This window comes from Flavobacterium tructae, from assembly GCF_001853485.1.
GTDB lineage: Bacteria > Bacteroidota > Bacteroidia > Flavobacteriales > Flavobacteriaceae > Flavobacterium > Flavobacterium tructae.
In genome coordinates, this window is record NZ_MIKE01000007.1 from 1 (window position 1) to 40,647 (window position 40,647).

Below are 40,647 nucleotides of genomic sequence, written 5' to 3' on the forward strand. Positions count from 1 at the left end.
CATTGGATGTGACTTTGCAATGTAGCGATACTGCAGGTTTGACAACTGCGCAGGCCAATGCTCCAATAGCTACTGATAATTGTGGAGGAACGGTGACTTATACCAAAGTTTCAGGGGCTTTCGTGGCCGGAAACTGCATAAACTCCGGAACTTATACCAATACCTGGACTGCTACAGATGTTTGTACCAATGTATCGACTGTATTTACTCAAACCATTACAATTCAAGATACTACCGCACCAACATGGACAACTGCTCCAGCCGCATTGGATGTGACTTTGCAATGTAGCGATACTGCAGGTTTGACAACTGCTCAAGCCAATGCACCGGTAGCTACTGACAATTGTGGAGGAACAGTTACCTATACCAAAGTAAGCGGTCAATTTCAAGGAGGAAATTGTGGAAGTACAGGAACTTACACCAATACCTGGACTGCAAATGATGTTTGTAACAACACCTCAACAGTCTTTACTCAGGTAATTACAGTTCAGGATACTGCTATTCCAACCTGGATTACACAAGCAGGAACATTAGATACTACATTACAATGTAGTGATGCTGCTGGATTAACAGCTGCGCAAAATCAGGCACCTACTGCTACCGCAAATTGTTCAACCGTCACTTACACCAAAACGAGCGGTCAGTTTGTAGCTTCAGGGTCTTGCAGCAATGCCGGTACTTATACTAATACTTGGGTTGCCGTAGATAATTGTGGTAATACTTCCGGTACTTTTACACAAATAATCACTATCGAAGATACTACCGCGCCAACATGGACAACTGCGCCAGCCGCATTAGATGTGACTTTGGAATGTAGCGATACTGCAGGTTTGACAACTGCACAGGCCAATGCTCCAATAGCTACTGATAATTGCGGAGGAACGGTGACTTATACCAAAGTTTCAGGAGCTTTTGTTGCAGGAAACTGCATAAACTCCGGAACTTATACCAATACCTGGACGGCTACGGATGTTTGTACCAATGTATCGACTGTGTTTACTCAAACCATTACAATTCAAGACACTACCGCGCCAACATGGACAACTGCTCCAGCCGCATTGGATGTGACTTTGCAATGCAGTGATACTGCAGGTTTGACAACTGCACAGGCCAATGCTCCAATTGCTACTGATAATTGTGGAGGAACGGTGAGTTACACCAAAGTTTCTGGGGCTTTCGTTGCAGGAAACTGCATAAACTCCGGAACTTATACCAATACCTGGACAGCTACAGATGTTTGTACCAATGTATCGACTGTATTTACTCAAACCATTACAATTCAAGACACTACAGCGCCAACATGGACTACGGCTCCAGCCGCATTGGATGTGACTTTGCAATGTAGTGATACTGCAGGTTTGACAACTGCTCAGGCCAATGCACCGGTAGCAACTGACAATTGTGGAGGAACGGTGACTTATACCAAAGTTTCAGGGGCTTTCGTGGCCGGAAACTGCGTGAACTCCGGAACGTATACCAATACCTGGACGGCTACAGATGTTTGTACCAATGTATCGACTGTGTTTACTCAAACTATTACAATTCAAGATACTACCGCGCCAACATGGACAACTGCTTCAGCCGCATTGGATGTAACTTTGCAATGTAGTGATACTGCAGGTTTGACAACTGCTCAGGCCAATGCACCGGTAGCTACCGATAATTGTGGAGGAACAGTTACCTATACCAAAGTAAGCGGTCAATTTCAAGGAGGAAATTGTGGAAGTACAGGAACTTACACCAATACTTGGACTGCAAATGATGTTTGTAACAACACCTCAACAGTCTTTACTCAGGTAATTACTGTTCAGGATACTGCTATTCCAACCTGGATTACACAAGCAGGAACATTAGATACTACATTACAATGTAGTGATGCTGCTGGATTAACAGCTGCACAAAATCAGGCACCTACTGCTACCGCAAATTGTTCAACCGTTACTTACACCAAAACGAGTGGTCAGTTTGTGGCTTCGGCATCTTGTAGCAATGCCGGTACCTATACCAATACTTGGGTTGCCGTAGATAATTGTGGTAACACTTCCGGTACTTTTACACAAGTAATCACTATTGAAGATACTACCGCGCCAACATGGACAACTGCGCCAGCCGCATTGGATGTGACTTTGCAATGTAGTGATACTGCAGGTTTGACAACTGCTCAGGTCAATGCACCAATAGCTACTGACAATTGTGGAGGAACGGTGACTTATACCAAAGTTTCTGGGGCTTTCGTTGCCGGGAACTGTATAAACTCCGGAACTTATACCAATACCTGGACCGCTACAGATGTTTGCACCAATGTATCGACTGTATTTACTCAAATAATTACAATTCAAGATACTACCGCTCCAACATGGACAACTGCGCCAGCCGCATTGGATGTGACTTTGCAATGCAGTGATACTACAGGTTTGACAACTGCTCAGGCCAATGCTCCAATAGCTACTGATAATTGTGGAGGAACGGTGACTTATACTAAAGTTTCAGGAGCTTTCGTAGCCGGAAACTGCATAAACTCCGGAACTTATACCAATACTTGGACGGCTACAGATGTTTGTACCAATGTATCGACTGTATTTACTCAAACCATTACAATTCAAGACACTACTGCGCCAACATGGACAACTGCGCCAGCCGCATTGGATGTGACTTTGCAATGTAGTGATACTGCTGGTTTAACAACTGCACAGGCCAATGCACCAATAGCTAGTGATAATTGTGGAGGAACGGTGACTTATACTAAAGTTTCAGGTGCTTTCGTTGCAGGAAACTGCGTGAACTCCGGAACCTATACCAATACCTGGACCGCTACAGATGTTTGTACCAATGTATCGACTGTATTTACTCAAACCATTACAATTCAGGATACTACCGCTCCAACATGGACAACTGCGCCAGCCGCATTGGATGTGACTTTGCAATGTAGTGATACTGCAGGTTTGACAACTGCTCAGGCCAATGCACCGGTAGCTACTGACAATTGTGGAGGAACAGTTACCTATACCAAAATAAGCGGTCAATTTCAAGGAGGAAATTGTGGAAGTACAGGGACTTACACCAATACCTGGACTGCAAATGATGTTTGTAACAACACCTCAACAGTCTTTACTCAGGTAATTACTGTTCAGGATACTGCTATTCCAACCTGGATTACACAAGCAGGAACATTAGATACTACATTACAATGTAGTGATGCGGCTGGATTAACAGCTGCACAAAATCAGGCACCTACTGCTACCGCAAATTGTTCAACCGTCACTTACACCAAAACGAGTGGTCAGTTTGTGGCTTTGGCATCTTGTAGCAATGCCGGTACCTATACCAATACTTGGGTTGCCGTAGATAATTGTGGTAATACTTCCGGTACTTTTACACAAGTAATCACTATTGAAGATACTACCAAACCAACCTGGACTACTCTAACGGGAAGCTTAGATATTACAATCCAATGTAGTGATGCGGCAGGTCTAATTGCTGCGCAAGCCAGTGCACCTGTAGCTACCGATAATTGTGATAACGATGTGACCAATATCGTTAAAACCAGTGGTCAATTTGTAGCTTCTCAGTCTTGTGGAAATTCCGGAACCTACACAAATACCTGGACCGTTAAGGACAATTGTGGTAATACTTCCGATACTTTTACACAAGTAATCACTATCGAAGATACCACTAAACCAACCTGGACTACTCTGACCGGAAGTTTAGATATTACGATCCAATGTAGTGATGCAGCAGGTTTAATCGCTGCACAAGCCAGTGCGCCAGTAGCTACCGATAATTGTGATAACGATGTGACCAATATCGTTAAAACCAGTGGTCAGTTTGTAGCTTCTCAGTCTTGTGGAAATTCCGGAACCTACACCAATACCTGGACCGTTAAGGATAATTGTGGTAATACTTCCGATACTTTTACACAGGTGATCACTATCGAAGATACCACTAAACCAACCTGGACTACTCAGGCCGGAAGTTTAGATATTACGATCCAATGTAGTGATGCGGCAGGTTTAATTGCTGCTCAAGCCAATGCACCAGTAGCTACTGATAATTGTGATAGCGATGTGACCAATATCGTTAAAACTAGTGGTCAGTTTGTAGCTTCTACATCATGCGGAAACTCCGGAACCTATACCAATACCTGGACTGTTAAGGATAATTGTGGTAATACTTCCGATACTTTTACACAGGTGATCACTATCGAAGATACCACCAAACCAACCTGGACTACTCTAGCGGGAAGTTTAGATATTACGATCCAATGCAGTGATGCGGCAGGTTTAGTTGCTGCACAAGCCAATGCACCAGTAGCTACCGATAATTGTGATAGCGATGTGGCCAATATCGTTAAAACCAGTGGTCAGTTTGTAGCTTCTACATCATGCGGAAACTCTGGAACCTACACCAATACCTGGACCGTTAAGGACAATTGTGGTAATACTTCCGATACTTTTACACAAGTAATCACTATTGAAGATACCACCAAACCAACCTGGACTACTCTGGCCGGAAGTTTGAATAAAACCATTCAATGTAGTGATACCGAAGAGCTGACAACTGCACAAGCCAGTGCGCCTGTAGCAACCGATAATTGTGATAGCGATGTCACGATCGAGAAAACTACAGGACAGTTTGTACCCTCTGCTACTTGTGCAAATGCCGGAACCTATACAAACAGTTGGGTAGCAAAAGACAATTGCAACAATATTACAGATACTTTCACTCAGGTGATTACGATCGAAGATACCAGCAAACCAGTCTTTAATGGAGTCCTTCCTGCGAATATTACAGTATCATGTGATAAAGTTCCTCCACCGGCTAATATAACAGCATCAGACAATTGTAATGCTAATGTGCCGGTAGTTTATACTGAAACAAAAAACAGTATTGAAAATGAATGCAGCACAAATTATACACTGACCCGTACGTGGACCAGCAGCGATTGTAGTGGTAATACAACTTCCTACACACAGCTAATCACCGTTAGAGATACTACTCCGCCAACAGGAACAATTCCGGCAAATGTTACTTTACAAAACATAGCAGATATTCCTGTTGCCAATACGGGAGCCGTAACCAATACTGCCGATAATTGCAGCCAAACTGTAACGGTAACCGTAAGTGATTCTAATAATGGAGGCACCGGTTGTGGAAGCAGCCCTTATATCTTAACAAGAACATACACTTTATCCGATTGTGCCGGCAATAAAACAATACTCGTACAAACCATAACCGTTTTGCATGAAATTGTTGCGACAGCTCCTTTTGCAATTGAAGCCTGTAATGCCGATACTTCAACGGTTGATTTATTAGGTCCGTTGCCTAGAAATACTTCTACAACCGGTACTTGGATTGATACCAATAATACCGGTGCGCTAAATGGCAGTGTTGTAACTACTTTTGGACTTCCGATTGGTAACTATTCATTTGAATATCAAATAAAAGATGAAGCCTGTCCAAGAAGTTTAGTAGTAAACCTTTCGATCAATTATGATTGCAAAGTTTTGGCCTGCGGAACGATACTGGTTCATAATGCATTCTCTCCTAATAACGACGGTATAAACGACCGATTTGTTATCGACCATATTGAAGACACAGCTTGTTATCCTGACAATAGTGTCGAAATATATAACCGTTGGGGGGTATTAGTATTCGATACTAAAAATTACAACAATACCACCAATGCTTTTGATGGCATTTCAAGAGGAAGAACAACAGTAAGTCAATCAGATGGTCTTCCAACAGGAACTTACTTTTACATTCTTAATTACACCTCCGTAGATGGAAATGGTGCAATACAAATGAACAAAAAAGACGGATACTTATATCTTTCCAGATAAGCAGATGCCATCCTGATTGCATAATTCATCAGTGATCAGGATGGTTTTCAATTGAAAAACTCATGTAATAAATTTCTGAGTTCATTCAGCTTATTTTTTTAAGATTCAAAAGGCAATAACAATATTAAAATAATTTACCTACTATGAAAACAAAATTACTTTCTTTCGTCCTGGTATTTACTGCTATAGTAAGTTATGCACAGCAAGATGCGCAGTTTACACAATATATGTACAATACCATAAATATCAATCCGGCATATGCGGGCTCACGAGGAGCATTAAGTATTTTCGGATTATATCGTACACAATGGGTTGGACTTGACGGAGCACCGGAAACCAGTACCTTTTCTGTAAATACTCCAATAAACAATAGTAATTTGGGAGTTGGAGTTTCGCTGGTCAATGACAAGATTGGGCCTACAAATGAAAATACTTTTTCTGCAGATCTTTCTTATACCATACAAACCTCAGCAGATTTTAAACTTTCATTCGGGATTAAAGGCTCAGCCAATTTTTTTAATCTCGATGTTACTAAATTAAATCCGGAAAGCCAGGGTGATCCACAGTTTCAGGACCTGAACAATAAATTCTCTCCCAATGTAGGAGCCGGAGTCTACTGGCATTCAGATAAAGCCTACATCGGTTTATCAGTACCTAATTTTATCGAAACCAATCGGTACGATGATAATGATTATGCCATTTACAAAGACAGAATCAATTATTATTTAATTGCCGGGTATGTTTTTGATCTTGACAGACTTCAATACATCAAATTCAAACCCGCTTTACTCACCAAAATGGTTCAGGGAGCCCCGCTTCAGGTAGACGTTTCTGCCAACTTTATGTTTATGGATAAACTTGTGTTAGGTGTTGCCTACAGATGGAGTGCCTCGCTTAGTGCTATGGCCGGGTTTCAGATTAATGATGGTCTGTACATAGGATATGGTTACGACCGTGAAACCACTAAATTAAACAATTACAATTCTGGTTCGCATGAAATCTTCCTGCGCTATGAATTCTTCAGAAAAAATAGTAAAATGACAACTCCTCGTTTCTTCTAAAATTTTTTATCATGAAAAAATATATACTCCTTTGCACCACCGTAGTAAGTGTTTTTTTATCTAACAGTTTTGCGCAACAGGGTAAAATTGTTTCCGGAGACAAAAAATACGATAACTATGCCTATATCGATGCAATTAAAACGTATCAGAGAGTAGCCGAAAAAGGTTACAAATCAGAAGATCTCTTTAAGAAGTTAGGTAATTCCTTTTACTTCAATTCCGAATTCGAAAAAGCAGCAAAATGGTATGGTGAATTATTTGCTCAGAACACTGAAGTTGAACCTGAATATTACTATCGATATGCACAATCATTAAAATCAACCGGAGATACTGCCAAAGCCAATCAAATGATGGATTTATTCCGACAAAAATCAAAAAACGACAGCAGAGCCAAACTATATGAAACAGATAAAAATTATCTGGATAAAATAAAAGCCAATTCGGGCCGCTACACTATCGAAAATGCAGGAATAAACAGTAAATACTCCGATTATGGAACAGCTTTCTATCAACACAAAATTATATTTGCCTCAGCCAGAGATACCGGTAATTTCAGTCAAAGAATTCACAAATGGACTGGTGAGCATTTTACCAATTTATATCAATCCGATATCGATGAGAATTTTAATCCTAATGCTCCCAAAAAATTCAAATCTAAAATAAACACCAAATTCCATGAGTCGACTCCTGTTTTTACAAAAGATGGAAAAACTGTTTATTTTACGAGAAACAATTATATAAATGGGAAAAAAGGGAAAAATGAAAGTAAAATTACTTTAGTAAAAATATACAAAGCTACATTTGAAAACGGTGAATGGACCAATATAACAGAGCTTCCTTTTGACAGTAATAATTACAGCACGGCACATCCTGCTTTAAGTCCTGACGAAAAAACACTCTATTTTGCATCGGATATGCCAGGATCAATAGGACAATCTGATCTCTACAAAGTAAGTATTAACAGTAATGGAGAATTTGGCATTCCTGAGAATTTGGGCCCAGGTGTTAACACCGAAGGAAAAGAAAGCTTTCCCTATATAAACGATCAAAATGAAATTTACTTTGCGTCAGACGGACATCCGGGACTGGGAGGTTTGGACGTTTTTGTTGGAAAATTAAGCAATACCGGCGTAAGTAATGTTCAAAATCTTGGAGCCGATATCAATTCTCCTAAAGATGATTTTGCTTACATAATCGATACCAAATCGAAAAAAGGTTTTTTTAGTTCCAATAAAGATGGCGGAAAAGGCTCTGATGATATTTATCAATTTTTGGAAAGAATACCACTAACCTGTGTTCAGGAATTATACGGAACTATAACTGATCTGGCTACGGGAGAAGTCTTACCACAAACCAAACTAAGTTTATATTCCGACAGTAATAAAGTCATCGCAACAACCAACTCTGATTCAAACGGAAGCTACACTTTTCCTGTAGAATGTGGGGCAACTTACTTCCTGAGAGCTGAAAAAGAGAAATATTATACCAAAGAAGAAAGTATAACAATCTCAAATAAAAATGGAAGAACAAATTTATCAATAGCATTAGAAAAATCGGATTGCCTGGTAACCATAGGTGATGATCTGGGTAAATGTTTTGGCATTAAAATGATCTATTTTGATCTGGATAAATCAAACATTCGCACAGAGGCAGCTTTAGATTTAGAAAAAATACTTGATGTACTAAACCAGTATCCGAATATGAAATTAGACATTCGTTCTCATACCGATAGTCGGGCAACATTTAAATACAATGAAGCCCTATCCGACAGAAGAGCCAAATCTACCATACAATGGCTGATCAAAAATGGTATCGCACCACAGCGATTAACAGGTAAAGGATACGGAGAAACTGAACTGGTAAACAAATGTTCGGATGGAGTGCCTTGTACCGAAGAAGAGCACCAAATGAACAGACGTAGTGAATTTATTATTACGGCTTTATAATAAAAAAGTACCAATCAATTAATTTTAGGTTCGATTTTTGTTTTACTTTAGATTATTAATAATTTAATACCATTTGAAATCATGAAATCACTAAAATACTTCTTTATTGCAATGACATTCATTGCCGTAAGCTCTTTACAGGCACAGGTATCGGTTAATGTAAATATTGGAACACCTCCGGCATGGGGTCCGGCGGGTTATACAGATGTCCGTTACTATTATTTACCGGATCTCGAGATGTACTACGACATCAATGCATCCAATTACATTTACATTAGTAATGGAAAATGGATCAGAGCAAGAAATTTGCCGAGAAGTTACAGAAACTATGACCTTTATAACGAATATAAAGTGGTACTAACCGATTACAGAGGCAATTCTCCATATGACAATTATAAAACTCACAAAGTAAAATATGGTAAAGGCTACAAAGGAAAACCACAAAAAACAATTGGTCAAAAACCGGGGAAAGGGAACAACAAAGAATATAAAGAATATAAAGATAATGGGCACGGAAATGGCAATGGACATGGAAAAGGGCATGGACATGGCAAACACTAAAACGTAAAAAAGAAAGGGGGTACTTGGCAAGTACTCCCTTTCTTTATATAATAAATCATTTTTCGCGCTGCGCAAATGTCTCTGACTTTGCGCCAACTTGCAATATCTAATTTAAAGCATATAAGTAATAAAGTGTCAGACTTTAAAAGTAAATTTCTTAGATGTAATTTCCAGAAAAGAAAAGATTTAAAACAATATTAAAAAATAACGGTAAAAAGTCAGGAGACTTTTATAAACTGTAATAATTCATAAGTGCAAAAAAAAAGCGCAAAGTCAGAGACATTTGCGCAGCTTTTCATGAGAACACTTCGGGAAACGAGAGATGATCATTGAGCAAAACAAAGTTAATTTTCTACTCATCAAATCTGAAAACAACCGAAGATTTTTCAAGCTTAACTACAGTATCAATTCTATATAAAAAACTAATTAATTCTCCTAAAATCGCAGGTGTAAACATTGCCCTAACAAACTTTCTTTTTCCGTTAAAGTAAACAATTATAGTCTTAACAGCACCATCACAACATAACATTTCGTCATTTAAATTTAAAGTTACCACTTTTGATTGAATAATTAACTTCTTCAATTCTTCAAAAGTTTGAAGATCGAGTTTCCCCTTAAAACTTCCAGACCTGTCGTTATCTCTCGAGGATTCTGTCTTAAAAAAAACACTATTCATTTTAATTTCCCCCTTAGCATTAATTTCTAAGTTTATTTCCGGGCAATCACCAAAACAATAAGATGCATGAAAAATAATTCTTTCAAACTTAAAACCATCATCTCTTATATAATCTTGTTTAATAAATTTAATTGGCTTTTCAGTTTCAAAAAATGAAATAGAATTTTTACTTGAAGGTACAACAATAAGCGTACTATCATTTAATGTTAAGATTTTTAAATCATATCTATCCGTATACATTTTCTTCAAATTATCGGAATAGAAATATCTTGATTGAAAACTAATCGTATCGTCTTTTAAACTCAAATAAAAATCATCATTGCTTAGACGTTTATTTGTCAAATAATTTGCAGTTGTCATTGTATCCTTGATAGATATAAATTCATTATCCTCAGACACCCAATCCCCTTTAAGCTTTTCTATCTGACCAAAAGAAAAATTACTCACTATTAGAAAAACTAACACAATCAAAACTTTCATCTATTATTTTTTTAGTAAACACAATCAGACTCAATTATACTAACTTATGAGATACAACGTAATTTTTCACAAATCAAGATAGTACTTGACCATTATAGATTATTCTAAAGGAACTGGAACCACCTCCCATATCATATAGCTGCCATCTTTTACTTTATGAAGTATATATATCTTTTTTGACAAATAATTCATTTCATTACTTATAAATCTATCCTTATTTATATAATCAATTCCTTTAATAGATTTTATCCTTTTTGTAGGCTTTCCAATCGACCAAAAATCCAAAGAGAAATTAGGACGCTTTCCCATTTCTGGCAAATATTTTGGTTTTATGTTCTTCAAATCTTCAAAATCCTGTATTCTCTTTTTACCTCTATAAGAATAAAGCTTAGTAATACTATCTCGTGATTTTTTACTTTCAAATTTTTTCCTATAAAACCCAAACGATATAGAACTTGTATCTTTTGAAAAACTATATCTAGTAGTTTCTTTTTTTAGATCCAAAAATAAAATCACGGAATCAATTTGTTTTTCTTGAGCATGTGCGTAACTATTTATTAATAAAACAAACAGAAAAAAAAGTTTTTTTATTGTCATGGCATATCAGAATTTAAGAAGTTATCATAAATTGCTTTAATTTCTAATCTTTCTTGTAACGGTACATTTCTGCATGTAGTATTTCATGTATAAAATCCTTAGTAAATGACTACACGTTCAGATTCAGACCTTTTAAAGCGTTTCATAAGCCGTAGCAGACCATTGCAAGTAAGTTCCATCCTTTAACCTATGAATGATATAAGTAGGATTAGAGGTTATATATCCATTTTTTTGAAACTGTTTAATGTTAATAAATTCTATACCTTTTAAAGATTTTATTCTCTTTGGCTTCTCATTTAAAACATACAGACCTACTGAAAAGCTTGGAAGTCCAATACTATCAGGATCATCTATTTGATTACGATATTTCTCCGTTACTCTCTCTCTTTCTTTTTTAGATTCATACTTTTTTATATAAATACTAAAACTAGCACCGGTTGTATCTTTATTAATAGAATATTCTCGTAGAGATTTATCTTTTAAATCTAGATATAGAGTAATCAGCTTATTTCCTTTTTTTTCCTGTGCTATTAATGCATTAAAAAAAAGAATCGCGACACATAAAGTCATTTTTTTCATTACTAGCAATTAATCAACCACCTCCATAGTATATGTTTTCCATTTTAAATAAGTACCATCTTTTAGTTGATGAATAATATAACTCGGGTCTTTTACAAAATAAATACTATCTTGAAATTGTTTGATGGTTATAAATTTAATCCCTTTTAATGATTTTAATTTTTCAGGTTTTCCACCCCAAGAATAAAACCCTATAGAAAAAGTAGGAAGTCTTACCTCACTAGGGTTTATTCCACTTGTTCTGATATTTTTTACCATATCCTTATAAACCTCAGTTGCTTTGTCTCTTTCTTCTTTAGATTCATATTTTTTCACATAGATACTAAAACGGGCCTTCATTGTATCTTTATCAATAGTATATTCTTTTACTGCTTTACTTTTTAAATCTAAAAAAACTATCTTACTATTTCGTTTTTTTTCTCCTTGCGAAAATGATAAACAGAAACAATTTAGAAATAAAACAATAAAGATTTTTTTTATTGTTGACATGGTGTATTTGCGTTTTTAAAATTAATGTAAATATCTATTAGTCTCAATCTCTCAACTTTAGGCATATTTACCCAAGCAGCAGTAGGTTGTGGAGGCAAACCAGTTATCTCGTTAGGCTCATCTTTACCCATTAAGCCCCACCAAGCTATAGCAGTATAAAGATCTTCAGCTTGTGTATTATCGTATTGTTTAAGAATATCTTTAATCGTCTTTATCGAAAGTTGTGCCATATACTCATGCTGAGGATCAGAAATTGAACCTCCGATAGGGATATCATACAAATACATGGTATAATATTCTGCTATTTTGGGTTCATCGTCACGAATGCTTTCTATAAATTCTGCTGACCATGGTATTTCCTTCTTCCCTGAAAGCGCTAGAAGTTTTTCAAACATTTCTGCATGTAAAATTTCATGTGCAAAATTCTTAGCAATATTAAGAGCCGGAGTATTTAATTTTTCAGGGTTAAATTTTATCTCAATTAAACCATTTTTAGGCTGATAAGTTACAGCACTTGCATTTGGATGCTTAGGATCAATACCAACACTTAATGTTAAATTGGCCAGAGAAAAATCTCCGTCAAATTTCTTTAAATAATTTTGAAAAGTTGCTGAACCTCCTAGTTGTGTATAAACTCCCATCAAACACTTATTATCCGAAAAAGTAGGATCCAATATTACTCTGTATTTCAAATCGACAACACTTCCCTCTTTTAAGGCATCAATCATCGCCAAAGCGAAATTCTTATCTTCCTCGCTTGGATTGTTGTAAACCAGACTGTATACCAAATTAAGTGCCTCCGGAGTATTCATGAGGTAAATCATTTGCGCTTTACTAATCTTAATTTTTGTCTTAATAACTGCTATCGCTTCTGAAGCTGTACTCACCGGAACATAACCTGCAGGTGGTGTCTGATCCGGGCAATCACTTGCTTTTTTACTTGTACCGGGCGCTTTTACCAAGGGTCTAAAGTAATAAAAATAATTCGCTCCGCTCGCCCCGTTAGCACCAGGCGTAACTCCGCCGATAATAGTAGTACCTCCTCCACTGTAATAGGTAGTTGTTCCCACTGAAACAGAATAAATTCCACCACTACTGCTTGCAGACACATTATAACCGGCAACTGTGGTGTTAAACCCTGAAGATGTCGAAGGTGTACCTCCACCACCCCCAACTGCCCCTCCAACTGCTCCTGTATTACTCCCTGAACCTGCGGGAGGAATAAAGATTTTAGGGCAAGGATCGTCTCCACTATTTGATTTGCCTGTAAAACTTCCCGTATTTTGAGTTACAACGCCCATTTCTGTAGCTCCTCTAAAATAATTAAAATCGAAATTATGCGATTTGAAATTAGGAAAATCAGCCGGATTACAAGTGTACTTTAATATATACTGTGATTGCTCCCCGGTCGGCAAAACATTAATGACCAGATTGTAAAATACATTCTCCGGACTATCTTCATAAATAAAACTGATGCTGTAATTGGTCACATTCTCACTGTCGGTTGTTTTAACAATGTCCTGAGTCGCAAATATAGCATCCTGTAAATCATTACCGCTTTCGCCGGAACGTGCAGTATTATTATTAGTATCCGGAGTTATATAATCTCGTATATCTGCCGGCAGCCCTTTTAAATTTAAGGAATTGCTCTTAAAAGGAGCTGTTACCTTTACTTCTTTATCCTCATTAGACAAATCTCGTTCGCATCCTAAAAGAACAATACTAAGTATTATAAAGTTTAAAAATTTAGCAGTCTTTAATTTCATCATTTGTTTGTTTTTTTGCTCCTTACAAACATATGAAAAAATTACAGAAATTACCTACTATTACTTAAGTGAATTTCTGAAAATAACCACTTTAAATTTCGGCTGTCACTTCCTTAATCGTACAGAATTTAGAGTCTCTGCAGAATTTCTCTACCGAAAAATATTTTGTATACTCATGTTTTTATACCGTTTAATTGTTACTTCTTAATATTCCTTGCCTTTTCCCCTGTTCTCCGAAGTGCTCTTCTTTACGCTGCGCATTCTATGATAAAAAACAAATAAAATCATTAAAAATTAAGATGCAAATTTATAAGTATTTATGTAAGGAGTTTCTCACGCTCTACGAAGCATATCTCACAAGCGCTGCGCAAATGTCTCTGACTTTGCGCCAACTTGCAATATCTAATTTAAAACATATAAGTCATAAAGTCTCAGACTTTAAAACTAAATTTCTTAGATGTAATTTCCAGAAAAGAAAAGATTTAAAACAATATAAGAAATAGCGGTAAAAAGTCAGGAGACTTTTATAAACTGTAATAATTCATAAGTGCAAAAAAAAAGCGCAAAGTCAGAGACATTTGCACAGCTTTGGTGATTCAATCCTTTAAAAATTAAAATCAAAATCTAATGTCGTATTGATTTCCTGCTCTAATTTATCGTCTATTTCTCCAATCTTCCTTAAAGGATTAACGACAATTTCATTTAGCATTTTACCAAATTCTGATACAATCATTTGTATGGTATCTTCCTCAAACAAATCAGAATTGTAATCAATAGTTCCTTTTAACTGATGTTCACTTTCAAACAAGTTAAACACGATAGGTATTCTACTGAATTTGCTTTCGATTGGATAAGATGTTAATTTCAATTCATCTAATTCAATGGTGTTTTCAAAATTAAATTCAGGGTTTTGATAGACCAGCATCAGATCGAAAATATCCGGCGTTATTTTGTCAAGTGGCAGATTTTGATAATTGTTTATTTCCAATAGGTTATGATTAACATTCTCCCACACATCTGTAAAACTTTGTTCTGCTTGTATTTGAGTTCTTAGCACCAGAGTTTTCACAAACATTCCTATTTGATTGTTTAACTCATAGCTATTTCTTCCTGAATTTACTGTTCCAATGCATATATCAGAATGGTTGGATAGTTTATAAATTAAAACATTGACTGAAGCCACTAAAAGGGTGTAGAAAGTCATTTGGTTTTCGGCAGCCAGATTTTTTAAAAGGAACGTAACTTCTTCTGTAAGTTCAAATGATAAACTACTTCCATTTTGTTTATTATTCTGAATACTAAAATCTCTGTCAAATGAATTTTTAGGTGTATAGTTTTGAAGATAATTTTTCCAAAACAACTCATTTTTAGATTGATCTTCTTTTACTGTTTTATTCAACCACTCTGAATAATCTTTAAATTGAAGTTTTAGACTGTTCTCTTGTGTTCGATCTGGAGTACTTTGATTATAGTTTTGGATAAATTCTTTGATAAAAATTTCCAGTGATAAGCCATCCATCATAATGTGATGTGTCGAAAAAAGGAGTAGATGTTGATTCGTTTCTAAGGGTAGCAATTGAACTCTTATCAACATGTCTTTTTCTAAATCAAATTCGGTATTGCTTAATCGATCGATCGCTTCTTCTATAGAATCATTTTTTAACTGATGTACAACAATTTCAAATCTGTTTTTTTCCGGGGCATTGATTTTTTGATACGGAATTCCATCAATTTCAATAAAATTGGTTCTTAGAATTTCATACTTTTCAATGATTTGATTTATGGACCGGTTCACTTTAGCTGTATCTATAATTCCTTCAATAGTATAGCCGGCAGACATATTATAAGCAATTGAATTCTTTGTTTGTTGAGAAGCCAGCCAAATGGTATATTGAGCAGGAGTCAAATGATATAAATCTTTGATTTCAGCTAAAGGTATGGCATTCGATTGGGTTGGCTTTAACTCTTGTAAATAAACAGCCAGTGCTTTTATAGTAGGAAAATCAAAAATCGTTTTTAAAGTAATCTCTACATAAAGATTTCGGGAAATTAATCCAATCAATTTTACCGCATTCAAAGAATGACCACCAAGTGCAAAAAAATTATCCGTTACACTTATGGCTTCTTTTGTATTTAATACTGTTGCCCAATAGTGTGATAGTTTTATTTCTAAATCGGAAACCGGTTCTTTAAAATGCTCTTCGTTTGTATTATACTGAATCTCTCTTTGTGACAACGATTTTCTATCTACTTTTTGATTGGGCGTAAGCGGAAATTCTTCCAGTGGAATAATTGCATTCGGAATCATATAGTACGGAAGTGTCTTTTTCAATTGATTCGTAATTTCAATTGTATCGATGAACTCTTGATTTTTTAAAACATAAGCGATTAAAAAAGCTTCTTGTTGCACCCCTTTTTTAGCAATGACAACAGTGTCTTTAATTGCAGCTATTTGATTGAATTGCGACTCGATATCGCCCAATTCTATTCTATAACCTCTAATTTTTACCTGATTGTCATTTCGTCCTAAAAATTCTATTTCTCCATTGTGATTCCATTTTCCAACATCTCCTGTTTCATAGCACCAACTATTCGTATCAAAAGGGTTTTGGATGAATTTTTCTTTGGTTAATTCGTTGTTTTTATAATATCCCAGTGCCAATCCATCGCCAGCAATATAAATGGCTCCCGGAATTCCAATCGGTTTTGGATCTAAAAACGCATCTAAAATATAGAATTGTGTATTGTTGATGGGTTTACCAATATTGGAGGCTTGCGAGGGGTGCTCTATTTTTTTTACACTAGACCAAATAGTCGTTTCAGTTGGTCCGTACATATTCCATAATGCTGAGCTATGGCTGATTAGTCTTTGGGCTAATGATTCGCTTAGCAAATCGCCGCCACATAATACTTTTAATTGTTTATCGCCCTGCCAGTTGGCATTGAATAACATTTGATAAAAACTTGGTGTGGCCTGAAGGATTGTGGGTTTGAGTTCTTCTAATTTTCTAATGATTAAATTAGGATCGGATAACAAATTCTGGTTAGCAATATATAAGGTTGCTCCTGAAATTAAGGGTGCAAAAAATTCTAATATAGAAATATCAAAAGAATAAGTTGTTACTGAAAATAAAATGTCATTTTCATTAATTCCGGGTACCTGCTGCATACTGGTTAAGAAATTAAGCAATGACTGATGTCCAATTTCAACTCCTTTTGGATTCCCTGTTGATCCTGATGTGTATATAATATAGGCCGTATCTCGTGGGGATACGATTTGAAATGTTGTTGAATGTAATTCCTCAATTTCAGCAAGAATATGTTCTAATGCTATGGTCTTTACCTGTTTGATCGCCTCAGTTTCATCATTATTTTCGTTAATAATGATGTCGGTTTGACTATGGATCACAATATAGCTTAAACGGTCTTTTGGAAAAGCAGGATCTAACGGAATATAAGATCTGCCCGTTTTTAAAATACCTAACAAAACAGCGATCATATTAGCGGAACGACCTAACAAAACAGCAATTGGTGCTTTATCTTCCGGACCAAATTTTGAAATAATATAAGTTGCTATCTGGTTGGATAGCTTATCCAGTTCGCTATAAGAATATGATTTTCTCTCCTCTTTTACCGCAATTTTTTCAGGTACTCTTTTAACTTGTTCCTGAAATAAATCCAGTACCGTTTTATCTTTTGGATACTCAACTTTTGTACGATTAAAATCAAATACTACTTGTTGCTTTTCTTCTGTGGTTAAATAGGTTAACTCTTTTAGCTTTTTATCTGAATTATTTAAAACAGCATGAACCAACTTTTCAAAATGATTGACCACTTGTGTGATACTAACCTCATCAAAATAATTCAAATTATAGTCAAAATCAATTTTCACATCTTCTGATTCGTCAAATTCTCTTATGTACAAAGCCAGAGCTACTCTTTCTGATTGATGACTTAATGGAATTACTTTGGTTTGTGTGTTTTTAAAATGAGCGGAGTAATCTTGTTTTTCGTAAGAAAGTGTGATATTAAACAATCGCTCTTTTTGGCTGTACAACTGCAATTCCTGAATTAACTTTCCTAAGGGCAGCCGCTGATGGCGATAATCTTGTTTTAACTGATTTTTGATATCAATTATTAAATCCTGAAAAGTCGCTTCAAAATCCAATGACATTCTCAAAGGAGAAATTCCCATAAAAAGTCCCACCGTTTTTTTATAAGCAGACTTACTTCTGTTTAAAACAGGCAAGCCGATAGCAAAATCGTTGTTTTCGTGTTTTCTGCCAAAATAAGTGTACAGAATTCCTAAAATTAGAGCAAAAGTGGAACATCTATAGCTTGTGGCTAGTTCATTTAATTGGTTGTAAACCGCTCTTCTAATAACCAGTTCTTTACGGCTGCTTTTGTTTATTTGTACACGGTCATCTAACTTATCGAATAAATTCTCCGGTAATGGTTTGAATTTTTGAGACCAGTATTCTAAATCTTGCTTTAATGATTCTGAATTTTGATATTGGAAATCATCTTCTTCAAAGTCTTTGTAACTAAATGGATAATCGGAAATAATTGCGCCAGATTCAGAAATCTCATTGTAGTTCTGAACCAATCTTTGAAACATTAATGAAGTTCCCCAGCCATCGGTTATGATATGATGATACACTGAGAATAAATAGTAAAAATCGTCCTGAACTTTTACTAAAGTGAAAATATGCAAAAGGCTTCCTTTTAATAAATCAAAAGGTTTCATAAATTCCTTTTGCATATAGAGATTTGCTTGCTCAGTTGAGTTTTCAAAGTCTGAAAAATCAATAAATCCCAGCTCCGATTGATGGTCTGCTACTATTTGAATACCAACATTTTCTTCCTTTTTTACAATAATACTTCTATAAGCATCGTGCTGATCAATCAAGGCAACATAGGCTCTTTTGAATATTTCTATGTTTACTTGACCTTTAATTTCGATTTTAGCCCCAATATTATAAACAGGCTCATTAGGAAATAATAATTGTTCGAAGTAAATATCTTGTTGGGGCAATGTCAGTTTCATGAATATTCTTTTTATAGTAGTTCCATAACATTATCAGTTACTTTTTCATCCATAATTGTTTGGCCGGAGTCCAATTTTGTGATTCTGCCGGCCTATTTAAAAAGGGCATCAGTATGGATAACTGCGATAATCGTTTTGCTTTTTCTTTCGGTTTTGGCAATACGTTTTCCTAAAAATTACAACGTTTGCCCGATGCGCTTATCTTGCGATAATTCATAGAAATATTTGGCTATCCCGATATCAAAAATCGCCATCCCCATAGGACAGAACATTATGGTATCGTTTGCTTTGATAGTTTTTCTTAATTTTCCGGATAAGACATCCGTGATTATAAGAACGTCTTTCTCCAGCAGTCCTTTTGTCTGGTGCATCATTTCAATATCGGTGTTTTCGCGGCATACTTCGTCCCAATTATCAACAATCACGCAGTCAATAAAATCATAAACATCGGCTTCATAATCTCTTAATGAAACATTGAGTTGCAACGAACCCTTTGGAGGTGGAAGATTGATGTATCGTTTTGACGAAGCCGTACAGGTAATAAAAATTTTTGAGTTTAAATAGGCTTGTTCCCAATCGTTTGCGAGTACGATTTTGTGTTTCCATTTTTCGGGCAGCAACTCTGTGTCAATTGAATTGATATCGTAGACATAAATTTTGTCAATGATATCTTCATGCAAAGTAAAAATCATCTCAAGATGCATCCTCCCAATTGGTCCTAAACCAATAATACCAAAATTTATTTTTTCGTTAATTTCTACTGCTTCCCTGTAGCTTTTTATGATCGCACCTGTAACTGCCGATGTACGTATGGCCGAGACCATGGGCGTATTTATCACCGATATGGGAACACCGGTATCGGCATTATTGAGGATAATAACTGAATTAGCCCTCGGTAGATTATTTTTTATATTGTCAGGAAAGCTGGCGATCCATTTTATGCCCGAAATATTATAATCTCCTCCTACATAAGCCGGCATAGCGATTATTCTGTTTTTTAAATCTTTATATCTAAGGTATGGTTTTATAGGCTGTGCGTAATCCTTTTTTTCTAACAGGAGAACAGTATCTTCAATAACCTGAATAATTTCATTCCAGTTATTCCCTATTTCCAATATATTTTGTTCATTAATGTATTTCATAAGAAGTTTGTTGAAAGCATTTATAATCTATTAATTCCAGGTAATCATCGCCGGAATCGGGTATAATGACCAGGCAATTCTGTTTCTTTTCAGAATTTTCAATATTTTGCAAGGCAGCATAAAAAGCCGCTCCTCCGGAAGCACCAGCCAGAATACCGTACTCATGGAAAAGTTTTTGGCAGCCGCTTATGATTTCCTCTTCACTTAAAATAACATGATCGTGTATGTCTGCCAGGGCAATAAAATCCGATGTTTTGCTGGCACCAATGCCCGGTAGTTTGCGTTCTTTGGTTATGGTAGAAAAAATCAGTGAGCCTTCAATATCTACCGCTATAATCTTTATTTTTGGAAAATACTTCTTGATACGCTGTGATAATCCGGTGACTGTGGCTCCCGAACTCACAGAAATAAAAATATAGTCTATTTCATCAATTTGATCTTTTATCTCCTCCATCATTGCATTATAAGCCAGGTAACAATTCTTGTTTTTATATTGGTTGGGCTGGAAAGAATTTTTGTTTTCTTCAAGATAGTTTTTGATAAATTTTATTCTGTTCAGTAAATAATTACCGGTTTCGTCTTTTTGTGTGATCTGAACGATGTGACTGCACAGTAGTTCCAGCTTTTTCTTTTTGTATAAAGAAATGCACGGATCTATAACCGGTATAAACTTCAGGTCCAGTTTTCTGCAGATCAAAGCGAGCGCTATCCCAAAATTTCCCGAAGTAGATTCGATTACAACTGTGTCTTCATTGATTGAACCATCAAGAATTGCTTCTTCTATTACTTTAAATGCAGATCGCATTTTTATACTACCACCAAGTTGATAGTATTCTACTTTTATAAAAATATTCTTCTCTGCGCATATATTATACAAAGGAGTATTTCCAATAAGCTTTTTTAGTTTGTACAGTTTGTCTAATAATGTATTCATCGATTAGGATTTGTGTTTTTTTGCAATGCAGATATAGGACAACGGATAGGAAAGTTCTTTTTTTTCCAGGTCTTCTTTTAAATTTGATATATCATTCGCATATTCAAATAATTTGTAAAGTGACAGCCCATTATCGGCAATGGCATTGAACAGGTCGGAGAACGTATAATTAAAACTATAGTTTGTGCTTCCTGTATATTCTGTTTTTCCCAAATAATCCAGGCCACCTTCCTCTTTTAATGGTTCTTTTCTAAAATAATTTTCTTCTTCCGAAAGTTTCATATCCTCATCGATAAGCCAGCTAAAAGGATGTTGTTCCTGAATAACCAGAAATCCTTCAGGAGATAATGCTTTAGAGATTTTTTTGATGATCTGATTCAAATCGGGCAGCCAAACCAGGGCACCTACTGTCATTAATACGATATCAAATTTTTCGTTTTCTATAATTTCGTCCATTTCATAAACATCATAGACATGAAATGTACAGTCAAGACCCAGTTGGTCGTTTAGAAAACGTGCCGAATCGATCGCTTCGTCAGAGATATCGATACCGACACATGTGCCGGCATTCATTTTTTTTAATGAAATCAGTTCCTCACCGTCGTTACAGCACAGTTGAAGTATTGATTTGTTTTGGAATGTTATTTTATTTAATACTTCCAGAAGGTTCTCATCCAAGGTACTAAAGTCCTCTAAAGTGAATTTGCTTTTATATCTCTTTTTAAAATCCTGATGCATTGGATTCACCTCATTCCATGCGATCCTGTTTGCTTCGGTATATTTTTTATAATCCATATCGTGTATATTTTTTTGATTATTAGGAGTTCTTTTTTAAACATTCCTTTAAAAGCACTGGCGAAAAAATAATTGTTTAACGCCAGTACTTCTTCTGTGATTTTTTTTCTGAATACGGATCTCAACTATTGACCATTAATTTCGTTATCAATAGCAGCATCGCTGTACTGATTTCACTTGTCTCATCGCTTCTTTCAAAACAGTCCCGAGTTTTTATCAACACGATTAACTACTTCTGCAATAGACGGATACCTATACAAAGATACATTCAATAGTTGGTGAATCTTTTTCAAAATTTTCGTTCTCAGCATCAAAAAGATTACACTTTTTCCAGATTATCCTGTTTGTTTAAAATAAAATTCCCCATTACCAAATAATCAATATTGGATTTCAAAAAAGTTTTTATCGCATCCTCAGGAGTACAAACAATTGGTTCTCTATCATTAAAAGAAGTGTTTAAAACCATCGGGATACCGGTTAGTTTATAGAATTCTGATATTAACCCATGATATTTTGGATTGGTTTTCTGATTAACCGCCTGTATTCTCGAAGTCCCGTCAACATGCACTACTGCCGGTATAAGTTCTTTTTTATTGGTTAAAGCCGGATAAGCCATAAGCATGTACTCGGATACAGGTGTGCTTTTTTTAATGTCAAACCAGTTTTCTGTTTCTTCTGATAAAACACTTGGGCAAAATGGTCTGTGATCTTCCCGGTGTTTTACTATTGAATTGAGTTTTTTAATCATATGGAAATTTCTCGGATCTGCCAAAAGACTTCTGTTTCCAAGCGCCCGGGGTCCAAATTCCATTGCTCCCTGAAACCATCCAATAATATTACCTGCTTTAATAAGTTCTGCAGCTTTTACCTCTATGTCTTCCACATGTGAATACACCAGATTTCTCTTAGACATTTCATTGTGTATTTCTTCGGTTGTAAATGAAGGCCCTAAGAACGTATTGTCTAAAACCAATCCTTCTAAATTACCTTCTGCTTCAATATTTAGTTTTAAAGCCGCTCCCAATGCCGTTCCCGCATCATTTGCTGCCGGCTGTATAAAAATGTTTTTGAATTTACTATTTTCAAAAGCTATGGTGTTGGCAACACAGTTTAAAGCGACACCACCTGCAACACAAAGATTTTCAGATTTTGTTTCTTCAAAAAGCCTGTCGGTAACTTTTACAATAATATCGGTTGTCCATTTTTGCAGAGCAGCGGCAATATCCTTGTGTACCTCTTCTAATTCATCTAATGTTTCTCTTTTTTTAATGTTGAATAACTTTTCTAACTTAGAATAATCTTCAACCCTGAAGCACAGTACCTCATTATCCAGTTCAAAAATAGTTTGATCATTGATGGAAATTATCTTACTGAATTCCTCTTCGAATGTTAAAGGATTTCCGAACGACGCGACGCTCATTACTTTACACGCATCGTATTCTGAAAAGCCTAAAAATTTAGAAATTTTCTCCCATAAAAAACCAATTGAATTAGGATAGGCAATTTGTTGTACTACATCAATATTTTTGCCATGTCCGTAAGCAAGAGTGGTCGATTCAAATTCACCGATTCCGTCAATAGAAAGTATAGCCGCATCACTAAACGGAGATGGATAGTATGCTGATGCACAATGCGCTATCGCATGTTCGATAAAGCTAAACTGTCCCTTGAACCCCATTTCCTGAAGTTTTTGAGGAATTTGTGTTAATTTATCATAGAATAACTTTTCGCCATCCTCACAACCCCAGTTGTTTGGTACGAAACGATCTTCTGAAGGGATGTTTTCTAATCTTCTTTCAGGTTTAAATGAAAACCCTATTAGAGAAACATCCTCTAAACTTATCCCCCCCATCTCGAGACATTTGTTCATGGCAAGAATCGGCAATTCATCCGGATTGTCAATTTTTGATTCTTTTGCATGTTTGACTCTTGAGAGTCTTTCTTCTTCAATAGCCGCCACTACTTTGTTATCAATTATTAAGCATGCCGCTGATTCATGGTATACACAATTTATTCCTAAAATAATATTTCTCATAATTTTGTATCTTTTTATTTCTCTATTTGATTTGTTATAATTTGGGTGTTTTTTTGTATTTTTTCTTTTTGGAGTATTTCATAATGCCCCCCTTCAAGCCTGATCAGATTGATTTTACTTTTAATTAAGGCTTGCCAAACGCTGTGTTTGTCGATGCTGGAATTTTCACTAAGAAAAACATAGGTTGGAATATTGATCATTTTGTTTCCTGAAACAAACGAAGTGATTTCAGCATATTTCCATATTCGGTCTACAATTATTTTCCTTTCATCAGGAGTAAATTTATTCAGCTGATCTAATTCTAAGTATGCGTCAACGTCAGCGTCTTCATAAGCAGTTGCTTTTTTGTTTATTTTGACGGTCTGAGGCGGTGGCACTATATCCAATACGATAAACTTATTGACCACTTTATAATCTTCCAGTTTTTTTAGCAGTTCATAAGCAAATAAGCCTCCGGCTGAATAACCCAGCAGGTCAAGTTCGCCTTCAATTCCGCTGTTCATTATCATTGCTATAGCGCTGTCTACGATGTCATTTAAACTGTTATGCATTTCTTTATAGGAATCTAAAAAAGAAAAATCAAGCGCATAAACGTTGTAATGATCAAGGTGTTTTGACAACTCTAAGAAATCTACTGCGGTGGTACTGATAGAGGGTATGCATACCATATTCTTTGTTTTTCCACTGCTGAGTTTGTGCAGATAGATCCCAGCTTCTTTATTCTTTGCATTTTTGTCTACATAGGCCGCTATGCTGTAAATGGATTGGCGATTGAATACTTCTACTATCGGGAATTTTATACCGAACTCTTTTTCGATTTTGGAAATCAGTTGAATCATGTTTATAGAATGTCCTCCATATTCAAAAAAGCTGGAATGAATTTGGATTTCTTTTTCTAAAATTTCTGTAAAGAAGCTTTTTATGATTTGCTCCGTGGCCGTCAATTTGGTTTCGGGCGAAAGAAAATCGCTATTGAGCTTCAGTTTGTTTAATTTGTTCTTGTCCACTTTTCCATTATCATTCAGTGGTATTTTATCTAAAACAATAATTTTTCGCGGAATCATGTATTGCGGCAAATACACAGACAAATGCATTCTGATTGCATTATCATTCAAATAATTACTGGCCGATTGTTCATTCAGCAAATAGGAATAATCCGTTTGTAAAAAAGCACCTTCTTTTTCAGTAGAAACTTTGAGGCTGATCAGATTAGAATATCCAAAATGACGGCATACCTCTGCATAACACTTTAAAATCTCATCCTCTTCCAGTGTGTTGAATGTCGAAGGAGTCAAAATATTCAGAATGGCTATGGCGTTGTATTCTGTTTCCTCTGTCCTACGCAGTAAAATGCTACTATCATCGGAAGCAGCAGTCGCGTCTGACAGAAAAACAGGAACAGCTGTTACATAACAGATTGTTTTACCGGTTTCGTCATTAATTCTTATTTGCAGATCGGGATAATCGTAAAGTATCTGATCAAAATCTTTAAAAGATTCTAAAAATAATGGTTCAAAAGGTACTGTTTTGGAAAGGCCTTGGAAGTCTTCCCTAATCATTTCATTTTGATGCAGGGTAATCCACGTGTATGCTCTGCCATCCTTAGCTACAAAACTGTTGATTCCTTTTTCGGGTTCAATAAAAGCAATTAATTGTTCGTAAGCTGCTTGTTTGTTTACAAGTACTGCAACATTAAAAATAGCATTATGATTTAAAAGAACCGATTCTATTTCATCAATCTCAATCCTGTTGCCATTCAATTTTACCTGATTGTCGAGTCGTCCGTATACAATTAAATTACCGGCTTCGTCATAAATACCCTTATCACCTGTTTTGTAAAGCCTTGTGCTAAATCCATCCTGAAAGGGATTATCAACAAAAGCATTTTTGGTTTGTTCAGGATTGTTCAGGTAATCGGCAGCTGCACCTATTGATGATATATACAATTCCCCCGGAACACCAAGTGGACAAATTTTCATCTTCTTATCCAAAACATAAATTTTGGTATTGGCTACCGGCTTGCCTACGGGAACAAACTGATCTGTCCCAATAGTGCTTTCAGAACAGTCAAATCGGGTAGAATCTACAGTGGTTTCAGTTGGTCCATAGCAGTTATACAATTTACACTCCAGCACATTAAAAAATCGGTTTCTTAATGAGGTCTGCAATAAAGCCCCCCCTACCGCTATTCTTTTTAGACTTTGAAGATTTGAAATTTCATTTCTTTCAAGACCATCCACAATAGATTCTAATAACAAAGGTACCGACTGCACATGCGTAATCTTATGCTTCTCGATATAGCTTTCATAGGCTTTTATGCTTTTTTCATCATCATCTTTCATCACGACAATTTTTGCGCCTGTGGCTAATGGCCATAAAAAGTCCATAATCGACGCATCGAAGACTACCGGTGTGTGAAATAAAACAGCTTCGTTTTCATCAAAATTAAAAGCCTCTGTAGTAGATTTTATAATATTGATTATCCCTACATGTTTGATATTAATACCCTTCGGCTTTCCTGTTGATCCTGAAGTAAATATGGTGTAAGCCAGGTCCTGGTTTTCTACCTGTACATTTGGAGCAGAATCAGAAAACCCGGAAAAATCTGTGATGTTCAGGTTGATGAACAATTTCGAAAAAGAGGCTTCCATAAATGCCTGAGACAAACATTCTGTAGTGGTAACTATTGCTTCAATTTCTGCCTGATTGATAATTTCTTCGATACGCTGTACAGGATAGTCTTTACCCAGCGGCACATAAATTGCACCTGCTTTAAGTATTCCTAATACTGTGGCTATAAACTCTGTCGATCGCTGCATCAGTACTCCAACCCTGTCTTTTTTCCTAATGCCTTTTTCGATCAAATAATGCGAAATTTTATTGGCAAAAGCATTGATTTGGGCATAAGTAAGCTGTTGTTCGTTGTCAACTACTGCAACATTTTCAGGATATTTTACCGCCGTTTCTTCAATCAGGTTATGAATACCGTAATTTTCAATAGTGAAAACATCTGTATTCTCGGTAAAATCGCTAATGATCGTTTTCTCTTCGTTCAGTAATATGTCATAATCTCCAATATTCTGCTCGGGATCTGCTATACACTGGCGGATCAACTGCTCGTATCGCGAAAGGAAATTTTGCGCTGTTGATGCTTTAAACAAATCTGTATTGTATCGCAATGAATACCACATATAATGCTGTGAGTGGTCAATTTGAAGCGTGAAATCAAAAACAGAGGTATGGTTTATTTTCAAATCATACTGACCAGTAATGTCATTGATGGTGATGCCATCAAAATTTCTTTCGGTCAATTCGGTGTCATCATTTTGCACGCCAAAAAATACGGACATTACTTTTTGTCGTGAAAAATCTGTAGTCGGATTTAATTCTTCGATAATCTTGTTGAAAGGATACAAATGATTTTCATAAGCATCCAGCGAACTTTTCTTTGAATGTTCCATTAATTTTCTGAAAGACCAGTTTTCCTCTACCGTACAGCGTATCGGTATTCCCGATGCGAATAGGCCGATAATATCTTCCAGATTTTCCTTATCTCTGTTCCATATAGGAGTTCCTACCACAAAATCATCCTGGTTGGTTAATCTGTATAATAATAAGTTTAATACAGAAATTAGAAAGATTTGATAGGTGACCCCATTTTGATTACAGAAATCGGTTATTTCCTGTTTGAAATCTAAATCAACCGATTTGAAAATAAAGTCTCCATTAAAGGAATGCACCAACGGCCTCGGAAAATCTGTAGGCAGTTCGAGTGGTTCCGGTATTGTTTTGTATTTTTCTAACCAGTATTGCCTTTGAGACTCTAATTGTCCCGAATCGATCAAAGCGTTAATCCATTCGGTGTAGTCGACATAGTTTACCTTTAATTCCGGAAGACCAAAATCACCTGTGGCAATTAAATTGTTATAGCCCTGAGTCAGTTCCTTATGGAAAATAAAAGTTGATATCTGATCCCAGACAATATGGTGCGTCTCTAACGTAAAAATGTATTTTTCATCCGCCAGTCTGATCAATTTAACGGTACATATTGGTGGTTTGGATAAATCAAAAACAGTGTTGCTGTATTTTTTTATGATTTCCTGCACCTTATTTTCCTGCTCTGACTCTTGTCTGATATCAATCAGAAAGTCAGCAAAATTAAGTTCCGTATGTTCCCTGAGAAGCTGATAAGGTCTGCCATCGTCTTCAACTAATGCTATTCTGAAAATATCATGCCTGTCATACAGATGTACTATTGTTTGGTACAATGCATCAATATTCAGATCACCATTGAATTCAAGTATAAATCCGATGTTATAAAACGTACTGTTCGGATTAAATTTTTGCAGGTACCATTCGGCAAACTGAACAGGTGATATTTTATACCTGCTCTTTCTGCTTTTTTTCGCTGGATTTGGCAATACCAGATTTAGCCTTTCTTTTTTATGAAAGTCAATCCTTTTTGCAAAATCTTCGAGAATTGGATATTCAAAAAGATCCTTTAACGGGATATCAACCTGAAATTCTTTCTTGACTTTTGTAATGATCTGTATAGCGGAAATAGAATGTCCGCCATTCTCAAAGAAATTATCATTGATTCCTAAGCTATCTCTTCCCAATGTATCCATCCAAAATTCAAGAATCTTTTCTTCATAGGTGTTTGAAGGAAGGACTATTGCTTTTTCAGAATTACTTTTGGAATCGCTCTTTGCTAAAAGCTGGTTGCGATCAATTTTCCCGTTAGAAGTCACCGGAAAACTCTGCACAATAAACAGCTTTGAAGGAACCATATACTCCGGCACGCTTTGTGCAAGGCGTCTCCTGATTTTTTCAGTTTCTACCTCTATATCTTCATTTGTTACAGCATTGTTTATGATTACAAAGGCTACAAGATAGTTTTGGTCATTGTTTTTATTCAAAATGACTACCGCTTCTTTGACCTCAGCAATCTGTAGTATTTTGTTCTCTATCTCACCCAATTCGATTCTCCTGCCATTGATTTTGACCTGAAAATCTCTTCTGCCGAAAAATTCAATATTCCCATCCGGTCTATATCTTCCGATATCTCCTGTTCTGTACATCGGAACTTTTGAAGACTGAAAAGGATCTTCCAAAAATACCTCACTCGTTTTTTGAGGATTGTTCAGATACCCATATCCGACTCCTATACCTGAAACTACAATTTCTCCCCTTACTCCTATCGGAACCTGTTGAAACGAATCGTCGATGATGTAGATTCTGAAATTCTGTAAAGTTTTTCCAATCAATATGTTTGGCCCCTGAGGACACTCTTTCATGATATAATGTGTAATATCATCAGAGGTTTCTGTTGGGCCGTACGCATTCACAATCGGGATATTCGGAAAGGCATCAAACCATTTGCTGATCAGGGCATGATGTACCGTCTCCCCTGTAACTAACAGATATTTTAAATGCTCCAGTTCCTTAAAACCATTGTTTTCTGCCGAATTGTATAACAGCGACAGGTAGGAAGGCACCACTTCAAGTATGCTTACCTGATCTGAAGTTAAATGATACAACAGGTTTTCGGGATTCGTTATCGTATCATCATCATAAATGACAATTGACCCTCTCTGAACCAGAGCAGCAAAAAACTGCCATATTGAAATATCAAATCCTTGTGAAGCATTTTGCGCCACTACACTATCAGCCGTTATTTCGAGGTCGTCAATTTTGGCATAGATATGGTTCATCATCCCCAAATGATGTAAAATTGCACCTTTGGGTTCACCTGTTGAACCGGAAGTGTAAATGATATAGGCGGCCTCGTCTAAATTGGACCAATCAGAATAGGTATCGTTCTCTTTTTTTAGGGAACGCTTGTCGTACTGATACCTTTTTTGTACACCTTCGGCTTTGTTAGTTTGAGATTTATCTAAAGAAATTAGGGTATCATAGCGAAAAGAGTACAATTCATTTTCAATGCTTCCAATTTTATCGGTATGCAGTACGTCACTGATGAAATCATATTTAAACTTTAAATCATCGAAGAAATATCTTTCCACAAAAAATTCTTCGTCCCACTCCAGTTTAACTCTTTCATTGCTATTGGCTTCTTTATAATCTTGCAGGGAAGTTATCAGACTTTCTTTCTTATCGTTGTCCATGATATCTCCAATGAAAATTTTCCCATGGTTGCCCAGTAAGGCAAAACATTTTTCCAATACATCCAGGAGATAATTATAACCATGAAAATTCTGTATAACACTATTGATAACGATCAAATCAAAATCACCCGTCTGAATTTGGTCAATTTCATGGGCAAAAAGATTGTGTTGCTGAATATTATCAAGCTCTAATTCCTTAATCGTTGCTTCGTTGTTTTTTAAAACGTTTGCCGATAAATCTACTCCGTGATATTCCTTAACCAAAGGAGCAATGGCAAACATGGTAATTCCTGAACTACAGCCTATTTCCAGTACTTTAGAATTTGTATTTATTTCCTGGCTTATCTTGAATCGGGCATTTTCACGATACTCGTTCATTTCTTCCCGGCTGAAAGGTTTACCGGTATAACTGTTGAGCCAGCCACCAGCTGTGATATCATCAGTAGAACGTTCGGCTACATACTCCCAAAGATCTCTGTTCATAGAAGCATTTTTTGATTCGGCTTCCAGAAAGATATTTTCACTGTTGACACAAAAGATACTTTTAAGACCCGGACAATCCCACTGCAATAACAATGCTTCTTTTACAAAGTTTGTATCGATCACAAGCATCTCCAAACCGGCGTCGTTGATTAGCTTTTTGATACGCTGGTAAGGATACGTTGGGTCAAAAGGCAGATAGGTCATACCTGCTTTCCATACTCCTGTAATTGTTTTTACGATTTCAGGGGAGCGTTTCATTAAAACACCTATAAGTTTATTATCGGTATTTAATGACAGGAAATTTGCAATCTGACTACTTTCCTTATGAAGTTCACCATAGCTGGTTTGCACGCCATTGTACAGAATCGCACATAAATCAGGGCTGGTTTGGGAATGCTCTTTTATATAGTTTGGAATTGTTTTTTGAGGAACAAATTTATCGGTGCTATTGAATTGGCTGATACGTTTTTTGTCTTCTTCAATCAGCAAATCATAATCGCTAAGTTTTTTGTCCGAATCAATTCCAACCTGATCTAACAAATAATTAAAATGCGTGAACAAACGCTCGATATGCTCAGACTCATAAACGTCCGTATTGTATCTGGCATTGAAAATAATTTCTCCGTTCGCTTGTTCCACCAGCATGATGTTCAAATCACAGATCGCTGTTTTATTATCTGCTTTTATCACATTCACTTCGACAGATTCTGCGCTCAGATTATCATCCGAAGAAATGGTATTGGCATAATTTTGAGTCTCGATCAAAACATCAAAAACCGGAGAACGGCCTAAATCTCTCTTAATATTTATATCATTGACCAGTTCATCAAAAGGATAATCTTTATGCTCAAAGGCTTCAATTATATTATTTTTTGTCAGACTGATAAGATCCGAAAACTTACAATCCCGATCAAATTGTGTTCTTATGACTAAGGTGTTAATATAGAATCCGATTTGATCTTGTAACGATAATTTTTCTCTGTTTGCAATAACAGTACCCAGTACGATGTCGGTATTTCCTGTATACTTATAAAATATATAATTAAAAACAGACATTGCGGTCATGAAAAGCGTCGCATTGTACTCTTTACCTAGTGCCTGCAGGTTTTTTGTACTGTTTGACGGAAGTGTGTAAACCACATAGGTACCATTATAAGTCTGTGTTTTCGGGCGCTCGCTGAACGAAGGCAGGTCAATCTTCAAAAGATCTCCCTCGAGTTTCTGACTCCAGTATACTCTTTCTTTCCAATCGATATTACTATTTTCCCATTCTGCATAATCCTTGTTCTGAATTTCCAGAGGAGAAAGATTTACCGGAATCTGGGCAGAATAAGCATTATAATACGATAAGATATCTTTCATTATTATTTTGAGAGACCACGAATCGGATATAATATGGTGCATGCAGATGAGCAGTAAATAATCGTCATCTGCTTTTTTCAAGAGACTTAGCTGTATCAGCGGTCCCTTTTCTAAATCAAATTTATGCTGAATGAAATCCTCAATGTAGTTATTGATTTTTACCTCACCATTGTTTGCTTTGCTGTAATCCAGATATTCCAACGCTGAAAATTCCGGGCTGAACGGCAACACGTTCTGCACGATTTCGTCATCCAAAAGAACGAAAGCTGTTCTCAGTATTTCATGCCTTTCGATTAAAGCGGCACAAGCTTTTTTTAAGTAATCAATATCTAGTTGCCCTTTAAGTTCAGCGGCCACCGGGACATTGTAGGCTACAGAAGCCTCATCAAATTTACTTAAAGACCAAAGACGCTTTTGAGAACTGGTTGTTTTATAATATTTTTTTTCCGAAATCTTTGGAATTTCAGAATAGGCCGAATCCAGTTTATTCTCCTCAATAAACGAGGCAAGCGATCTGATGGTAGAGTATTTAAAAATATCTTTTATCTCAATTTTAATACTCAATTTTTTATGCAAAAGCGAGATTAGTGAAACCGCATTTAAAGAATGTCCGCCAATGTCAAAAAACAAGTCATTAACCCCAACCTTTTCTAAATTGAGGAGTTCCTGCCAAATCAAGGTAATGCTTCGTTCTAAGTCAGTACCGGGAGCTTCATATTCCGAAGTCAGACTGTCTTTTGCATTGATAATCTTTGGAAGTTTTGCGGTATCGATTTTTTCATTTGCGGTTAAAGGAAAGCTGTCCAAAAAGAAAAAATAGTCCGGCATGTAATACTCCGGCAGTTTTGTCTTCAGTTCTTCTTTGATCGTTACGGCCTTAATGGGTTCGCTATTGTTTTTGGGAACGATGTAACAAGCCAGATAATCATTTTCTGTTTTTGGATCCTGAATAACCGTTACAAAAGCCTGACTTACGGCATTCAATTTTAAAATTTGGTACTCAATATCGGCACTTTCTATTCGTATACCTCTAACCTTTAACTGATTGTCTTTTCTTCCTATAAAATCTAAATTTCCGTCCGGTTGCCATCTTGCGAAATCACCCGTTTTGTAAAATCGCGTAGTACCAAAATTTTCAATGGTAACAAACTTCTCCGTATTCAGTTCTTCAGCATTATAATAGCCAGTTGACACATAAATACCGGCTACATAAAGTTCACCAATCATTCCCATTGGTGTAAACTTTTTATGCTTATTGAGTAAGTAAAGCCGTGCATTTTCAATTGGTTTTCCTACTGAAACTTTTTTAAGCTCCGACGGAAATGCAGAACAATCATAATAAGTCACATCAACCGTTACTTCTGTTGCGCCCCAGGTATTTATTAATCTTGTGCCATTTGTAGCAAACAAAGTATCGTTAAAAGAATTGACAACTCTGGACGAAAGAGCTTCAGCACCTGTAAATATCCATCTTAAAGTGGCCAGTTTTTCAGTATGATTTTCAAATGTATTGATGTAATCCAAAAAAACAGAAAGCATGGATGGAACAAAATCCATAGTGGTTACTTTATAGGTGCTTACCGCCTCAAGAATAGCTTCTGGATTTTTCTCTTCGCCATTGGGTAAAAAATAAATTTTTGCTCCTGAAGCTACACCACGAAACATTTCACAAATGGAAGGATCAAAAGACAAAGGTGTTTTCTGAATGGTCACATCGCGATCTGTGAAATTGTACTGTTTTGTTAACCAACTCATTCTGGCAACGAAAGATTCATGCAAAATAAGTACTGCTTTCGGGCTACCCGTTGAACCGGAAGTGAACATAAGATATGCCGGATCTTTTGGACCCGCTGTAGCTTTAATATTTCCAACAGGATAATGCTCTAAGGACAAATGATCCAGATCTACTATTGTTCTGCTTTCATCTGCTACAGCATTACTGTAGGGAGCTTTTGAAATTATGATCGGAACTTTTACTTCTGCAAGCATCACCTCAATCCTGTCGGCAGGAAGTGTAGGATCTATCATGAAGAATGTACCGCCTGCCTTTAGTATGGCCAATATGGAGATGATAAGGTCATTCGATCTTTCTAAATAGATTCCAATTACCGCATTTTTAGTGTCCTTTTTTTCCAATAGATAATGTGCCAACCGGTTGCTCCTTTCGTTTACCTGTCTATAAGTAAGCTGGCTTTGGGAATCGATTGAAAATAAATTATCGGGGTTACTATCCGCCTGACTTTCAAAAACAGCATGAATCGTATCAGCCGAAAGGGCAGCTAAACTCACAGGTCGATTCAATCCGTCTTCGTAATATTTTATTTCACTATCAGAAAATAGGCTAATATCCTGAATAAGAATTTCGGGGTTGCTTATTACCAACCTCGCTACATTCAGGAAATGAATCCCCATCTGCTTAAGATAGATACCTGGTACAGCAGCCGGGTTGGCTTCTATTTTCCCCTGAAGCACATTGCCTGTTTTTTCAAATGTAAAAACGATATCATCGCCAGTTGATTCAGCTCTACCATGGATTGGCTCAAATACATGCCACACATTGGACAGGTCGTTGCTGTTACCACTGATTTTTTCGGCTAAAACATTCCGGGGATAATCCTGATTCTCATAAGACAGCTCAACGATCTCACTCAATTGCATTACAAACTCTTTAAAAGAATTTGAAGCATCAATTTCTCCGGATATATAAACCGAATCATTGAGTGTTTCTTCATCGGCATTTTCTATTAAAACTGACGAAATTGTAGTGATTGTATCCTGATCCAGATAGTTATAAAGCATGATTTTCAGAACAGCATCCAATAGGACATAAACAGACAGATCATTTCCTTTCGCCAGGGAAAAAATCTTTTCACTGATCTGCTCATCAATACTGAAAACGTATTCCTCTTTCTCAAAATCATCAGAAACTGTGGTATTATTAGTAAATACTAAGTGCGTTTTCTCTGCTATTTGAGCGATTCTTTCAGACCAATATTTTTCTTGTTTAAGGAACTTTGCAGATGTAAGAGTTAAAACGGTGTCTAAAGTGGTATTGGTATTCTCCATTAATCTTCTCTTTTTGAGTTTCTAAAATTTTGCGGCATTATAAATTTTTCATTGCCCTGAATCAAATCCATAATGGATATGTCTTTGCCTTTCCTGTTGCCTGAAGTAATTTCCTGATCCGGTTCCTGATCCGAATCTGTGTACACGGTAATAAAACCTTCATAATTTCTTAAAACAACTTTGTTTGGGGACTGACTTAAAACATAGTTTGGAGCCAACGGAATTTTACCACCACCATAAGGTGCATCAATTACAAAAGTTGGAATGGCATATCCGGAAATATGCCCCCTTAGTCCTTCCATAATCTCGATGCCTTTGGATATAGGAGTACGAAAATGGCCTGCTCCTTTTACTAAATCACATTGATACAAATAATAAGGTCTTACCCGCATCTTCACTAATTCGGTACAAAGCTTACGCTGTATTTCGACAGTGTCATTGATCCCTTTTAATAATACGGTCTGGTTGCCTAAAGGAATTCCGGCTTTCGACAGCTTGTCACAGGCTTGTTGTAACTCCGGAGTAATTTCTTTAGGATGATTCACGTGGATGTTCAGCCAAAAAGGATGGTATTTTTCTACCATATCGCAAAACTCCTGAGTTATAATATTGGGGTTGAATACTGGTGTTCTGGTACCAAGTCTAATAATTTCGACATGAGGAATTTCTCTCAGTCGCATTAAGATCGATTCCAGCCTTTTAATTGGCAGCAGTAAAGGATCACCCCCCGATAGCAGTACGTCCCGGATTTGTGGATTGTTGCTTATGTATTCAATCTGATTGTCAAAATCAGTGGAGTTGTAATTTTTTGAACTGTCTCCTACCAACCTGCTTCTTGTACAATATCTGCAATAAGATGCACACTGGGTAGTGACCAGCATTAAAACGCGATCCGGATACCGGTGTACGATACCATTCACGGGTGAATACTCATCTTCGCTTAAAGAATCTTCGTTCATACCGCTAAAATCATACATTTCCTTCTCGGTCGGCAAAACCTGCCTCCTTATCGGGCAGTTGAAATCGTCTTTGTCAACCAGACTCAAAAAATAAGGTGTAATGTCAACTCTAAACAACGAGTTCTGATTTAACGCGTTAGCTTCGGTAGGCGTAAGATTGATAATTTCTGATATTTCTTCAAAGCTATTCAGCCTGTTGCTTAACTGCCATTTCCAATCGTTCCATTTCTCATCAGGAACATCATTCCATTCCCGATGCCGATACGATTGGACAAAAGATTTCTCCTTTTCGGTACTAATTATTTGCTCATTTTGCATTAAAAGTAGGATTTAAGTTCGCCCGTTCTTCGTATATCCAATGTTGCACAGTGAAAACCTCCGCCAAAAGTGTTGAAATTGTAAAAACTACACGGTATCGGTTTCATCCCAAATTTTTTCAGTGCTTCGATGGTTGGTTTTTCGTTTTTCTCCACCAGAATTCTTTCACTGTCAATCATAAAGGTGTTCATAGTAAGCCATTTGCTGCTCATATACAAAACCTGGCTGTCCGGCATAACCGGTGCTGGGGCTTTCATAATGTCCCAACTTTTGAACATGTCAGGAATTTTATTCATCCTGTCTGGGTGGATTAGCAGTTTACCAGGTGCCAACGGTACAAAAGTGGTGTCAATGTGCATCGGGTGCCTGTCATTACAATCTATTTTATGAATGGTATATTCATCACCAATGTGTTGCTGGAGCCACTTAATACCTGCATCATTGGTTACATGGCTTTTAAGCACAAAGATGTCTTTACCGCATTTGGTAAAATCAGCGGCGTCAAATACCGGCTCAAAATCATTTATAACATAATTAATAGGGTCATTGCCGCTTCCTTCCTGATAATTATAATCATAAAGTTCATCCAGCAATTGCGGCTTCGGAGCTGCCGACCATTTTGCTCCCTTATTAAAATATTCTTTTATCAGAGGTCTGAAAGAATTCACTTCATGATGTCTTGATCTCCAAGGCATCGGAGCTTCAATGATGTTTTCACCTATAACCAATAAAACATCGCGTGGCATCGCGCTATATAACCCGCCTTCGCTTTTCCAGTCAGGAGTGCTGTAAGGTCTGTTAAAATCTACCGGATCCGGTCTTCTAACAATTACTCCCTCCTGTTCCAATATATGGGCCAGGTTGTCCAGTTCCAGCTGCGCAGCTTTTATCTGTTCGGCAGGGAATAATTTTCCTCCATTTTTTTTATAAAAATCCCAGTGGTTTTCAGGCATTGTTGCTTTCAGGGTAACATGCCAGGGCGGTACTGATGCACCTTCCATTGTTCCAACGATTACTTCTTCTAACGGGTCCCATTCATTGTAAGAACTTACAATAGGTTTTGTTTGCGACATACTTTTTACTTTAAAAATTAAAACTTATTTTTTTACTAACTTTTTCAGGTTCTGACTTGATTGTATTGGATAAATTTATTTCTGAAATTTTTATATCGGGGCTACGCAGCACCTGTTCCATAATTTGTATAAATGAATTAGAGAATGCCTTAATGGTAGAGGGTTTGAATAAACCGGAATTAAATTCGAAGTTTATCAGCATGGTATTGTTATCCTGTACCATTGCATCGAGAGTCAGATCATATTTACTTATTCCTTCCGAGTACTTACCGTCATAAGAAATAATTTCTAATCCCTCTATTTTTCTATTTTTGATAATGTCAAAATTCTGTACCGCTAACATTATATTAAACATTGAAGCTGTTTTTAAGTCGTCGTTTTTGAAAGACAATTCGTCTATCAGTAAATCGAGAGAATAGTTCTGATGTTCAAAAACTTGAAGATTATTAAGGTGTACCTGTTCGTATAGTGCCGTAAAATCAATATCCTGATCGAATATATTCCGGATGGCTATAGTGTTGATATAAAGTCCAATTTGTTCTTCCAATTCGAGCATGTCTCTTCCTGAAACAACTGTGCCTACAATGATGTCCTGATTCCTTGTATATCTAAAAATGGCTATGTTTAATACCGATAGTAAGAAAGAGAAAAGCGTTGAGTTTTTCCTGACTACCAGTTTTTCTATACTTGCGGTCAGTTCCTGAGAGAGCTCTAAATAAACATTTCCGCCTGCATAATTTTTAACCGTACTCTTGCGCGGATAGTCTGCCGGAAGATTAGATACGGGCAGTTCTCCGTGTAACTGCCGCAGCCAAAATTCTTTGCTCTTCTGGTCTTTAGCCAGTTGTTCCTCATCATTCTTTTTCCATGATACATAGTCTTTATAATGAATTCGCAATGATGGTAAAGAAATATCCTCCCCTTTTACCAGACTGTCATAATACCTGATGAGTTCCTCAAAAAGTATCTTTAAAGACCAGCCGTCTGCGGCCATATGGTTTAATGTGATGTTTAGAATGTGTTCGTTATCGCTTAGTTTGATTATGTTTATTCTTAAAGGCAGCTCTTTTTTCAGATCAAAAGAGAGCGTTAATTCCTGACGGGTAAGTCTCTCTGCAATTTCTTCCTTATTGAATTCTTCCGACAGGTCAATAAAATGGATCAGATTCTCCTCTAAGTTTTCGGGTGCTATGATCTGCTGTTTAGGCTCTCCTTCAAAAAAAACAAACCTGGTCCTTAAGCTTTCATGCCTTTGGATTAATCTTTTTACAGATTCCTTAAACATCTCTACATTTAGAGATCCTGATAAGATGCAGGCGAAAGGAATGTTATAAATGGCCTGTTCTTCCACGCTTGAAATAATCCAAAGTCTCTTTTGCATATCAGACATCTCATAAAAATCTTGTTTAGGAATCGAAACGATTGATGAATACACTTTTTTGAAGGCTAAATCGAGACGCCCCCCTTGTGAGGAGATTGTAGGGTATTTAAAGATGTCCGAAACTTCTATTCCAGAGCCTATTTCTGTTTTTATCCTATTAATGACTTTTATGGCTTTCAGACTATGTCCGCCCAATTCAAAGAAATTGTCGGTTGTTCCGATGGTATCAATTCCCAGTACTTCCTGCCAGATAATTGCTAATTTGTTTTCAACGTCATTTTTTGGAGCGACATATGTTTTTCGTATGAAGTCTTCTCCCTCCACAGCCGGCAGCAATTTACGGTCTATTTTGCCATTTGGGGTTAAGGGTAAAGCATCCAGCGCTACATAGAAACCCGGAATCATATAATCCGGAAGACGCTCTTGCAGAAAACCTCGCAGTTCTGATTTATCAATGCTGTTTTTTGCCACCAGATAGGCCACTAAAACTTTCTCCTGCTGGTGCTCTTTTACTTCTACAACAACTTGTTGAAGATTTTCTGAAGATTCTAAAATGGCATTCTCTATCTCCCCCAGTTCAATCCTGTAGCCGCGAATTTTGACCTGATGGTCTTTTCTTCCTAAAAATTCAATGGTACCATCTGGCAGCCAACAGCCAAAATCTCCTGTATCATACATTCGGGATCCTTCCATAAAAGGATTCGATATAAATTTTTCTGCTGTAAGTTCTGGCTTATTCAAATACCCTCTGGTAACACCTGCTCCTGATACATACAGCTTTCCTGTAACTCCTATTGGCAGCAGTTGTAAGGCTTCGTCTAAGATGTACACCTGGGTATTGGAGATCGGTTTGCCAATTGGAATTGATCTGTATTCCTGATTTTGTATGACATAATTGGTACTGTAGGTGGTGTCTTCTGACGGACCGTATAAGTTTCTAACTTCTGCTTTTTCTGCTTGAAGTTTGGAAACAATATCAACTGGCACTATTTCTCCTGCCATATTGATAAAGGATACGTTATTTAAATCTGTATTCTCTTCTATTAATTTTCTAACGACGGAAGGAACTGTATTTAATAAGATTTTGTTCTCTTTATGGATATAGTTTTTGATGTCTAAGGCGTTTTTTAGAACTCTTATTTTTTTCCCGATCGATAAGGGATAGAAAATTTCATAAATCGATAAATCAAAACAATAGGATGTTACGGCGTACATCACTTCAAATTTTGAAGAATCAAACTCCAAGTCAGACCAGTTAATCAATTCAAAGGCATTGCGGTGTTCTACCATCACTCCCTTTGGATTACCTGTGGTTCCTGAGGTATAAATAACGTAGGCTAAGTCTTGAGTTGTATGGATTTTTTCTAAGTTCTCTTTTGCATATTGCTCCTGAATTTCACTGAATCTTTCTAATGCTGCTTCGTCTATAATGACTTTACTGTTACTGTCTTTTTCGATATAGGCTATTCGATCTTCGGGATAATGGATATCTATGGGTACATAGGCTGCTCCGGATTTCAATATACCTAACATTGCGACTATCATTTTCTCGTTTCTTTCCAATTTGAGTCCAACTAAATCGTTCCGTTCAATGGAATAGTTTTCTCTTAAATAATTGGCGAGTTGATTGGCGCTCTCATTAAGTTCCTGATAGGTAATCTGCGTTTCTTCAAATACCACAGCAATGGTATTTGGGGTTCTCGCTGTTTGTTCTTCCAATAGGTCTACTATGGTTTTATCTTTCGGATACGCTACTGCTGTGTTGTTAAAATCAGCTAGTAGTTGGTGTTTTTCTTTTTCGGTTAAATAATGTATTTCCCGGATATTTTTTTCCGGTTGTTCTATTGATGCGGTAAGCAGGTTTTCAAAATGAAGAAAGATTCTTTCGATGAGACTCTCTTCATAAATATCGGTATTGTATTCAATTCT

The 40,647-nt window shown here is 36.5% G+C and carries 18 protein-coding genes; 4 read left to right on the forward strand and 14 right to left on the reverse strand.

The window, feature by feature from the left end:
- The 4 genes from BHE19_RS01950 to BHE19_RS01965 form a co-directional block, all read left to right on the forward strand.
- Positions 1-5,840, forward strand: a 5,840-nt coding sequence (locus BHE19_RS01950; protein ID WP_131799983.1) for a gliding motility-associated C-terminal domain-containing protein, incomplete at its 5' end; no start/stop codon positions are given.
- A 143-nt stretch (positions 5,841-5,983) separates the two neighbouring features.
- Positions 5,984-6,901, forward strand: a complete 918-nt coding sequence (locus tag BHE19_RS01955; protein ID WP_070905736.1) for a PorP/SprF family type IX secretion system membrane protein — start codon at positions 5,984-5,986, stop codon at positions 6,899-6,901.
- 11 nt (positions 6,902-6,912) lie between these two features.
- On the forward strand, positions 6,913-8,847 hold the full coding sequence (locus tag BHE19_RS01960) for an OmpA family protein (protein WP_070905737.1): 1,935 nt from the start codon (positions 6,913-6,915) through the stop codon (positions 8,845-8,847).
- Between the two features lie 81 nt (positions 8,848-8,928).
- A complete protein-coding gene (locus BHE19_RS01965) occupies positions 8,929-9,408 on the forward strand; it encodes a hypothetical protein (RefSeq protein ID WP_070905738.1) in 480 nt (159 codons plus the stop codon).
- Between the two features lie 352 nt (positions 9,409-9,760).
- Here BHE19_RS01965 and BHE19_RS01970 read toward each other — a convergent pair whose 3' ends face one another.
- The 14 genes from BHE19_RS01970 to BHE19_RS02035 all read right to left on the reverse strand — a co-directional run.
- Positions 9,761-10,564, reverse strand: a complete 804-nt coding sequence (locus BHE19_RS01970) for a DUF6438 domain-containing protein (protein ID WP_070905739.1) — start codon at positions 10,562-10,564, stop codon at positions 9,761-9,763.
- A 99-nt stretch (positions 10,565-10,663) separates the two neighbouring features.
- Positions 10,664-11,161, reverse strand: a complete 498-nt coding sequence (locus tag BHE19_RS01975) for a hypothetical protein (protein ID WP_070905740.1) — start codon at positions 11,159-11,161, stop codon at positions 10,664-10,666.
- A 132-nt stretch (positions 11,162-11,293) separates the two neighbouring features.
- Positions 11,294-11,740 (reverse strand): hypothetical protein, encoded by a 447-nt coding sequence (locus tag BHE19_RS01980; RefSeq protein ID WP_123923561.1) that lies wholly within the window; start codon positions 11,738-11,740, stop codon positions 11,294-11,296.
- 9 nt (positions 11,741-11,749) lie between these two features.
- A complete protein-coding gene (locus tag BHE19_RS01985) occupies positions 11,750-12,229 on the reverse strand; it encodes a hypothetical protein (protein WP_070905742.1) in 480 nt (159 codons plus the stop codon).
- Positions 12,217-13,998 carry a hypothetical protein gene (locus BHE19_RS01990; RefSeq protein ID WP_123923559.1) on the reverse strand — a complete coding sequence of 594 codons (1,782 nt, stop codon included), beginning with the start codon at positions 13,996-13,998 and terminating at the stop codon, positions 12,217-12,219. Before BHE19_RS01990 ends, BHE19_RS01985 begins: the two co-directional genes overlap by 13 nt.
- Positions 13,999-14,599: 601 nt before the next feature.
- A complete protein-coding gene (locus BHE19_RS01995) occupies positions 14,600-19,042 on the reverse strand; it encodes a non-ribosomal peptide synthetase (RefSeq protein WP_070905744.1) in 4,443 nt (1,480 codons plus the stop codon).
- A 176-nt stretch (positions 19,043-19,218) separates the two neighbouring features.
- Complete coding sequence (locus BHE19_RS02000; RefSeq protein WP_070905745.1) at positions 19,219-20,184, reverse strand: 2,3-diaminopropionate biosynthesis protein SbnB; 966 nt, start codon at positions 20,182-20,184, stop codon at positions 19,219-19,221.
- Positions 20,171-21,118 (reverse strand): cysteine synthase family protein, encoded by a 948-nt coding sequence (locus BHE19_RS02005; protein ID WP_070905746.1) that lies wholly within the window; start codon positions 21,116-21,118, stop codon positions 20,171-20,173. Before BHE19_RS02005 ends, BHE19_RS02000 begins: the two co-directional genes overlap by 14 nt.
- 3 nt (positions 21,119-21,121) lie before the next feature.
- Complete coding sequence (locus tag BHE19_RS02010) at positions 21,122-21,913, reverse strand: class I SAM-dependent methyltransferase (RefSeq protein WP_070905747.1); 792 nt, start codon at positions 21,911-21,913, stop codon at positions 21,122-21,124.
- 319 nt (positions 21,914-22,232) lie between these two features.
- Complete coding sequence (locus BHE19_RS02015; RefSeq protein ID WP_070905748.1) at positions 22,233-23,948, reverse strand: carbamoyltransferase family protein; 1,716 nt, start codon at positions 23,946-23,948, stop codon at positions 22,233-22,235.
- Between the two features lie 14 nt (positions 23,949-23,962).
- Complete coding sequence (locus tag BHE19_RS02020) at positions 23,963-34,987, reverse strand: non-ribosomal peptide synthetase (RefSeq protein WP_070905749.1); 11,025 nt, start codon at positions 34,985-34,987, stop codon at positions 23,963-23,965.
- Positions 34,987-36,264, reverse strand: a complete 1,278-nt coding sequence (locus BHE19_RS02025) for a KamA family radical SAM protein (protein WP_017496292.1) — start codon at positions 36,262-36,264, stop codon at positions 34,987-34,989. The genes BHE19_RS02020 and BHE19_RS02025 overlap by 1 nt, the downstream gene beginning before the upstream one ends.
- Positions 36,264-37,337, reverse strand: coding sequence for an amidinotransferase (locus tag BHE19_RS02030; RefSeq protein WP_070905750.1), 1,074 nt, complete (start codon positions 37,335-37,337; stop codon positions 36,264-36,266). The genes BHE19_RS02025 and BHE19_RS02030 overlap by 1 nt, the downstream gene beginning before the upstream one ends.
- Before the next feature lie 10 nt (positions 37,338-37,347).
- The coding region (locus tag BHE19_RS02035) for a non-ribosomal peptide synthetase (protein WP_124020456.1) at positions 37,348-40,647 on the reverse strand (3,300 nt) is incomplete at its 5' end.

What these genes read in the sequence shown, in the direction of transcription:
- BHE19_RS01955 (WP_070905736.1), top strand. Translation starts at nt 5,984, where the DNA reads ATGAAAACAAAATTACTTTCTTTCGTCCTGGTATTTACTGCTATAGTA.
- BHE19_RS01960 (WP_070905737.1), top strand. Translation starts at nt 6,913, where the DNA reads ATGAAAAAATATATACTCCTTTGCACCACCGTAGTAAGTGTTTTTTTA.
- BHE19_RS01965 (WP_070905738.1), top strand. Translation starts at nt 8,929, where the DNA reads ATGAAATCACTAAAATACTTCTTTATTGCAATGACATTCATTGCCGTA.
- BHE19_RS01970 (WP_070905739.1), bottom strand. Translation starts at nt 10,564, where the DNA reads ATGAAAGTTTTGATTGTGTTAGTTTTTCTAATAGTGAGTAATTTTTCT.
- BHE19_RS01975 (WP_070905740.1), bottom strand. Translation starts at nt 11,161, where the DNA reads ATGACAATAAAAAAACTTTTTTTTCTGTTTGTTTTATTAATAAATAGT.
- BHE19_RS01980 (WP_123923561.1), bottom strand. Translation starts at nt 11,740, where the DNA reads ATGAAAAAAATGACTTTATGTGTCGCGATTCTTTTTTTTAATGCATTA.
- BHE19_RS01985 (WP_070905742.1), bottom strand. Translation starts at nt 12,229, where the DNA reads ATGTCAACAATAAAAAAAATCTTTATTGTTTTATTTCTAAATTGTTTC.
- BHE19_RS01990 (WP_123923559.1), bottom strand. Translation starts at nt 13,998, where the DNA reads ATGATGAAATTAAAGACTGCTAAATTTTTAAACTTTATAATACTTAGT.
- BHE19_RS01995 (WP_070905744.1), bottom strand. Translation starts at nt 19,042, where the DNA reads ATGAAACTGACATTGCCCCAACAAGATATTTACTTCGAACAATTATTA.
- BHE19_RS02000 (WP_070905745.1), bottom strand. Translation starts at nt 20,184, where the DNA reads ATGAAATACATTAATGAACAAAATATATTGGAAATAGGGAATAACTGG.
- BHE19_RS02005 (WP_070905746.1), bottom strand. Translation starts at nt 21,118, where the DNA reads ATGAATACATTATTAGACAAACTGTACAAACTAAAAAAGCTTATTGGA.
- BHE19_RS02010 (WP_070905747.1), bottom strand. Translation starts at nt 21,913, where the DNA reads ATGGATTATAAAAAATATACCGAAGCAAACAGGATCGCATGGAATGAG.
- BHE19_RS02015 (WP_070905748.1), bottom strand. Translation starts at nt 23,948, where the DNA reads ATGAGAAATATTATTTTAGGAATAAATTGTGTATACCATGAATCAGCG.
- BHE19_RS02020 (WP_070905749.1), bottom strand. Translation starts at nt 34,987, where the DNA reads ATGGAGAATACCAATACCACTTTAGACACCGTTTTAACTCTTACATCT.
- BHE19_RS02025 (WP_017496292.1), bottom strand. Translation starts at nt 36,264, where the DNA reads ATGCAAAATGAGCAAATAATTAGTACCGAAAAGGAGAAATCTTTTGTC.
- BHE19_RS02030 (WP_070905750.1), bottom strand. Translation starts at nt 37,337, where the DNA reads ATGTCGCAAACAAAACCTATTGTAAGTTCTTACAATGAATGGGACCCG.